At 42.1% G+C, this 47072-nt stretch carries 42 protein-coding genes and 2 pseudogenes; 20 read left to right on the top strand and 24 right to left on the bottom strand.

Annotated features, from left to right (window positions below; translation table 11 throughout):
* From KQI83_RS07425 to KQI83_RS17305, 4 genes and pseudogenes are all read right to left on the bottom strand, one after another.
* Window positions 1–383 (bottom strand): glycosyltransferase (locus KQI83_RS07425; protein ID WP_216556166.1); only part of this gene is annotated, 383 nt, incomplete at its 3' end.
* 207 nt (window positions 384–590) lie between these two features.
* Window positions 591–1841, bottom strand: coding sequence for a nucleotide sugar dehydrogenase (locus KQI83_RS07430; protein WP_216556169.1), 1251 nt, complete (start codon window positions 1839–1841; stop codon window positions 591–593).
* A 389-nt stretch (window positions 1842–2230) separates the two neighbouring features.
* The gene (locus KQI83_RS07435) at window positions 2231–2512 is read right to left on the bottom strand and encodes a hypothetical protein (protein ID WP_253295545.1); all 282 of its coding nucleotides are present in this window, start codon (window positions 2510–2512) and stop codon (window positions 2231–2233) included.
* A pseudogene (locus tag KQI83_RS17305) lies at window positions 2513–2614 on the bottom strand (hypothetical protein); the annotation flags it as partial. It abuts the gene before it with no gap.
* 52 nt (window positions 2615–2666) lie between these two features.
* Between KQI83_RS17305 and KQI83_RS07440 the strand changes: the two are divergent.
* From KQI83_RS07440 to KQI83_RS07460, 5 genes and pseudogenes are all read left to right on the top strand, one after another.
* Window positions 2667–3353, top strand: coding sequence for a flavodoxin family protein (locus KQI83_RS07440; protein WP_216556174.1), 687 nt, complete (start codon window positions 2667–2669; stop codon window positions 3351–3353).
* A gap of 296 nt (window positions 3354–3649) precedes the next feature.
* Window positions 3650–4297, top strand: coding sequence for a CDP-alcohol phosphatidyltransferase family protein (locus KQI83_RS07445; protein WP_330622329.1), 648 nt, complete (start codon window positions 3650–3652; stop codon window positions 4295–4297).
* 98 nt (window positions 4298–4395) lie between these two features.
* The gene (locus KQI83_RS07450; protein WP_216556176.1) at window positions 4396–5370 is read left to right on the top strand and encodes an NAD(P)H-hydrate epimerase; all 975 of its coding nucleotides are present in this window, start codon (window positions 4396–4398) and stop codon (window positions 5368–5370) included.
* Between the two features lie 215 nt (window positions 5371–5585).
* Window positions 5586–5693: pseudogene (locus tag KQI83_RS17210) on the top strand (AbrB/MazE/SpoVT family DNA-binding domain-containing protein); the annotation flags it as partial.
* 290 nt (window positions 5694–5983) lie between these two features.
* Window positions 5984–7294: an ATP-binding protein gene (locus KQI83_RS07460; protein WP_216556181.1), complete on the top strand. Its 1311-nt coding sequence runs from the start codon at window positions 5984–5986 to the stop codon at window positions 7292–7294.
* A gap of 54 nt (window positions 7295–7348) precedes the next feature.
* On the opposite strand, the gene KQI83_RS07465 is transcribed toward KQI83_RS07460, so the two are convergent.
* Genes KQI83_RS07465 through KQI83_RS07475 form a run of 3 tightly spaced genes read right to left on the bottom strand, consistent with a single transcriptional unit; the run spans window position 7349 to window position 9958 of the window.
* Window positions 7349–7690 (bottom strand): multidrug transporter, encoded by a 342-nt coding sequence (locus tag KQI83_RS07465; protein ID WP_216556184.1) that lies wholly within the window; start codon window positions 7688–7690, stop codon window positions 7349–7351.
* A gap of 24 nt (window positions 7691–7714) precedes the next feature.
* Complete coding sequence (locus KQI83_RS07470; RefSeq protein ID WP_216556187.1) at window positions 7715–8473, bottom strand: DUF6904 family protein; 759 nt, start codon at window positions 8471–8473, stop codon at window positions 7715–7717.
* 48 nt (window positions 8474–8521) lie between these two features.
* Window positions 8522–9958 carry an ATP-binding protein gene (locus KQI83_RS07475; protein ID WP_216556189.1) on the bottom strand — a complete coding sequence of 479 codons (1437 nt, stop codon included), beginning with the start codon at window positions 9956–9958 and terminating at the stop codon, window positions 8522–8524.
* A 743-nt stretch (window positions 9959–10701) separates the two neighbouring features.
* Between KQI83_RS07475 and KQI83_RS07480 the strand changes: the two genes are divergently transcribed.
* Window positions 10702–12096 carry an ATP-binding protein gene (locus KQI83_RS07480; protein WP_216556191.1) on the top strand — a complete coding sequence of 465 codons (1395 nt, stop codon included), beginning with the start codon at window positions 10702–10704 and terminating at the stop codon, window positions 12094–12096.
* Between the two features lie 104 nt (window positions 12097–12200).
* Here the strand turns inward: KQI83_RS07480 and KQI83_RS07485 are convergent, their stop codons facing one another.
* A complete protein-coding gene (locus KQI83_RS07485) occupies window positions 12201–13121 on the bottom strand; it encodes a DNA-methyltransferase (RefSeq protein ID WP_216556194.1) in 921 nt (306 codons plus the stop codon).
* A gap of 271 nt (window positions 13122–13392) precedes the next feature.
* Here KQI83_RS07485 and KQI83_RS07490 point away from each other — a divergent pair, with 271 nt between their 5' ends.
* The 5 genes from KQI83_RS07490 to KQI83_RS07510 all read left to right on the top strand — a co-directional run bounded on the left by KQI83_RS07490 (window position 13393) and on the right by KQI83_RS07510 (window position 19860).
* Window positions 13393–14673: a hypothetical protein gene (locus KQI83_RS07490; protein ID WP_216556197.1), complete on the top strand. Its 1281-nt coding sequence runs from the start codon at window positions 13393–13395 to the stop codon at window positions 14671–14673.
* Complete coding sequence (locus KQI83_RS07495; protein ID WP_253295546.1) at window positions 14670–16484, top strand: DEAD/DEAH box helicase; 1815 nt, start codon at window positions 14670–14672, stop codon at window positions 16482–16484. The genes KQI83_RS07490 and KQI83_RS07495 overlap by 4 nt, the downstream gene beginning before the upstream one ends.
* An 8-nt stretch (window positions 16485–16492) precedes the next feature.
* Entirely contained in the window at window positions 16493–17362 is an 870-nt protein-coding gene (locus tag KQI83_RS07500; RefSeq protein ID WP_216556200.1) for a protein NO VEIN domain-containing protein, read from the top strand.
* Window positions 17359–19494 carry an AIPR family protein gene (locus KQI83_RS07505; RefSeq protein WP_216556203.1) on the top strand — a complete coding sequence of 712 codons (2136 nt, stop codon included), beginning with the start codon at window positions 17359–17361 and terminating at the stop codon, window positions 19492–19494. The genes KQI83_RS07500 and KQI83_RS07505 overlap by 4 nt, the downstream gene beginning before the upstream one ends.
* A gap of 99 nt (window positions 19495–19593) precedes the next feature.
* Window positions 19594–19860 carry a DUF6809 family protein gene (locus KQI83_RS07510; RefSeq protein WP_216556206.1) on the top strand — a complete coding sequence of 89 codons (267 nt, stop codon included), beginning with the start codon at window positions 19594–19596 and terminating at the stop codon, window positions 19858–19860.
* 563 nt (window positions 19861–20423) lie between these two features.
* On the opposite strand, the gene istB is transcribed toward KQI83_RS07510, so the two are convergent.
* The 13 genes from istB to KQI83_RS07575 all read right to left on the bottom strand — a co-directional run bounded on the left by istB (window position 20424) and on the right by KQI83_RS07575 (window position 37278).
* Window positions 20424–21167, bottom strand: a complete 744-nt coding sequence (gene istB / locus KQI83_RS07515; RefSeq protein WP_216556271.1) for an IS21-like element helper ATPase IstB — start codon at window positions 21165–21167, stop codon at window positions 20424–20426.
* Window positions 21167–22702, bottom strand: a complete 1536-nt coding sequence (istA, locus tag KQI83_RS07520) for an IS21 family transposase (RefSeq protein WP_216556209.1) — start codon at window positions 22700–22702, stop codon at window positions 21167–21169. Before istA ends, istB begins: the two co-directional genes overlap by 1 nt.
* Before the next feature lie 384 nt (window positions 22703–23086).
* A complete protein-coding gene (locus KQI83_RS07525; RefSeq protein WP_216556211.1) occupies window positions 23087–23794 on the bottom strand; it encodes a M48 family metallopeptidase in 708 nt (235 codons plus the stop codon).
* Window positions 23794–26925 (bottom strand): type I restriction endonuclease subunit R, encoded by a 3132-nt coding sequence (locus KQI83_RS07530; RefSeq protein ID WP_216556214.1) that lies wholly within the window; start codon window positions 26923–26925, stop codon window positions 23794–23796. Before KQI83_RS07530 ends, KQI83_RS07525 begins: the two co-directional genes overlap by 1 nt.
* 15 nt (window positions 26926–26940) lie before the next feature.
* Window positions 26941–28440: an ATP-dependent nuclease gene (locus KQI83_RS07535; protein WP_216556217.1), complete on the bottom strand. Its 1500-nt coding sequence runs from the start codon at window positions 28438–28440 to the stop codon at window positions 26941–26943.
* 21 nt (window positions 28441–28461) lie between these two features.
* Window positions 28462–29661 carry a restriction endonuclease subunit S gene (locus KQI83_RS17070; protein WP_216556220.1) on the bottom strand — a complete coding sequence of 400 codons (1200 nt, stop codon included), beginning with the start codon at window positions 29659–29661 and terminating at the stop codon, window positions 28462–28464.
* Entirely contained in the window at window positions 29655–32102 is a 2448-nt protein-coding gene (locus tag KQI83_RS07545; protein WP_216556223.1) for a type I restriction-modification system subunit M, read from the bottom strand. Before KQI83_RS07545 ends, KQI83_RS17070 begins: the two co-directional genes overlap by 7 nt.
* 747 nt (window positions 32103–32849) lie before the next feature.
* A complete protein-coding gene (locus KQI83_RS07550; RefSeq protein ID WP_216556226.1) occupies window positions 32850–33350 on the bottom strand; it encodes a tyrosine-type recombinase/integrase in 501 nt (166 codons plus the stop codon).
* A 24-nt stretch (window positions 33351–33374) separates the two neighbouring features.
* Entirely contained in the window at window positions 33375–34079 is a 705-nt protein-coding gene (locus tag KQI83_RS07555; RefSeq protein WP_216556229.1) for a tyrosine-type recombinase/integrase, read from the bottom strand.
* A 160-nt stretch (window positions 34080–34239) separates the two neighbouring features.
* Complete coding sequence (locus KQI83_RS07560; RefSeq protein ID WP_216556232.1) at window positions 34240–35217, bottom strand: relaxase/mobilization nuclease domain-containing protein; 978 nt, start codon at window positions 35215–35217, stop codon at window positions 34240–34242.
* Window positions 35178–35468: a MobC family plasmid mobilization relaxosome protein gene (locus KQI83_RS07565; protein WP_216556235.1), complete on the bottom strand. Its 291-nt coding sequence runs from the start codon at window positions 35466–35468 to the stop codon at window positions 35178–35180. The genes KQI83_RS07560 and KQI83_RS07565 overlap by 40 nt, the downstream gene beginning before the upstream one ends.
* Before the next feature lie 891 nt (window positions 35469–36359).
* Window positions 36360–36914: a DUF2812 domain-containing protein gene (locus tag KQI83_RS07570; protein ID WP_216556238.1), complete on the bottom strand. Its 555-nt coding sequence runs from the start codon at window positions 36912–36914 to the stop codon at window positions 36360–36362.
* Complete coding sequence (locus KQI83_RS07575; RefSeq protein WP_330622330.1) at window positions 36907–37278, bottom strand: PadR family transcriptional regulator; 372 nt, start codon at window positions 37276–37278, stop codon at window positions 36907–36909. Before KQI83_RS07575 ends, KQI83_RS07570 begins: the two co-directional genes overlap by 8 nt.
* Before the next feature lie 429 nt (window positions 37279–37707).
* On the opposite strand from KQI83_RS07575, the gene KQI83_RS07580 reads away from it, so the two are divergent.
* The 9 genes from KQI83_RS07580 to KQI83_RS07620 all read left to right on the top strand — a co-directional run bounded on the left by KQI83_RS07580 (window position 37708) and on the right by KQI83_RS07620 (window position 44038).
* Window positions 37708–38226 carry a flavodoxin domain-containing protein gene (locus KQI83_RS07580; RefSeq protein ID WP_253295547.1) on the top strand — a complete coding sequence of 173 codons (519 nt, stop codon included), beginning with the start codon at window positions 37708–37710 and terminating at the stop codon, window positions 38224–38226.
* Window positions 38227–38371: 145 nt separating this feature from the next.
* Window positions 38372–38692 (top strand): TfoX/Sxy family protein, encoded by a 321-nt coding sequence (locus tag KQI83_RS07585; RefSeq protein ID WP_216556241.1) that lies wholly within the window; start codon window positions 38372–38374, stop codon window positions 38690–38692.
* A gap of 168 nt (window positions 38693–38860) precedes the next feature.
* Window positions 38861–39367 (top strand): GNAT family N-acetyltransferase, encoded by a 507-nt coding sequence (locus KQI83_RS07590; RefSeq protein ID WP_216556245.1) that lies wholly within the window; start codon window positions 38861–38863, stop codon window positions 39365–39367.
* Between the two features lie 510 nt (window positions 39368–39877).
* The gene (locus KQI83_RS07595) at window positions 39878–40840 is read left to right on the top strand and encodes a DUF2268 domain-containing protein (protein ID WP_216524667.1); all 963 of its coding nucleotides are present in this window, start codon (window positions 39878–39880) and stop codon (window positions 40838–40840) included.
* Window positions 40824–41549 (top strand): MerR family transcriptional regulator, encoded by a 726-nt coding sequence (locus KQI83_RS07600; protein ID WP_092979412.1) that lies wholly within the window; start codon window positions 40824–40826, stop codon window positions 41547–41549. The genes KQI83_RS07595 and KQI83_RS07600 overlap by 17 nt, the downstream gene beginning before the upstream one ends.
* A gap of 108 nt (window positions 41550–41657) precedes the next feature.
* Window positions 41658–42224, top strand: a complete 567-nt coding sequence (locus KQI83_RS07605) for a GrpB family protein (RefSeq protein WP_216556248.1) — start codon at window positions 41658–41660, stop codon at window positions 42222–42224.
* Between the two features lie 150 nt (window positions 42225–42374).
* Window positions 42375–42815, top strand: a complete 441-nt coding sequence (locus KQI83_RS07610) for a GNAT family N-acetyltransferase (protein ID WP_216556251.1) — start codon at window positions 42375–42377, stop codon at window positions 42813–42815.
* Window positions 42816–42858: 43 nt separating this feature from the next.
* Window positions 42859–43293 (top strand): C-GCAxxG-C-C family protein, encoded by a 435-nt coding sequence (locus KQI83_RS07615; RefSeq protein WP_092965555.1) that lies wholly within the window; start codon window positions 42859–42861, stop codon window positions 43291–43293.
* A 91-nt stretch (window positions 43294–43384) separates the two neighbouring features.
* On the top strand, window positions 43385–44038 hold the full coding sequence (locus KQI83_RS07620; RefSeq protein WP_216556253.1) for a nitroreductase family protein: 654 nt from the start codon (window positions 43385–43387) through the stop codon (window positions 44036–44038).
* A 147-nt stretch (window positions 44039–44185) separates the two neighbouring features.
* On the opposite strand, the gene KQI83_RS07625 is transcribed toward KQI83_RS07620, so the two are convergent.
* The 3 genes from KQI83_RS07625 to KQI83_RS07635 form a co-directional block, all read right to left on the bottom strand.
* A complete protein-coding gene (locus KQI83_RS07625; protein WP_216556256.1) occupies window positions 44186–45073 on the bottom strand; it encodes a helix-turn-helix transcriptional regulator in 888 nt (295 codons plus the stop codon).
* 961 nt (window positions 45074–46034) lie between these two features.
* Complete coding sequence (locus KQI83_RS07630; protein ID WP_216556259.1) at window positions 46035–46496, bottom strand: DUF4869 domain-containing protein; 462 nt, start codon at window positions 46494–46496, stop codon at window positions 46035–46037.
* Between the two features lie 207 nt (window positions 46497–46703).
* Window positions 46704–46931, bottom strand: coding sequence for a hypothetical protein (locus KQI83_RS07635; RefSeq protein ID WP_216556262.1), 228 nt, complete (start codon window positions 46929–46931; stop codon window positions 46704–46706).
* Between the last annotated feature and the right edge of the window lie 141 nt (window positions 46932–47072).

Consider the following 47072-nt stretch of genomic DNA (forward strand, 5'->3'; position numbering starts at 1 on the left):
AGATGTGTATAAGAGACAGCGACGTCGATCTCGGGATGCTCCTCAAGGAATCTCAGCTCTTTCTCACACCGTTCGGGAACGGCGAAATCATCGGCGTCCATCCGCGCGATCAGCTCATTTCTGCACAGCGGGACCGCTTTTGCCAGCGCGTTGCCCAGACCGACATTGTTTTCGAGCCTGTGGACCGTAAACAGTCCCTCATGCGCTTGTGTATAAGTTTCCAACGCCGCGTCCAGTTCTTTTGAGAGAGGCCCGTCACAGATAATGAATATTTCATCGGGAGCTGCAGTCTGCGCCAGTATACTGTCGATACTGGTACAAAACCAGTCAGGGTCATCCTTCACGTAGAGGGGCAGTAAAACGCTGTATTTTTCATATGACATCTGAATCTCTTCCTTCAAACAATACCGCATCGTTCAGACACACGGATTGTCATGATTTTTTTCAGCTTGGACAAATCACAAATCAGCAGTTCACATACTGACGCATATAGATGCTGATTGGGACAATTCGGCAAAAATGATCAGCCGTCAATACGCGCATCGGATCGCGCGGTATCGCCTATATCCGCAAGTCGGAGGATAACAGTATCAATCTCTCCTGAACAAATCTCTGGTATAGACCTTGTCCTCCACATCGTCCAGCACGCTGTCGTAGCGGTTGGCGATGATCGCGTCACAGCCGGACTTGAAGCGTTGGATATCGTTGACGACAAGGCTGCCGAAGAAGGTGGTCCCCTCCTCTAAGGTCGGCTCATAAATGATAACGGTAGCGCCCTTAGCCTTGATACGCTTCATAACGCCTTGGATCGAGCTTTGGCGGAAGTTATCGGAGTTGCTTTTCATCGTCAGGCGGTAAACGCCGATGGTGATCGGGCGCTCCTTTTCGGCGTTCCAAACGGAATTCTCAGTGTAATATCCCGCCTTTTCCAGTACGCGGTCGGCAATATAGTCCTTACGGGTGCGGTTGCTCTCTACGATCGCGGAGATCATGTTCTGCGGAACGTCCTGATAATTTGCCAAAAGCTGCTTGGTGTCCTTCGGCAGACAATAACCGCCGTAACCAAAGGATGGATTATTGTAATGCGAGCCGATTCTGGGATCGAGACAAACACCCTCGATAATCTTCCGGGTGTCCAGCCCCTTGAGCTCAGCATAAGTATCCAGCTCGTTGAAGTAGCTGACGCGCAGAGCGAGATAGGTGTTGGCAAACAACTTGACAGCCTCAGCCTCGGTAAAGCCCATGAAAAGCGTATCGATATCCTCCTTCTCGGCGCCTTCCCGCAAGAGCGCGGCAAAGGTCTCGGCAGCTTCTCTTGTCTCTTCGTCGCAGCCGACGATGATCCTGGAGGGATAAAGGTTATCGTAAAGCGCCTTGGACTCTCTTAAGAATTCCGGGCTGAAAATGATGTTTTTGCTGCCGGTTTTTTCTCTGATGCGCTCGGTATAGCCCACGGGGATCGTACTCTTAATGACCATGACAGCGTCGGGGTTATACTGCATGACCAGCTTGATGACCGCTTCAACGGCAGAGGTATCAAAATAGTTTTTCTTGCTGTCATAGTTGGTCGGAGCGGCGATCACAACAAAATCAGCGTCGGAATAGGCTTTTTCCGCGTCCAGCGTTGCAGTAAGGTCAAGCTCTTTTTCTGCGAGGTACTTCTCAATATAATCATCCTGAATAGGAGATTTCCTGTTGTTGATCAAATCAACCTTTTGAGGAATAATGTCCACGGCAGTCACTTGATGATGCTGACTCAGCAGCACGGCGATAGAAAGCCCTACATAGCCGGTACCGGCTACAGCAATCTTACATTCAGATATATCAGATATATTATGCATAATAATCACCCTTCTTCTTACGTGCGCATAATGCTCCATGTTATTTTATTACATATCGTAATAATATCACAATTTCCGGTATATTTCAACTACAGAATTCATAAGAAGTTTTTAATAATTCTCCTTTGTTTTTGCTGTTTTGACATAGATACAGCATCAATTTACCAATAACAAATAAATCGATTTACATATGCTCATAAACAAATCCTCTTACCGGCAAATCGCTGAACACTGTTATGCATAAGGCGCACGGTTTTCCTGATTCTGATTCCGTCAGCCCTTCTAATACTAAATCCCCATGCCGCAAAACAGCGCCACGATAAAACAAAAGAAAACAACCGTATCGTTTGACAATCCTGCCGTCCGATACGGTTGTTGATAAATCTTTATTATTGAATCTCTTCGGTCTTGTAGATAAACTTGACTTCACCGTCCATGTTTTCGGTCAGACCGGAGTAGGACTTGTAGTTCTGAGCTGTCTTGATCGTCGCTTTCAGGCGTTCGGCAAGATCGCCGACGTCGTTTTTCAGCAGAGAGGTGATCTTGCTGATACCCTCGTCGTTGAACTGCTTCAAGCCGTCGCTGAGCTTCATAGAACCGTCGCGCAGCCGGCTGACGCCGTCGACCAGCGCGGGAACGCCGTTTTTCAGCGTGAGGATACCGTTCTTCAAGGTATCGGCTCCTTCGCTGAGCTTTTCGGTACCGTCCTTCAGCTCGGACGCGCCGTCCTTGAGCGCGGAGGGCAATCTGATCGAGATCGGCTCCTGGGACAAGCCGTATGAAATAAAAGATCAAGCCGACGAGCTTTGAGATAGGGAGAGAAAAATGAAGATATTAGTATTGAATGGCAGCCCCAAAAGGGAGAATAGCGATACCATGCACATCACCCGCGCTTTTCTCGACGGGATGAACGAGGTCGCGGAGAACAAGGTGCATACCATCAACGTTATCGACAAGCATATCGAATACTGTGCGGGCTGCTTTGCCTGTATGCGTAACGGCGGCGATTGTGTCCACCACGATGATATGCGCGAAATTTTAGAAGAAATCCTCGACAGCGACCTGCTGATATGGAGCTATCCGCTCTACTGCTACGGTATGCCCGCGCCGCTCAAGGCATTGCTTGACCGCACCCTTCCCCTATCCTCTATGGCGATGCAGAAAGTCGGCGACCGGTATGAGCATGTCGGTCAGGCGGATTATTCTCACCTGAGATACGTGATGATCTGCGGCTGCGGCTTTCCGAACAGCCAACACAACTTTGAGCCTGCCGTAATGCAGTTTGTCAGGTGTTTCCCATGTAATCATACGATGATAACCGTTCCCGAAAGCCCGATGTTCAACGCGCCCGAGGCGGCGATCGTCACCGAGCCGCGCCTTGCGCTGATCAGAAAAGCAGGCAAACAGTACGCCGAGAACGGAACGATCAACGAGGATGTATTAAAAGAGATCACCTCACCGATGATCCCTGAGGAACAGTACGCTCAGATCGTCAATGGGACAGTCAACTGAATCCAAACTGACATTTGGGGTGGAAGCAAGGTGGAGGTCGGGTGGCGGCAAACAAGAGAACTTCCACCAAGAAAAACCGCACAGGCAAGCCATTTTTCGGGGTTAGGTAGAAGAAGTAGAAGTAAAATTAATTTCTCAGAAAATTTGAATGTATGTATGGAGGTATGAGAGGCGTCAACAGAGTGTGGGTATATAAAAGTTTATTAGAGTTGAAAGAACTTCCACTTCTTCCACCAACTGCCACCTGAACATCTCAAAAACCGCATAGGTAAGCCGTTTCTTTGAGGGCAGTTCAGGTGGAGGCAAAAATTGTTTCTTCCACCCGGCCTCCACCTGCTTCCACCCCAACCGCAGCACAAACAGAAAGCAGGGAAAATTTCGTGCCGATGATATACAGAAATCATGGAGCCGACAGAAACATGACAGTCATCAATTTGGCAAACGGGATAACAATTCTCAGAATACTATGCGGCCTCGCGCTGGTATTTTGCGCGCCGCTGTCGCTGCCGTTCTACGCGTTTTACACAGCCGCCGGATTATCCGATATCCTTGACGGATTGGTCGCGCGGAAAACGAATACCGCGACCGAATTCGGTGCGAAGCTCGACGCCCTTGCCGATATCGTTTTTGCCGCGGCTGTATTGATAAAGCTCCTCCCCCACCTCGAGCTGCCCCTATGGATCATTATATGGGTCGGTGTGATCGCGCTGATCAAGGTCGTCAATATCGTAATCGGATTCGTCCGCCATCATACGCTGACAGCGGTTCATTCCGTGATCAATAAGGTCACGGGAGCGTTGGTGTTTATGCTTCCCTTTACGCTTCCAATCATCAACATACGATACACCGCCTCGTTTGTCTGCCTTGTTGCGACAGTCGCGGCAATTATGGAGAGTCGGACAGTATTTCAAAACAAAAATCAAGACCGGAGGAAAATAACATGAATATTTATGAAACCTGTCCGACATTGGAAAAGCCGGTTATCCCTATGACGGATATTGGATGATCGAATAATTATACCATTAAAGAAAAGAGGATAATCATGCCGAAAGAAATCGATCCGAAAGGCAGTCCGAGAGCGACGGCGTATGAGCTATGGATGAAAGCACCGAATCCGATGGTGACTTTTTTCAAGACGCTTGATGTGAACAACCTGCTGACAGTCAGCAGAAAAAGGAATATGAAATTCAATATGCTGCTTTGCTATTGCATCACAAAAGCCGCCGTCGGCATTGAGCAATTCTACACGCTCCCTGTCGGCGAAAAGCTGCTGCAATACGATAAAATCGCCGTCAGTATCATTGTTGAGAACAAGCGCGAAAGCGACCGACTGACGATTGAAAGGTATGTATCGGGACGCGTCCTGATGTATCGCGCGGCACTCGGCGTTTACAGAGCCATCAATTGGCGCGGCGATATCGCGATCGCGGTCGGCGGCGGCAACAACGGCGGCGACGGTTACGCGCTCGCCTGCATCCTCAAGCGTAACAATCAAGCCTGCCGAATCGTCAAGCTCATCGATAAGCTGACGGAGGACAGCGCTTTTTACGCGGCAGAAGCCGAAGCTCAATGCGTACCGTTTGAAGAATATCAGCCGGGAGCTTTTGAAAACGCCGACATCGTTGTTGACTGTCTGCTCGGGACAGGCTTTCAGGGCAACCTGCGCGAGCCGTGGCTCAGCGCGGTCAACGAGATCAACGCCTGCAAAGCGCAGATCGTCAGCGTAGATATCAACAGCGGCATGAACGGCGACACAGGCGAAGCGGAGATTGCTGTATGCTCCGACCTTACCATCACCATCGGCTATGTCAAGCGCGGGCTGGTGACGGAGAACGCAGCCAATTTCATGAAAAAGCTCGTCGTCGCGGATATCGGCATCGTGCTGGCAAAAGAGGAATACAAGCTCTGTCCCGCTGCCGAGTATCACGAATCACAGGACGGCTTACTTATCCCCGCTCCCGCGTATTTACAGCTTGAACCGATCGACGTCAGCAGCGCGGAATTATTCTCTGACTAAAACAATGCAGTGAAATCAAACAGCAATTCAATCTCCGAAATTGCAGCGTATGAAAGATATCAACTGTCTGCCGACCGCCGGTGCTTCTTCACAAAGGCTGTGGTAATAACAGCGCTGTCATTAACAAATTATTCCTGCAAATGCACTGTATTATCTGATTATGACAGCAAACACTATCTTCACAAGAATTTGTAAATCAAATAAGGAGTTCAGATATGAAAGCTACAGGAATTGTCAGAAGGATCGACGATCTCGGCAGGGTCGTAATTCCTAAGGAAATTCGAAGAACACTGCGTATCCGCGAGGGTGACCCGTTACTGATAACATTGAAAAACTGGCAGAAATACTGCTTCGCTATGTTGGATTTAGCTAAAAGAATGGGTTGGGATTAGTACATATTGACGATAAAAATTTAATTAACTATGAGTATCCGCAAAGGGTATAAAACAGGCTCTGTGTATTTTCTGTGCTATCGAGCCTGTTTTTCGTTGTATTTTTTGTGACTCTAATTAATTATTCGTTGCATTTTTTGTGCTTATTTAAAAATATTCATTGTATTTTTTGTTGCAAGGTGTTATACTAATCATAGATTTCCAAAAAAGGTGTTGATGATATGTACCGTTCTGCTATTGAGAAACTGAAGAAATGGAAGGTCAGCTATTTCCGCAAGCCGTTAATAATCGAAGGTGCTCGCCAGGTTGGCAAGACATGGCTGATGAAAGAATTCGGCAAGGAGTGTTATAAAAAGACTGTCTATATCAACTTTGATTCCAATAAACAAATGAATGACTTGTTTTCTTCTGATTTGATCATTGAAAGAATCGTGATGGGACTGGAAATATATTCCGATACTACCATCACACCCGACGATACGCTGATTATCTTTGATGAGGTTCAGGAGGTTCCTGCTGCGTTGAGCAGCCTGAAATACTTTTATGAAAATGCTCCGCAGTACCATATTATCTGCGCCGGTTCGCTTTTAGGAATTGCCTTGCATGAAGGAACTTCTTTTCCCGTCGGCAAGGTAGATTTTCTAAAGCTCTATCCCCTGTCGTTTGACGAATTTTTATTGGGAACCGGCTATGATAAATTGTATCAACTGCTTAACAGCGGCGACTTTGCTTTAATAAACTCTTTTTCCGAACAATTTATTTATTTGCTGAAACAGTATTACTTTATCGGCGGTATGCCCGAGGTTGTTTTGCGTTTTTCACATAACAAAGATTTCAACGAGGTACGCGAAGTGCAAAAGCGAATCCTCGAAGCATACGAGCAAGACTTTTCCAAGCACGCGCCGTCGGATATTGTTCCGAAAATCCGCATGGTATGGAATAGCATTCCCTCACAGCTTGCCAAGGAAAACAAAAAGTTTATCTACGGCTTAGTCCGTGAAGGCGGCAGAGCAAAAGAATTTGAAACCGCAATCATGTGGCTGTGCGACTGCGGACTTGTTCACAAGGTCAGCCGCATTACAACACCCAATCTGCCATTGAAGGCATACGAGGATTTAAAAGCATTCAAGCTGTTTTTATTGGATGTCGGACTACTTTGCTGTATGTCCGGCATCAGCAAAAGTGTTCTCCTAGACGGCAATGATATGTTCAAGGAGTTCAAAGGCGCATTGACAGAACAATATGTTCTGCAGCAGCTGAAATCTACCACCGAATTTGGCGTCTACTACTACACAAACGACCGCAATAGTTGTGAGATAGACTTTCTACTCGATGACGGCGAGAAGGTCATTCCGCTTGAAGTAAAAGCGGAAGAAAACCTCAAAGCCAAAAGCCTGAAAACATATCGAGAGAAATACAAGCCTACAATCAGTATCAAAGCTTCAATGGCAAATTATCGGCAAGAGGATGACGGATTGGTAAATATACCGCTGTATACAATGAATACTATATTATTTACAAATATTAATTGAATACTAACTAAAGCAGTAAACAGGCTCGGTGCATCTCACCGAGCCTGTTCCCGTTTATGATTCTAAGTTTTTGCAATACATTTGAATCCATTGGCTTGTAGATTCCCGAAGCTCCTCGCTGAAATCCTGCAAATCATCTAAAGAAATGACGTGTTCGATGATCAAGCCGGTCAGAATGTTCTGCAGTTTTGAACGCCTTTCTTCGATGATACGGACGCCTAAACTCTGCCTGTCCGCGCGAATACGCTTGTCAAGCGCCCCAAATTTTTCGGACGCCGCTTTATCGCTGTTGAGCAGTTCGACATATTCTTTTATCAGCCGCTCCATATACGCTTCCTGCCATTCGGGCAGCTTTTCGCGATACAGCTTCCAATCTTTTTCCTCTATCTGATTCATAAATAATTCCTCCTTATGCCGCTGTTACCACTCTATTTCGTCAGGATATTCCATGCCGTTCAGCTCTATCTCATAATACGGTATCCCTTCTTCTTTTGCGAATCCGTAGACAGCATCTTCCATTGCATCATAATCCGGGTTATCAAACATAATCTTCTCTGCTATGGTTGCAAGATAGGTTTTCCTTTTCTCAAGCGCACGTTTAAGATACTTTACATTCTGAATATCTACCCACTGAGGACAGAAACGCATGAAATAACGCTTCGTACGCCCATATGAATACCTGTAATCATTCTCATAATCCGACATGATTTTCTTAAACCGATTTGGGGCGATCGTTCTCTGAAAAGCGTTTTTGATAAGGTTTTGAAAATAACGCACATATGCGATATCGTCAGGCAAGCGTTCCAAGAGCGCGTCCTTTGTTTCGGGATGATAAAACAGCTTCTCTGCGCCTTCCTGCTTCAAATAGCATCGACTACCTTCCGAAAGCCTGTTGAATTCATCAAGCACCGCAAAAATGAAAACCATCTCGGGCCAGAGATATTCAAATGAGAAAATCTGTTCACCATATTCGTTTTTTCCTCTGTTTCTGTCGCCCTGATAAGCGTGGCGAATATCATAGCACAGACCATGCACACGAATTCTGCATGCTTCAAGCTCGGGATAAGATTCTTCCTCACCCGTAACGTTTGACAGCGCATCATACAATGTGTTCAATTCTCCATATGTTCCGCTAACGGTTACACCCGTCAGCTTTTCCGTTGTCTTAATTGCCAGCATAATAAATCTCCAGTCAGCTTTTCTTTATTGTTTTTGCAACATTTTGCTTCATACCGTCTTATATTCCTGCTTTGAGCTTCGTGGTTTTTCCGGATAACGGAGTTCAATCCTTCCCTGTGCCACCAACGGGTTGACAAAATAACTCATCAAATAGGATGACGTTAAGTGGCTGAACCGTTCCCTCAATTCCGCTCTTGTTCTCCAAACGGAACAATATTCCAAAATCTGATTCGTTAACGGATTCCCATCCGTTTTTTCAGTTGATTCCTGATGGTTGAATAACGTCACTTTAAATACGCCGCGCCTGCTTTCAAACAACGGCTCCGGCAGATGATACTCCTTCATTAACCTTCTGATTATGGGAATTCCGCTGAAACGGTTTTCAGTCTTTCCTATTACTTCCATTGCCTTTGCAATAAATGGATTACGCGTGTCCGCTATTGTTTTCCCCAGCTCGTCTATCGTCATTCTGCCATACAAACCGCCGGGATTTTCCACTTCTATTCTGTTTTTGAAAATGCGAATTGTAATAGGCGATAAATCCGTATGAATACTGTAATCTCTGTGAATCAGTGCGTTGAGAATAACTTCTCTTAATGCTACAATCGGATATTCCGGCTTATCCTCGCGCTTGCCTGTTGTAGGGTCAATAATGGTTCTGACTTTGATATTGCGTCGGATAAAGCTCAATGCTTCCTCAAGCATCTGCGGAATTGTTCCTTCAATCCGTTCATTATCATCAAAGCGCTGCGATAAATCTCCCAAATCGCCGATCTCATATCCTTGCACGGAAACCGCAGTGATACACAGCTGCGGATAAAAAGCTTGCGGATACTCAGCAAACATCATAACGCCTGCCAAAGTAGGCTTCTGACCGTCCGAAAAGCCCTGTAGCTTCATCACCTTTTCCGTTGCAAGATTTCCTTGCTGCGGCTTTGTTCGGCGGAGATTGTATAAGTATAACGCAAAGCTATCCGTATCAATATCTTCTATTTCAGCCCTGGACTCCACACGAATCTCATCTTGTATTTTTTTGCGAAACGCCTCATAGCTATAAATCTCATATTCCGTCATATGCTCATCGCTGTCACCAACGCGGATATAGGAACCTTTCAGCCTGCCTGCTCCTGTATAAAAGCAAGGCTTCTCAAACAAGTCTATTTCTTGAATTTCAGCACTGACAAACACCTTTTCATCTATCGTCGCGACAGTACACACAGGACGGACAACCGGCGTCATCTGCTTGCACATTGATACAATATTCTTCTGTAAATCATCAGCATCATAAACGCCGCATAAATCAAAATCATTATCTTGATCAATGCCAAAAATGATAACGCCGCCTCCGGATTGATTGGAAAAGCTGGAGAGTGTGTCATAAATCTTCGGACATCCTCCGGCAGCTTTTTTTATCTCAATCCGATTATCCTCAGAACCGTTTTTTTGAATTTGTTGTATTAATTCTATCAAATCTTTCGAAAGCATTTTTATCACCCGCTCTTATTATATCTATTGTTTTCGAATAAGTCAACAGTTATTCGAATTAATCTCAGTTTATTCGAATAACTGATTCGAATAACTGATTCGAATAAACTTAAGAATTGTTTGTGTATCCGTAAGGGGTTTTTTGAGAAAAACAGCAGGCTCGGTGAAAAATACACCGAGCCTGTTCCCATTTATTATAAGTTTTACGTAGCGAAAACTTACGGGTATTTTACCCTAACTTCCAAGTATAGTATACTGCTGTTTGAGGAAAATATCAAGTATCAATTGAAACTTAGGTGCATTTGCACTTAAATCTGCACAACAGCCAAAAGAATAGGGGTTAGATTAGTACATATTGCTTGTACTCCACATATGCCTTAACATAATCACAGCGAATTACAATTAGTTCGCAACATTTTATGAGGGAATACGCATCAAGCCGAGATCACCATGTAGCAGTTTTTCTGTCATTACTTTTCAAGAACGACTATACTCATCAATTGAATCGATTCTCTCTCCTATCAGTAAAATCAAACTTTCCTGTACCGTCATTAGATTGTTGTAATTTGAATAAAAACTACCACGCCTTAACAAAGAAATCGCTACAAAGCAACGATCATCAGATTCCATACTGAACACAATAGTATCGGTATATTTTGTACTCGAAAAGCAATAATTATACTTGAAATAATAATACTTTGTGGTATAATAATATTAACTTAACCATAAAAGTCGGTGAAAACATGAAAGAGTTTATCAACAGAGAAAAAGAAAGAGCATTTCTGGAATCGGAATACAACAAAGAATCTGCATCTTTTATCGTTATCTACGGTCGGAGAAGAATCGGCAAGACCTCCTTGATCAAAGAGTTTATCAAGGATAAGAGTGCCCTATTCTTCCTTGCGACAGAAGAGAGTGAATCCGAAAACAGAAACGCTTTCAAGACGGCTCTATCGGAGTATATCAAGAACCCCTTGCTGGCACAAGCGGATATCTCTAATTGGGAAGAACTGTTCTCCTATATCGTCAATGACGACACGCACGACAGAAAGCTCATCATCATTGATGAGTTTCAGTATATCGGTAAAGCAAACCATGCCTTTGTATCCGTTCTGCAAAAGATATGGGATACCATGCTCAGCGATAAGAATATCATGCTGATCCTCTGCGGATCGCTCGTCAATATGATGTATTCTCAGACACTGTCCTATGACAGTCCGCTCTACGGCAGGAGAACCGGTCAGATCAAAATGAAGCAGATCGCTTTCCGCTACTACCAAGACTTCTTCCCTACCGCCGAACAAAGACAACTCATCGAAAACTATGCGGTCACCGGCGGTGTTCCGAAGTATATCGAATCGTTCGAGCTGTATGACAACGTGTATACCGCAATCGAACGGTGTGTCATGTCGAAGGAAAGTTATCTGTATGAAGAGCCTGCTTTCCTGCTGGAAAAAGAAGTCCAGGACGTTGGCAGTTACTTCTCCATCATCAAGACGATCGCGTCGGGAAAGGAAAAGCAAAGCGAGATTGCATCTGCGCTGAATGTTGCCCAGACTAATCTTCCGAAATATCTGAAAACGCTGATCGATCTGGATATCCTCGAAAGAGAAGTTCCCGCTACGGAGGACAAACCCGAAAAGAGCAAGATGGGGCTTTACAAAATCAAGGATAACTATATCCGGTTCTGGTTTCGGTTCATCTATCCTTATCGGTCATATATCGAAATGGATAACACCGACTTTGTCATGCAGAAGATCAAAGCAGGCTTTGTCGCGAATCATGCAGCATTCGTTTATGAAGATATCTGCCGCAAGGAGTATATGCCCGATCTCGTCGCGAGCGGCAACTGGAGCTTTACGCCTACCAGAATCGGAAGATGGTGGGACAGGAGCGACACGGAAATTGACGTCGTCGCTATAGACGAAAACTCCGACAATGTGATCTTCGGCGAGTGTAAATTCACCAATGAGCCGATGGATGTGGACGTATACTATCATCTGCTTGAAAAGGTCGAGAGAGTTGAGTGGAAAAAGGAAACAAGAAAGAATCACTTTGTATTCTTCAGCTTCAATGGATATACAGATAAGCTAAGGCAGTTGGCTGAGGGAAAAGGGGATATACTGTTGTATCAATAATTGATTCTGCTGATATTATAAAAGACTATATAAAAACAGACTCATTTCAACGTGAAAAGAGTCTGTTTTTGATTAATTGCATTCCAAATAAATACTTATTACTATTATTCTTGCTTTTTCTTACGAGCATCTCTAAACTCATCAGGCAATTTTGCTACCGCAGTATTAGCGTTTGGCTTGGTCACAGGTTTATCTTCCCTTATTTTTATTTTTCCCTTTTTTGCGTCATTTATTCTGTTTACTGCTATTTCATAGTATTCATCTTGTAATTCAGATCCGATAAATCGTCTGTTTTCAACCAAGGACGCTAGCGCAGTTGTTCCCGATCCCATAAACGGATCCATAACTAAGTCTCCCTTATTGGTTAAAGAACGGATTAATCTCTGTGGGATAGCAACTGGGAACTGACATGGATGCTCAGTTTTTTCTATATGATTCGCCTTAACATTTGGTATATCCCATACATCAGATGGATTTTTTCCTAAAGGATTGCCACTTAATTCTCCCTTTTTTTCACCTTTATAATATCGCTTTCCAGGATACTTTTGTGGTACTCTTACGCTATCAAGATCAAATGTATATTCTTGTCCTTTAGTAAACCACATTATCATTTCATGGCGCCCACTAAAACGTTGGGTGCAGTTTAATCCATGCCCAAATGTCCAGATAATACGATTTCTAAGTACAAAAGGATACTTTCGTCTTGTGTTGTTCTTCGAAAAAACATTGTAAATGATATAATCTAACGGAACAATTTCAGAGTCTGCAACATGATATCCAACTTGCCAGCAAACACTGCCCCCCGGTTTCAATACACGATAAATTTCACTTATTATTCTAGTGTGTATATCAATAAAAGTGTTGATATCATCGGTTGGGTCTTCATATGCTTTTTTCATACAATAGGGAGGCGATGTCACAATTAGTGAAACGGAATTATTTGGTATTTCTCGGAAAAGGTCTAAACAATCTCCGTGAAAAAGCATCATTTCACCATTATTATGATAATGTTCAGATATCTGCATAATCAACTCTCGCAATACTGTTGATATCGATGCAATTGTTCTGCACCTTTTAGTCTCTATGAGGTAACCATAAAAAGCTATATTACCATATATAAATATATCATAAGAATTAATGTCGGTCAAGATCGTGTTTTATCATAAGAAAGCAAATAAGCAGTAGTATTATCATAAATTTCGACAATAAATCACACATTATGGCTTGAATCTCTATACAAAATGATATATAATTTAATATGTATATTTAATAATCGTGATTATTGAGGTGAATGCAATGAGTATGAAGTATGAATTTGGTTACCCCGCAAAAACAAGGATTATAGCAATTCGAAATTTGGTAGATAACCATAACGGCGAAAAACACTATATTGAATACCAAGGAAAGTACCGTGACTTGCCTGTAGTAGAAGTCAGAATTGAACTGCCAGTTTATCGTATCGAGAACGTTAGAACAAAAAACTTTCAGAAAGAATATCTTGCAAAAAATCCTGAATTAAGCAAAGATTTATTTACAGCCGATCCTTATTCAATTGAAGCTCAAGAATCACAACATATCATTTTAACTACATTGGTAAAACGAGCTAATTTGCTTAAAACTTTTAAAGATGATACCACTCAACAAACAGAGCCTCTTATCTGTACTGATGAAGGTGTTGTTGTAAACGGCAATAGAAGACTTTGTGCTTGGAGAGAGCTATATTATTCCAATCGTGAAAAGTATAAACATTTTCAGACTGTAAAAATAGCCGTTTTACCCAACCATGACCCTGATGCTGTATATGATCTAGAAGTTGCTTTACAGATAAAAAAAGACATAAAAGACGATTATATTTGGCATAATTTAGCTGCAGACTATAAAGAAAAGATTAAAACAATCGATATTAACATTAATTCCAAAAAACAAGGTAAAAATGCAAAAGAAATAATTGAACTAATTGAATGTTATGATTATGCTGAAAGTTATCTAAAAAGCATAGGTCATCCTGATGAATGGTCTTTAGTAGACAATGATTTCTATGCATTTCAACGTATCGTTAAGGGAAAAAACTCTCTGAAGGATTCACCAGCAGAGAAAATTCTATTTCAAGAAATTGCTAATTGCTTTATTAAAAATCCAGAAGCAACGAAAGGTGAACGTTTATACTCACGTATCCCTAAGATTATTCCGGCTCTTCATGATATATCTGATTCTCTGAAGGATACGTTGGAAGTCAGAGTAACCGAGGAAAAAGATGATTTAGATGATCTTTGGGGAAGTGACACCGATTCTACAGATTCTACTGAAGAAGTATATCTTGCGATAGCAGATGCAATAAAAAATACAGACAATCCAGAAATTGTTGTCAAAACGGCTAATACTGTAATTGATAGGTACGATCAACTGGAAAAAGAAAAAGAAGACAAAAAATACATCCTTAATCAAGTTACAAATGCTGCAAAAGCATTAGACAAAGCTATCAAAAATCTTAATGATAAGATGGATAAAAAAGGCGTAGAAAAGCAGATCGAAAACATCGAAGCTTACTGTCTTGTTCTTAGAGGCTGGATAAAATGATATTAAAAATCGATTACATTTCTGAACACGAACAAATTGTGTTTATGAATCAACAATCGGATGAAAAACTATGGGAATCGTTTTACACATTTCTGTGTGATTATTTACCCGCAGAAGCTATTGTATTCACCGAGTCCATAATAGAGTTTTCTTGGCGCTATTTTCTGATGCTTAAGAGCTATATCAAGGTATTTCTTAAATCTCACCGTCATGAGATACAACTGGAATACTCTGATAAAGTTAAAGAACTAATGCTACAGGCAAATAAAGATTCATATACAGCAGCAGTAAAACGCCCGGAGAATAGCAGAGAAGAGATAAAAGCAAAGCTGATTTCAGTAGGCTTTATGCGCCCCTTGACTGATAATCAGCTAAACAATTTATGCAAAATATCCGTATTGCCTGGAGCTGCTACCTTCTCTGTTCCCGGTGCAGGTAAAACGACTGAAGCCTTGGCGTTTTTCTTTGTAAATTGCAAAGACACTGATCGCCTTTTGATTGCTGCACCCAAAAACGCTTTTGTTGCTTGGGATGAACAGCTAAAAGAGTGTTTACCTAATTTGGATGAACAGATTGTTAGATTAAGAGGCGGTAAGGCTGTTATTAGTGAACTACTAAAACTTAACCCTCGATTTATGATTATCTCATACGAACAACTTGTAAGAGTACCGGAGTTGATTAGTAAAGTATTATCAAACGGAGACACATTTTTCTTTCTCGATGAAAGCCACCGTATTAAAGGTGGAAAACAGGCAAAACGCGCCGAAGTTGTTTTACAAATGGCACATCTGCCTAAACGCAAATTGATTATGAGTGGAACACCAATGCCTCAAAGTGCTAAAGATCTAATCCCTCAGTTTACTTTTTTATATCCTTCAACACGAGTAGATGAAAAAAATGTAATTGACATGATCCAGCCAATTCATGTACGCACTACAAAAGGACAATTAGGAATTCCTGAGGTAGATCACAAGGTTGTGACAATCAACATGAATGCACTGCAAAGGGAAATCTACGATTCTTTAAAATCTGAAGCAAAACGACAGATGAATCCTCATCTTAGCGATACATCTATTTATGAATTACGACGTATTGGTAAATGCATCATCAAAATAATGCAGTTCGTTTCTAATCCTGCGTTATTATCAGATGATATGTCATATATATTCAATCAAAAAATCGGACAACTTCTTGCTTCTGGTGATGGACCGAAAATTGCTTATGTCTGTAAACGTGCTAGACAACTCGCAGCTGAGGGGGAAAAAGTACTCATATGGAGTAGCTTTGTACGCAATGTTGAATTGTTAGCATTACGGTTGAGCGATTTAGGGGCAGAATATATACACGGCGGTGTTGACGCCGGAAGTGAAGACGAAATGGATACCCGAGAGGGAAAGATCAAACGTTTTCATGACGATCCTAATTGTAAAGTGTTGGTTGCTAATCCCGCTGCATGTTCTGAGGGTATTAGTTTGCATACTGTTTGCCACCACGCCATATATCTCGATCGTTCTTTTAACGCAGCACAGTATCTCCAATCAGAGGATAGGATTCATAGATTGGGTATTTCCGATAAACCATACGTAGAATTTGTAGAGTGTAACAACAGTATTGATCAGGTAATCCGTGCACGATTGGGTTACAAAATCAGCGCAATGGCAGCTGCGTTAAATGATACATCCTTAAAAGTTAATCCTGATGGATTTGAATTTGATGATGAAGATACTGAGTACAACGAAAATAATGCCGCTATAGCTGGTCTTACTGCCGAAGATGTACAAGCTATTTTGAATCACCTGTTTCATGAATAATGATATCAATGATAAGACTATCTGTAAATCTATTGCACGCAACCCTTGATTTTTTAATAACCGTTAAAGAATTTACTAAGTTTAATGCAGAAGAGTTGCCGTTGCTAAATCGCTTTTACCAAATTCCATACGAAAATCTATATGAACTCTCTTTACAATGCGGATGGATTTATAATGAATCAGAAATCATTTATGTTTCTGAAGAAGGAAATAGCATCCTTAATAATCATGATAAATCACCAGAATCGTTGAGAAGAATGATATTTGATTATGTTCGCCACTATAAGCCAATATGGGGATATAAGGTTCCCTATGGGCGAAAAGAAGCCATCTTTATGATGTCTAAAGACGAGAGGTCATGTTTTTTTGAATCTGGACTTCTCTCTGAAAACCCAGATTACAGAGTTGTATCTTGGTGGGATGAACTTGCGGCTGGATTTCGAATGCATTCTGACGAATATAAGAATACTGTTGGAAGAGACGGCGAACTTCTAACAATTACTTATGAAGAGAGTCGCATCGGAAAGAAGCCACAATGGATGTCTATTGATTCTAATTTGGCAGGATATGATATCCTTTCGAGGGTTTCAGATACGGAAGACTATCCTCTGTTAATTGAAGTAAAATCCTCTGAACAAAAGATCAGCAATGCCTTCTTCTATATAAGTTCAAATGAATGGAATACGGCAATCGCTTCTAAAAACTATCTATTTTATCTTTGGTCAATAGGCTCACAGAAAAAACTTGCCATATTATCACCGCAAATGATAGCAAAGTATATTCCTATTAACAATGATGTTGGCGAGTGGGTAAGTGTAAAAATTCCTTTCAAAGTCTTTGAAAGCGAATTCAAACTAATAAATGGGGACAATAAATGAGTAATCTGACAAAGTATATTGAAAACCTGAAAGTCGAATTTGATCGTGCAATGCATGATGAAATGAAGTCTTGCTATGACGAAGAAACAGTACTATATCTCTATGCGTATTATCATTATTTTAATGCTGACAATAGTAGCATTCCTGATATTGTTGCAGGCAATGTTTTTTCTCCCGATTCTGAGGACAAAATAGCCGGCATCTACATTGACAACGATGCGGATTTAGATGACATAGATGTAATTACAGTTAAATTCACTGATAATGCTGACTTTGACTTCCCGGCTATTCTTAAGCGATTAAAGGAAATTGAGGCAACAATTTTCACTGCGGGCGAAAAGAAATCTACTGTACGAAAGGAAATTCAACAGATTCTCTCTGGAGATGAATATACAATCGGAAAGAACAAGCCAGTTAAAATATGTATTCTCACAGATTATAACCCAAAAAATTTTAGGGAAAAGAATAAGATTGTCAAATCCTTTAATCTTATGAAACCTGATCACGAAAATGTAGTATATAAGATCATTTTTGGATACGATGTTGAGCATGAAATCCTGGAAATTGAAGAGCCGCGAGAATATGTTGATACCGCAATCATTCAAATAGATGACTCTTCTAATGTGTTGAAATTTGGTAACGAGGAATCCATGATTGTTAACGTCTCTGCAAAATCTCTCAAAGAGATTTATGAACTATATTATTACAGGGGACTATTTGCACAGAATTTAAGATATTATGTAAAAAATTCAAAAGTTGATGAGAACATTATCGATTCCATACAAAACAAAGCGAATAATTTCTGGTATTATAATAACGGGATAATTATGATTTGCGATGATTATCTCATTCAGGATAAGTCTATTCTGATTAGTAATTTTTCAATTATTAATGGTGGACAAACAACCAAGCTAATTGGAGAAACAGACTTTGATACTGATTTCTTCATTCAATGTAAAATTGTCAAGAACAAATATCAAGAGGAAAATGATCGTATTGAGTTTATAGCAAATGTTGCAGAAGCGAGCAATACACAAAAACCTATCAAGGGAAAAGATCTGATTGCTAACAAACCTGAACAAAGGCTTTTGAAAAAGCAGATGGCAGCTGCAGGAATATACTGCCAGATCAAGCGCGGTGAAAAGGTAAATAAAAAGCTATATCCTTCAGCATGGCAGAATACTACTAATGAAGAATTAGGTCAGTTTATTTTATCCTTTACATATCAACGTCCAGGTACAGCTCGTGGTCACAAATCATCTCTGTGCAGTAATGCAGAAAGATATAATCTGATTTATGGTAAATCGTACAATACGGATTTTCTATCTGATCTTCTAAAACTAAAAGCATATTATAAACTGTGGAATACAAAACTCAAGAAAAATGATGATGGTGAAGATCCTTATAAATTAGGTTTAATTAATAACGGAATGTTTTTTATCACCGCAATAATTGGGGCTCTTTGTAAACTGTATTTCCACCCTAATTACATTTATACTTTGAACAACGCTGTATTATCTGAGCAAAAGCTGGAATTATTATCGCAACACGATATCGATCACCATGTTTTTGCTATTATGGATGATTATAAAGATAATCTATTTGCATTATTTGAGTTTGCCTACGAAAGATTCTATCGTCCTGCTTATGAGATTCTAAAATCGTTCAAGCCTAAATATAATCAGTTCTCCAATTTCACGAAAATTAATAACAATTATAACACTTATGTCATCAAGCAGATTAACATAGAGATCAGAAATGGTTTTACTGATCAAGACAGAGAATTCTTAGATAGAGTTCTCTATCGTCCGACTGACGAAGAACTTGAACGGGATCGACAGATATTAGGTAAGTATGTAAACATTATTTCTAAAGAAATTGACAGAAAAACCGATATTTCAGAAGAAACAGCTGAACAAATCAAAGAGGCTATGATTGCTTATAGGACAAAAACATATAAGATGAAACGCATCAAGGCTTATGAAGTGTTCAAGAATGTTTCATGCAACCGTATAGCGCACTATGCACCGCAAACAATTGAAGAGTTAAAAGAACTGCGGTGCCTTGATGATGCACAAATAGCTCATTATGGCGAGGATATTATAGGGATTGTCAAAGATATACTTAACTGACTATTCTGACTATTTCCGTATAGTTCTCATAATCATAAATAATACTTGACTTATTCGTTTTTCATGGTATTGTGTTGTGCTTGTAAGGAGAGTGAGCGCATGAGCATACTTGAAGAACTGTACTATGGAAATATACGACCTACGGATAAACAGCAGAGCGAGGAAGTCAGGAGAGCTTTAGCAGACACGGTCAATGCGGAAGTGTCGCTGATGGAGATTCTTTCAGATGATCGGCAGAAAGAAAAGCTGTCTGAGATTTCGGAGCGATACAGCAAGCTGATCACTCTCACCGAACGAGACAGCTTTATCGAAGGGGTTCGCCTTGGGGCTGAGTTGATGGCAGACCTCACATCACATACCATATAAATCAAAGAAAGAACAGCGGAACAGACGCATATAGATTGCGACTGCTCCGCTGTTTTCGGTTATGTGTGATTAATTAATCATACACAAACGTATCCCATTACTGCTTAAAAGCCTGTCACAGGCGATATTTCGGCACGAGAGAGACGGTTCTGCGTGAATATAGCGGTGTCGTTGAACACCTGCGCCGTTTGAAACTGAACAGTGTCATCGGAGTAAACTGAACACCTCCGTCGCTGAAAACTGTACATCCATGTCGGCGTGGTTGTACATTGACGCAGATTGCAACAGATGGTATCATATAAATGCTTTTAGCCGTAACGGAGGATAGGGCAACGCTGAGGAGCGACCCGAGCGCTGTTGCGGGGTTTAGCGGAGAGAGTGATGCCGGACGCGTCACTCTTTTTCTTTTTTCGGAAGTTCTTTCTCCGCCGTTAATGTTAGGCACCAAAAGCTTCTTCGTATAAAAAGCGGAATAAACATCTGCGGATGCCACTCTCTCCGGAAAACCATAAAAGCGTTAAACCTCGGGTTCGGGCAGAGCCCGATGCGCCGCAGGCGCCATGCTATTCAGAAATACCCTTGCGTTTGCGCATAGATTCTTTGCAGTCAATGACGATGGAATAAGAATCGTGAACAATGCGGTCGCAGACCGCGTCCGCAAGGATCGGATCACCGATCTTTTCACGCCATCCCGGTACATCGAACTGAGAACAGAAGATGGTAGAAGCCTTTTTGTATCTCGCTTCGGCGATCTCAAGTAAGTCTCTTGCCTCAGTTTCCGTCAGCGGATACAGTAGCCATTCATCGAGGATGAGCAGCGCGGGTTTCTTGTATTGCTGGATCACCTTTCGGTAAGTTCCGTTGCCTCTGGCAACAGCAAGCTCCGTCAATAGTTCAGGCAGCCTCACATATCTGACCTCAAGGAATCTGCGTACAGCCGCCATCCCCAGAGCACAGGCGATGTATGTCTTTCCGCTGCCGGTAGCGCCGAGCAAAAGGATATTATGGTGTTCGTTGATGTATTCACAGGTAGCAAGTCGTGTTATCTGTGCCGCGTCAAGGTTGCGGTCGGAGTGGTATTCAATATTCTCGGTACAGGCGTCATACTCAGCGAACTTCGCCTTCTTGATCAGCCTTTTCAAGTGGTTATTCTTTCGTGATGTCCATTCCTGATCTACCAGCAAACCAAACCGATCCTCAAAAGATAACTTTGAGATGTTGGGATCGGTAAGCTGTTCTCTGAATACTCTGGACATTGTCGTCAGTTTCATTTCGTTCAGCTTGTTGACTGTAGTATCTGTCAGCATCACTTGATCCTCCCTTCGTAATACTCAGCTCCGCGTGTAAAGCCGTATTGTGAACTGTTCTTGGCTTCACGGCTTTCCCCTGGGGTCTTATCCTGCCCCGATGAGAGGATCGTTTGTATATTTTTCAAAGAAGGACGGGGCGTGTAGGTCAATGCTTTTCGGCAAGCGTTTTCAAGTCTTTCCGGAGAATACTTATCCGCCAGCTTCAATATTCCCATACACGCTTTGTATCCCTGTTGTTCTACCTTGTAGCCGGACAGCAAGGCATCAATTACGGTATGAGTGTTCTCACCGATCTTTTGCGCCCATCTGCGGAAGCGATCACCGTTCCATTGAACATACTGCTGATGGTTGGGTGGCATATGGGATTCCACGGTGCTGTACTGATTGGCTCTGCCGTACAAGCGTGGATGAGAACAGATACGGTTACCGCCATAGAAAACCTCAATAGTAGATTTGGTTATGCGGACGTCGACCTTCTGCTTGATGTATTCATACGGAACAGAGTAATTCTGTCGGTCAACGGAGATATGGTAGTTCGGACCTACTGTTGCCACTTTCCATTCGGAAAGCTCGAACGGTCTCTCGGGGAGCGGCAGAAGGAATGTCTTTTCTTCTTCAAATTCACTTGCGCGGCTTCCTTCTCTTTTCTGGAAAGGCTTATGGTTGAAAACGATTAGTCGCTCATGGATGGCTGTGTTCAGTTCAAGCAGAGACAGAAATCTTCTGTTTCTAAGCGCTGCCAGGATGAAATTGGTGATGACGCCGACGGTTCCTTCTACCATTGCCTTATCTTTGGGAGAACGTACTCTGCAGGGCAGAATTGCCGTGCGGTAATGCTCCGCCATTTCGCTGTAGGTCTTATTCAGAATAATTTCACTTTTCCTGTGTGCGGTAACGCCTGTTTTAAGGTTGTCGCACTGAATGATGCGAGTAACGCCCCCGAAGTATTTAAAGGTGTTTACATGAGCGGTAATCCAACATTCCTCGTTCATAGAGAAGAACGCTTCTACATAAGCGTAACCGCTGTATGGCAGTACAGCGACAAACACATAGGCAAGGATTGCTTCGCCTGTATCCGTATCGATGACCTGTGCTGTTGTTCCTGCCCAGTCCACCTGCAGGATCTCACCGGGCTTGTGGTTCAGGTGCATGGTAGCATTGTTTTTTGCGGCATAGTCATAGTAGTGCTTTTTGAACTGTGTGAGTTGGTAAGGCAACTCTCCGTTCTGCCTGCAATGTTCGACATACTCCAACCAAAGTTGGTTAAAGGTTACACCGTTGCGCCTGAGCTCCTTTTCTACATAAGCATAGTCGGGCATTTTGTACTCAGGTTTTGCTTTACTGCTCGGAAAGAGCAGCTCGGACAACTTTCTGTCGGACAAGTCGTCCGGCAAGGGATAGCTGATCCCCTTTTCATCAGCGATGTTCAGCACTTGAATGACGGTAGTGCGTGAACAACCGACGCTTTGAGCAATCTGTGTTTTGTTCAATCCTAAGCTGCTCAATCTCAGGATCTCGCGGTAATTGGTCATAGAAAGACCTCCTTGTTGTATTCACGCCGAGTTACCAACTCGACATGTAACAACATATTACCGCAGGGTGACTGACCGTTCAATTACACCGACGCCGCTGTTCAACAATGCCGACTGAGGTGTTCAACAGCTCCGACGATGGTGTTCAGTTTTCAGCGACGGCACTGTTCAGTTTGCGCCGACGCAACTGTTCAACTCGCGCGGCCGAGGTGTTCAATCTCGTCCGCCATATTCAATCACAACTGGTTGACATTATCCAGTAGAATAATCGATGAAGTATCCAAGCAGATTTACATCAAAAGCAACAATCCCCCGGCAAAACCGAGGGATTGAAAAAATGCTTTTGCGCACATTTGGAATAACATCGGATAATAACTATTCTAATTATGTCTCCGGTAAATAATCCAATGTACTATCATTAAGCTGTTTTTTTACTTCACGCCAGTAAGGCATATACTCATCAAGAATAGCAAGAAACTCCGGACCGTGATCCTTCACCTGCAAGTGAGTCAGCTCATGGAGCAAGATATAATCTAGACATTCAAAGGGCTTTTTCGCAAGTTGCAGATTGATCCAGATTTTTCCGGTTTTAGTATTGCATGTGCCCCATTTGGTTGACATTTTCTTCGTCTGCCATCCACTACAATATAATCCGGTTAGCTTTTCCCACTTCGGAAGGCGTTTCTCGATCTCAGCCTTCAGCAGCTCACGATACCACTCATTTACGTAGTTTTCTCTTTGTTGAGCTGTACTTTCCTTCCGAACCGTAAGGATAGCCTTATCTCCTGATAGGGTTAATGTATTTCCGTGATTACTGTACTCAATCTGAAGAAAAAACTGTTTGCCCCATACATATAACGTCTCCCCGGAAACGTATTCTCGTTCAGTCTGACGTGGCTGTTCTCGAAACTTTTCCTGCTGCTTTTTTATCCAGCCGACACGTGTACGGATAAACATAGATATACTCTCATCCGATAAATGTCGGGGAGCGGAAACTTCAACATGTCCATCCGGCGGCTTTACGTAGAGGTGCATATTTTTGATATCTTTTTTTGTGATTTTTACGGAAATCCCCGCTACATCCATTTTCATTAATACTCCTCTTGCTCAACGACAAGCATATAGATTCGATCAACCTCGTCTTCATCGCCGAGCACTTTATACAGCTCCCGCTTTATTCGATTCTCTTTAACAGGATTATAACGGAAACCATCCTGCTTTTTTGAGCGAATTGCCTTGTCAAGCTTAAGGGCAAGCTCTTCGTCCTCACCACAGTTGTCATACAGAGAACGCAGTGCACCACTTTTCCGAATGCTTTTAGGATACCTATCACTGTCTTCAGGCATAGTAACATTTTTGGCGAGTTCGACATAACGTGCCAATAATTCCTTATAGGCTAGTACTCCTTTTCTACGATCAAGAATCAAGTTCTCCAGTACCTCGGACATTTTTGCATAGTAAGCGGGGTTGATCGTAATGCGTTCGACAACTTTCCGTCGGATGTTGTTCTCGATGGTTTCTGCTGCACTTTCCTTTGTGCTTTTCGGCGAATCATCAGTGAATGTATCAGCCTGTGTGAGGATGAAATCCAACAATGTAAAGTCATCAAACATACCGATTTTACGTGCTTCTTCTGCTGTAATATAATTATCGATCAGATAGCGCATTCCGGGCTCATAGGCTTTCAGATCGATAAAATCACCACTGGCACGACCGATTGTTTCTTTCAATGCCACATAGAAATTGACACGCGTATCTCGCTTTTCTTGTTGCTCAACAGAGTATCCTGCCTCATCCATGCGGGGTTTCAATTCAGCATAGGCTCGCACCAAACGAGAGGTTAGCTTATACATCTTTTCCCTTGCGCGGGCAAAAGCTTCGTCTGCTTCCAAATCCACACCGCTCTCGCCGCAGAAATAATGAATATACTGCAATTCCTCGCGCGGGGCATCCACACCCTCGCACAGCTCATCAAGTGCATCTAGCGTTTCTTCAAAGTAATTCTTCGCCTCAGTTGTACGATCTTTAAGGAGGCCTTCCACATCCTCAGCGTCAAACGCCTCAAATGCACCACTGGTGTATTTGTTCATTGCCTCGGCTAAATCACCAAAAAGCTGTTTATAATCAACAATATAACCGAAGTCTTTGGTTTCGTCGTCAAGACGATTGACGCGGCAAATTGCTTGGAAAAGGCCGTGATCATGCATTGCCTTGTCAATATAAAGATAAGTGCAAGGCGGAGCATCAAAGCCGGTCAATAACTTATCAACTACGATGAGCAGCTTCATATTGGCCGGTTCATCTACAAACTTACGCTTTGCTTCCGTTTCAAACTCTTCAACCTTTTTGGCTATGTTCGCTTTATCCTCGTCGGGATTGACGCCAATCATGCGCAGGTAGGTAGAATACTTTTCAAAAGTCTCCGTGTCTTCATCATCGCTGACCGTATCCGTACGCAGATCACCGGGTTGCGGAACGTAGGATGAAATGATTGCGCACTTGCGGAAGCCTTTGCTTTGGAAGATCTCGTAATACTTACAAGCCGCATATACAGATCCCGCCACAAGGATTGCATTGCCCGCTCCGTCCATCAATCGCGCCTTTGTCTCGAAGTCAAATATGATGTCGTTTGCAATTTTTTCCAGACGCGAGCGAGAGGAGAACACTTTTTGCAGGTTACCCCAATGCGCTTTTAACCGAGCCTTAGCGCGCGGCATCAGGCCGACCGTTTTCGCGTCAAACCACGCATCAATACGGTCCTGTGATGTAATGTCCTGAGGAATGTCTCTTGCTTCATAGCGCAGATCCAAAATCACGCCGTCACGGACACCTTCATCGAATTTATATGTGTGAATATATCCGCCAAACACCTCCAAGCTGGTCTGCTTGTCTTTTTTCAAAAGAGGTGTACCGGTAAAACCGATAAAGATCGCTTTGGGCAGAATTGCCTCCATAGCCTTGTGGAGCTTGCCCGACTGGGTACGGTGACATTCATCTACAAATACAGTGATATTACCTTTGGCAGAAAAGTCTGAAGGAAGCGCTGCCAGCAGATCCTCCACATATTTTTCGTAATCCTTTTCAGATGTATCAGTGCCATGCTTGCCGAATTTGTGTACCAATGAGCAAATCAGCCGATCCTCGATTTTGTCCAGTCGCTTGATCAGATCGTCTCCGCTTTTGGTGCGGATGATCTTCTCGCCCACGCCGATAAAGAGCTTTTCAATTTGGTCGTCCAGCTCTTCGCGGTCGGTGATAATTAACACACGCGCGTTAGGATCGTTGGCAAGAATCCACTTAGAAAGCCATACCATTGTCAGCGACTTACCGCTGCCCTGGGTGTGCCAGATGATACCGCCCTGCTTTTTGTGGGTGAGACGACTTTGAGCGCGCTTAATGGCATAATACTGGTTATAGCGGCATACCTTTTTCCGTCCCTTATCAAAAATAATGAAGTTATGGATCAGGTCGAGAAAACGGGTTTTCTGGAACATGGCATAAAGCTGTTGATCCAACTTTTCATCTAAGCTATTGCAGACTTGAGCAATGCTCAGATCGTTGGCTGACAGTTCTTCCAAATGAAAAGCATATCCATCTTCTTTCCATTCCAAATACTTCTTTTCCGGAGTAAGCAGCGTACCATAACGTAATCCTTCGCTGGTATTGCCTGCCATGCAGTATTGGATTGTAGCGAAAAAGCGATCAATATAATGTTCACGCTGGTTAGTCAGGTTCTGCCGTATACCATCAGAGACAGAGATTGTGCTCTTCTTCAGCTCCAGCACTACCACCGCGATCCCGTTGATGTAGACCACTACATCCGGTCGCTTGGTGTTTGCCATAACAACCGTTACTTCCTCCGCTACGGCAAAGTCATTATTCTCCGGCTCCTCAAAGTCGATAAAGTATACGGTCACCGGCTGTCCGTTTTCGTCATTGACCTTAGCGCCGTATTTCAGGAGAGAATACACCTGCTGATTAGCATAATACAGCCCTTGGCTCAGATCGTTTGCAGTCCGCTGTAATCTGTCGATAGCTCCGTCAGCAAGACGATCCGAATATCCACGACTGATAAGCCAAGCATGCAGCCGCTCCTGCATGATGTTGGTGTTCTCGTGATCGTGCAGGTTACCTATATATGTATAGTTCAGCTTTGTCTTATCCGAAAAGAAGCGGAGCACATGATTTTGAGTTATCCGCTCCGGGGTGTTGATTTGGGACATAGGAAACCTCCGTCCTTATTTCGAGAAATTATTATCAATAAACTGTTCTATTTGAGACTGAAGAGTTGAAAAGTTTTCTTTATCAAACAAGTATGAACTAAAATCTCTGATCAGTGTATCTTCATCTACACGTTCATTTTTGAGCTTTTTTATTAGTAATTCATATAGAGCCTTTCCGCTCTTATCACCCATAATATATTGGTTAGATTTACATCCTTTTACGATATCATCAAATGAAGTAAGTGTAAAGTATCGGTTTCCAAAATATGTAATAAACTCAGTATCGTTTTCCGCAAGTATTTTTTGATACAAGTACTTTTCAAGACTCATTATTGGCAAAAACAGTTTTTTTAGTGACTTATACTGTTCGACACGACTAGCTTGTTGTTGAACATCTCCATCTATGATGGAGAACGTAAATTTGTCCCTCCCAAGAATATTTTGCTCACAAAAATTCTTCTGTAGTTCGAGCGTGTTATTCCATGCGCCAACGGGAAGAACATTCATTAATAGATTATTCTTTGTTCGGTAATCAGCAATCAATCTTCTCACAATAAGCTCAGCAACCTTATCTTCCACGAGAATGGTACAGTCATAGCCATCGTGATTATAAAGGCTTCTTATAGCATATTGAGGATAGCAAGGAGAAATAATCCTACAATCTCCATCCTCGTTTTTCATGTAGAAAATATTGTGAGGATTCATTCTCCGTATTAATTCAGAAGAATGAGAAGAAAACAACACAGTAAGATCTTTTTGTGAGATCATATCCGTTAGATAATCTAACAATCTATCAATAGAACTTGGATGAAGTGCCAGTTCAACTTCATCGATAAAGATAAACAGCCGATTATCAGTCACAGCATGTTTATGCTTCATTTGATCCGGTTTAAGAGCAGTTGAGTTTATGAAATTAAGTAAAGAAATGAGCATACACTCGCCCGAACTCATTTTATACTTGCTGATTATCTTCCCGTTATCAAGTTTAAGAAAATATGGCATATTTCCTAAACCATACCGGCGGGCCACTTCCATATTTTGCAGTTTATATAGCTCCCGATAGTGTCCTATTTCACCATGCAGTATTAGACTCAACGCATTTTTTAACTCATTTGTTGCCGGAATTAGCTTGCTTACGAATTTAGCATCTTTGGTTAAATCATCAAGGTTCTTCATATCCTCGAACCTTGTGCCAGTAAAGACACTTCCTTCGTAAATCCCATAAAACCCTATTCCTAATTGTGGATTCAGCTTACTTGATGCTTTATCAAATGTCCATAGGTTTTCTTTTCCTAAGCAGTTTATGGTTACAGCAGACTCTTCATAAAGCTCAGATGCACCTAATTTTTTAAGATTTTGTCCATATACGACAGATGCCACAGCAGACATTACCGTACTCTTTCCGACAGCGTTTTCTCCGACAAGGGCATAGATGCCTTTATCAAAAGAAAAAGTGTAATCAAAATGCTCGATATTTTTTATTTTTTTGATTTTTACATGAATATCCAAAGACATAACTCATTCCCCTTAATCCCTTTAAACTAATCTTATTTTACCCGTCAAAAGCTGTTGCATCATGCCTTGCTTAATTCGACGGGCTTTATATGCTCGTTTTTCATACCGTTGAATCTCCTCATCTATGTCGATCAGAAATGAAGCTATTGCAATTTGCTCATTTTTTGTTGGTGGCATAGAAACTATGAGTTTTTTTATATCACCATGAGACAAGTGCTTTACGGTTGTAGCTCCAGTTCCGTCTTGCAGCTCCATTAATGGTTTTTGAAAAGCATAATAAGCGAACTGACCAAACATAGAATCGCAGAAAAGCAGCTTTCCAACCCGTTGGTTCAACAATGCCCTACCTTTTTTCCATATGCATGGTAAAAAATCTCCATCCATCCCGATTAACACATCGCCATTCTCAACAATGTATGAATCTTCTGCGGCCTCAGTTGAGTATAATATTTGATCATCGCTTTTTAAGTCACGATTACGTATCAACCGTAATCCGATCGAACGATCATTGAAATACGCAGATGAAAAAGGAAATCCGACTTGAAAGTCAACATGCTTTTTCATTTTCTGCTTTTCCCACTCCCCGGTAAATCCCGGCAGACGGCGCTTTCCGGTCAACAGATCCTGCATAAGTCCCTGCTTGATAGCCTTTTTCTTGGCTATCAGCTTTTCCAGTGATTCAATCAGCTCGTCTATATCAGACAAGACTTTAGCAATACACTTTTGCTCGGGTATCGCAGGGTATTGTAAAGGTATTGAACAAAGTGCGCTTTTTGATATCTCAAGGAAGGTTGATCCTATCGCTTTTTCAAGCATTTCTTTTTTCTTCGTTTGTAATAGATAGTACAAGAAAAAAGCATCACAGTTTCTTGGTATCACATTTTTAAACCCTTGATTAGTCGCCATAGGTACTGAATTAATCTTTGAATCTCCTATTGTAGCTCTTGTACACAACAACAATGATTCTGGCGGTAATAGAATTGCTGCACTTTTTGATAGTCCCAGTTCGGTAATGGCTTTTTCGGTTTTTGAAATAGTTGTTCCACTGGTTGCTGTAATATCTGATGGTGTACACCAAGCAATATCCCCATTCCAGTAATCGCTGACACTTGTACTTGGTGTTCCCCCACTCAGAACATCTCCAAAAAAAGGAAGGAATCTGATTTCCCAATCCTCCGGGATCACGCCAATCTCTGTTTGTTTATAACCCGGCTTTACCACTGGAATCCCATCCTTTCCAGATGCGCGCGGACCTTCCCCTCGTAATCGCTGACCTCCCGCTCCAACTCGGGCAAAGTGGTCTCATAGCGCTCAGCCAATTCCGTGATGCGATTTGCCATACTGTGGGAGGCGGTGACATACAGGGCTTTGATCCCGGCAAACAGATCATAATACCACTTGCGATTGACAAGCAGTTCCCTGATCTCTTCGTCACTCATTTCCGGATACTTTTCTTTCAGCGCGATATCAAGCGCTGTGTTCAGCTCTTTGACGAGCTTGCTCTGCTTTTTCAGCGTATCTGTCAGTTCTAACCAAGCGGATAATACGCGGGCTTCCTCGCTGTCGGTTTTGGCCTTTTTCAACTCTTTTGCACGGGCGGTGACCTGCTTGGCGACTACCTTGTCTTTATCATTGAGATAGTCCCTCAGATAACCATCGTCTCCGGTCTGCTCCTCTGTAAGTTCATCCAGTCTGCTCTGCGTTTCTTCCACCACTGCCTGCGCTGCATCGATCGCTTTGCGCTCTTCTGCAAAAAACATATGCTCCACCAAAGTCTTGGGAATGAGTTTGCCCTCCCAGCCTTTGATCTTCTCTTTCTTTTCACCCTTTTTGTTCACGGTTTCCTCAATGATGTTTTCCCACTCGCGTCCGGCCTCATAGCCGTAATACTTCAGGACAAACACGTCATCAGACATGGTCTCCTGCCAATAAGAGAGCAATACCTCGTACACGTCATACTTGTCCACCAACTCAAGATCCGCAAACTGTGCGACCAAGAGCTCGGACAGTTCAACGATATATCGTCTTGTATCCACATCATTGTCAATACTACGCAGTCCTTCATCCACCTGCGCTCTCCATGCATCGAAAGCCCTATCGATCTGCTCAGAATAGGCGGAGAATTCCTCATCGTTATAGATACAGTTACGAATGTCCTCCTTTGGAACGTTCAGCTGATAATATCCTTCACGCAGAACAGAAAACAGCTTTTCTTTCAAGCCAGGGAACAAGGCCCAATACTTAGACATGGATTCAACATCTGCTACGGGAATACCGCCGTGCAGATGTGCATCAATATTCTGCTGATCCTCCGGCTCCGAACTGTCGATATAACGAGGGATATTCAAATTATAATCGTTCTTGATCTTGATCTCATCATTCGGGACAAAGCGGGCATATTTGGGATCGTCTTTGATCTGCTGATTGAAGGTAGTGATGATTCTGTAAATATCCTCTTCACGCAGGCGATTCTTGTTGCCGTCTTTCGCATATCCGTGACTGGCATCGATCATAAAGATGCCGGTTCGCTCATCTGCATCTTCCTTATCTATTATCAGAATACAGGCAGGGATGCCGGTGCCGTAGAACAAGTTAGCCGGCAGTCCAATAATACCTTTGATATAACCCTTATCAATAATTGATTTACGGATAGTAGCTTCTGCATTTCCACGGAAGAGAACACCGTGAGGCAAAATAACCGCAGCTTTACCTGTACTTTTGAGCGATTTCAGAATATGCATCAACCAAGCATAGTCGCCGTTCTTTTCCGGCGGACGGTCGCCGTAACCATCAAAACGGCCGAACTCCTTCAGCCCATCCGTCCAGTTCTTCAGGGAGAATGGGGGATTGGATACCGCGAAGTCGAAGCGGCGGAGCACATCATCGTTCTTTGGATCTCTATAATATGGATCAGAAAAAGTATTTCCTGCTACAATTTCACCGGCTGCTTTGTTATGTAGCACCAGATTCATCTTGGCGAGACCAGCTGTGGTAACTTCCTTCTCCTGACCATAGATAGCAATCTCAAGGGGTGCCTCATCTGCTGCCTTGATAAGCAGGGCACCTGAACCACATGCCGGATCGTAAACCGACCAGTCTTCGTCTCTTTCCTGAATACGATCTATTCCGATTACCTTAGCTAAAACGCGAGAGACTTCCGCCGGCGTGTAAAACTGTCCCTTACTTTTACCGCTTTCAGTGGCAAAGTTGCGCATCAAGTATTCATAAGCGTCACCAAGGATATCATCTCCTCCTGCTTTGTTGGTGCGAAAATCAAATTCCTTGCGCTGAAAAATAGCGATCAGCCCGGTGAGTTTATCCACCATTTCCTGACCTTTGCCCAATTTAGTCTCATCATTAAAATGCGCGTTATCAATTACGCCACGAAGCTGATTATTGCCGGCTTCTGCCAGTTTGGCAATCACCTTGTCCATGCCTTCTCCGATATTTTTCGCTCCTTTCAAAGCCACCATATCGTCAAAGCTACCACCCTCGGGCACAGTGATGTCAGCATATTTAATGCCTTTGAACTTATCTGTAACGTATTTTACAAACAGTAAAGTAAGGATATAATCTTTGTACTGAGAGGCATCCATTCCGCCTCTCAGCTTGTCACAGCTTGCCCAAAGCGAGCTGTATATCTCGTTTTTCTTTATTGCCATATTTTTACCTCGGCTCGTTATATGTCTTTTCGCATTATTCTTCGAGGCTGAAAAATCCACCCCGTTATATTTGTTTTCTATTTTATTCAGCTATATGAGATCATCAATACATAACTATATACTATCACGCTTATGGATTTTTTTCAACAGCTCACGGCAAAAAGCATAATCAGCTTTTCAATTATAATATACTTCAGCCGCAGAAAAGCCGCATGAAGAAAAAATTGGTTTTATCTGCTGAAAAGGAAGAAATGTTCTTGAAAGGGGACAAACAAGATGCTCCATTCCATGAAATCTCTTTTCTCGCCGAAAACCAGTAGAATCTGCCCAGGATAATCAACAGACTTTTCATTTTTATCTTGACATTTTCACCATTCGATGATATACTAATTCTCGCACGAAAGAAAGTGCCGCACGTTCATGCGACACCTACTCGTTCAACTAAATATTTAGGGGTATAGCTCAGTTGGTAGAGCAGCGGTCTCCAAATGTCTAAGAGGAGGCCCTTTTTTATTGCCTATTTTACTGCAAGGATGGCTTAAACAGTGATGTTTTGGTCATTTTTTTTTGCTTTGTTTTCAGTATCAGCCATCTGAAATCCGCTCCAAAATCGCTCAAAATTTTGCTCATAGTATTGAAATAGCATCATCTTAGTAGTACCCTCTGAAAAGGCATAAAAAGGTCTCCAAATCCGCTCGATTTGGAGGCTGTCTTTTTGCTCAAAATCCGCTTTATGACACTCTGAGATTACAGGTTGAACGCGTCGGTCAGACCTTCCAGCTTTGTGTTGTCCTTCTTCACGTAATACAGCTCTGTGATCTCGGTCGTGGTGTGTCCGAGTAGATCTGCCACCTGCTTCACGGTCAGGCTCTTGATCGTTCCGTCAGGCTGTTTGATACCGTTGATCAAGGTAGTTGCGAAGGTATGCCTGAGAGCATGAAGACCTTTCAACTCTTCTTCGGGGATACCTGCCGCTGTCTGCAGTCGATAGAAGCGTCTGAGCAGGTTGATCGGCTTGATAAAGTCTCCCTTCTCATTCGGTATGAGAGGGGTATCCTCACCGAGATACACTTCCTCTCTCAGTCTGTTGATCATCTCGATCGCCGTATCGTTCAGCGGAACATCTCTCACGCTGGTGGCGCTTTTCGGAGGGCCTACCTTCGTATCCTGACCCTTTGCTCTGTCCATGCCATCCCTGCGGTAATACTCTTTCACCGCTCTGCGTACATGGAGAACTCTATGCTCCAAGTCGATGTCGCTGTTGAGCAGTCCTCACACCTCACCTCGTCTTAGTCCTGTGTTCAGCATGAGGAAGTAGATGGCAGATTGCTTGTACAAGGGCTTACCGTTGCCGAAACGCTTGAACGCTTCTGTTTTGAGGAGTTCTATCTCTTCAGGAGAAAAGACCGTTACAAGCTCATTCTGTGGCTTGTTTTCGATGCCTTGGGCGGAGAGATAATTTCCTTTCTTGATCATCTCAACATTCCGCATCGGATTCTTCTCGATGAGATCTTCTCTTTCAAGATAGCGGTAGAACTCACTGAGAAGCAGATACGCTTTCTTGCACGTCGAGTAAGACTTACCGCTCATCATAATGCTGTTGAGCACCTTCTTGATGTCTGAACCCGAAATATCCCTTACGATCTTCTTACCGAGATAAGGATAGATCTGATGCTCGGCAGTCACTTCATATCTGTCATAGGTCGTCCGTTGAAGTGACGGATACTTGAACACCTCCAGCCAGTTCTGCATACTCTCTTTTAAGGACTTGGTACTTGCATTGTCTACCTTAACTTCCGGCTTATCATAGAAATGCTCAATATAGCTTTTGATCCTCTCTTTGACTTCCTTTTGGGTATCGGCAGAGAAGGATTTGCGTTTCCGCTCACCATGCTCGTCCATATACCAGACGGAGCCGTTCCATCTGCCGTTCTTATTCTTACTTGTTGTTCCGTTTGTCAGTAGCTTTCGTTCCATGAAATCTCTCCTTTCTTAGCAAGCAACAATACCATAAACCATCCGTAATATCCAGTTACAAAAGACTTTACGAGCCGACTTTTGTTTTCTTTGATTTGCGTAATAATAATTGAAATCTCGGGAGCCCTATCTTTGTTAAGGCGAGGAATATTTTCCCTCATCATCCCTGCCTGATTCCTGCCTGCTGCTCGTAGTCCTCTCTGGTGCAATACGTCAGATACGCTTCGTTGGTGATCTTCCTGCCGAGTATCTTTTCGATGGCTGCTTTCTCCGCTTGACTCATCTCATTCAGCTGTTGAGGGGTATAGCCGGGCTCATCTTCGATGGCGCAGAACATCTCGCACAGCATTTCAAACAGACCCGTACTTATCGTTTTGTCTGCCTTGTACGGATGCTCGGGTGTTACATAGTTCAGATAATCCATCGGAAGACCTCCCATGCAACCGCCTGAGAGGAAGTACAATTCAAGGTTATCTTTGAGGAAGCACTCATTGAACAGCTTGTTGTCCCTGACCTTGATTCCTTCGGGAGTGGTGAACGTGATGTACTTATACTCATCCTCCCACTTCACCTTGTATCCGTGAAGCTCCATGTACTCGATGAACTCGTCCTTAGAAGCGGTATTCTCTAAGGCGTCATACAAGGTCTCAATCAGCTCGTCCTTCCAGCGTGCGCGTTTCTTCGTCTTGACCTCGGTCACACTCAAACCATACTGCCGACACAGCTGATTGGATATCTCTTTATACTGTAGCATCTGATCTCTGGAGATATGGAATATCTTGCCGTTCTCGAAGTTGACCGAATTCATAATGAGGTGATTATGTACGTGTTTGGTATTCGTATGGGTCGCCACCAGCACCTGATATCCGGGGAAATTCTCCGCAAATATCATCCCGATCTCATGCGCCAGTTCGGGAGTAACATTGTCGTCGGGAGAGAACGACTGTACAATATGGTAATACTGTCTGCCGTCCTCCTTATGGTATTGATGCTTCACATATTCGAATTCATCACAGGCTGAGACAGGAGAACAGTTCAACCCGTCAATGAGTTTGCGTTCTGTCGCTTCTTCCCGCATGACATATTTGAAGATATAACTCATAGGACACTTTGCTGCAACGAATTTAACGACTGCCATAGCAGACCCAACACCTCCTCCATTTCTTGCAGATTGACCGCATGAATATATCCGGAATTGACCGCCCTGGTGATCTGGTTGAGGTTATTACCGATTGCTCTCAGCTCATAAGCTATCTGATCAACTCCTTCCATGACAATGACAGGTTTGTCTAAAGCACACCTTCTCAGGTACTCACTGATGCTCAGATCCGAGGCGTCCACCTTTTTCATAATGATAGATTTTTCTTCTTCGGTCGCTCTGAATTTCATAATACAATTCCTTATTTCTTTCAACCTACATACCTCCAATCTCTAACACAATTTGCTTCATAGGGGTGCGGGCTTAGCCCGCATTCGCCTTGTTCGGCGGCCTACGAAGGCCGTCGTAACACAAAGGCGAAACTGGCGATATATACCTAAGTGTATACCACTTTTTAGCCTTTCATCACTCCAAAATAGGGTGCCCCCATGATCTAAGTATAAACTCTTATAGTGTCCATTAACGGGACTTTGAGAAAGTATATTTCCATCAGAGAATAAAAACAGAACTTTTTTCACAAAAAGAATGCAACACATGATCTGTAACCACCTGACAGAATTACCGTCACAGGTGCTCACAAATCGTCCGTGTTGCGTTTTGAGTTATGCTCCGAGTCTTTACTGGCAGAGGAAAAATATCTCGATAAACGTGAACAGCGGGGACGACTGATGTGTCATCTCCGCTGCTGAGTATCTGCGTATATTTCTGTTGCCATCCTTACACCGAGCTTGAAACCTTCTATAAAGGCGTCCTTCTCAGACAGAGCGATCAGTGATAAAGCGGTAAAAGTAATTACCGATAAGTTCTGATTTGTCTATCCGAATCTCTGAAACCCTTTGATTTTCCTGCATTTCCTGCAGGTCTGCTACCATAAAAAGCTCCGTTTTCCCTTGTTTTTGCCCTTGTGAGGCAAAACAAGGGAAACTTTTTTCAGAATGCCTACCGCGCATCAATGCCTCGCCGCTTGAGAGAGCGAAATACACCCCTCGCACAAATCAGGCGATTTGTACAAGGGGTATTTTCGTCTTTGTAGAAGTATACCCCCTGAAAAAATGAGTATCCAAAAGAAGCTGCGGGGATGCAGGATTTTTTTACAACCATTTATTTCGTGGGTACATTATCTATCTGTTATCGCCATATTTCTTTTTGAGCATACGCAACTTAATTCCGCAATGCACAAACAAATAAAGATATATAAGCAATAGAACAGAAAGAATAACCGTAGACACATCAGCAAAAGGATGACTGCCCTCCACACTTCTTATGAAATTTGGAAGCAGACAGGCAAAAAAAATCACTAATAATGGGAGCATACGGGTCTTGATAATATGATTGACCATGTCAACACGAGAGGCATCATCGGAAAATATCTCGCTGTCCTGCTCTGTATCTGCATTTGACACTGGTTTGCGGAAATATAACCATCCAACACAGCGGTTAAAATACTCCCATCCGTAGTCATTGAAGATTTGAAGATAATCATGGTCTTCCGTATTATTCTTATAGTCCAAACGATATACAACGTCCTCTGGAGCGCAGCTTTCAAAGATATAGAAACAGGGCAGTATCGTTTTCATCAACTTCCATCCCTTTTTGTGCTGCTCACGCAGCCAAATCTCCTCTTCTTCATAATCTGCTATTGTAAAAAAGCGAATCATCGTCTTTCTGTTACTCATTTATTTTCTCTCCTTTACTGTTTTTGTATAGACGTTCAATGCGTCGAATTTCAAGAGATAAGATTTCTGCCCCAAGACCAGTAATCTGATACAGCTTTCGTTTTTCTTCTTCTCTTACGAAAGCTATGAGCCCATCCTTTTCCATTTTCGAGAGAGTTCCATACATAGTTCCAGCACCTATAACTAAATCGCCTCCGGTCATCTGTTTGACCTGTTGACTGATGCCATAACCATGTTGTGGTTGTTGCAAGCAGAATAGTATATAGAATCCGCTCTCTGTCATGGGGACATAGATTCGTCTTATTTTACTATCCATAAATCCTCCAGACTGTTTCACTTCAATACATCGAACTTCGCTATACATTATATCGAACCTCGATGTAATTGTCAAGATATTTTTATTTCACAAAAACGACGGCGAGGATCGCTCCCTGCCGCCCGATTGCCACACCTTGTTATATCCTGTTATGATTTTATCTTGCCCTTGTTTTTGCCTTTATGAGCGGCGCGGGCGTTGTAGAAATGGTGTAACATTTAATAACGGGATTCGGTGAGCAGATTGCGGAAAATCCTTTGTTTTCAACGGTTTCAGAGGATTTCATTAAAACCCTATAATCACTGGCGAATGCTAATGATTTCGGGGAATTCAAATTCCGATTTATCGCATTTACTATTATGGCAATCGCAGGCAGCCTTATATGAGGTTGCCTGTTTTATTTGGGGTATAGACAAAATCAGACTGAAATGATATAATTTCAAAAAGACAAATCGGAAAATATAGGAGCGCAGAATTATGAAAGGTATTATTCTTTATCAATCCAAATACGGTGCTACAAAAAAATACGCCGATTGGATATCGGAAGCTACGGGATTTGAATGTGTCGAAACGAAAAAAGCGAATATAAAAGAAGTCGAAAAATATGACATCATCGTATTAGGCGGTGGAATATATGCAATGGGTATAGCCGGTCTTTCTTTTTTGAAAAGGAATATCGATGTATTATCCGATAAGAAGATAATCGTGTTTTTCTGCTGTGCGTCCCCATATGACGAAGATGCTTTTAAGCAGATCAGAAGTCATAATATGAAGGATAAACTATCTGATATTCCGATTTTTTATTGCCGTGGTGCATGGGATATGGATTCAATGTCGTTCAAGGACAAGACACTGTGTAAAATGCTGAGAAAAGCAGTAAGCAAAAAGGATCCTGCCGATTATGAAATATGGGAGAAAGCAATAATGGATGCCGGAGAAAACAAGTGTGATTGGACTGATAAAAAATATATCGATCCTATTCTCAAATGTATTTAGCAACTTGTACTGACGCATATTTAATGAATTTGACCTTGATGGATTCGTTTTCATCAAGGTCTTTTTTTGTTTGACGGATAGACAAAATCAGGCTGAAATGATATAATGATAGAAAGATAAATCGGAATTTGCGGAGGTAATCACTGTGAATGATTTTAACGAATATGTACGTGAGTGTTTTTCTGCCGTCGGCGAAACTGTCATAAAATCCATGATGGGCGGATATCTTGTTTACCTTAACGGTAAGCTGATCGGTGATATCGGAGGTAATGAACTGTTCTTGAAGAGAACACCGACATCGGACAGACTTCTTGCCGACTCAGAACTGCGTTATCCTTACGAAGGTTCTAAAACACTGATGCACGTATTTGACAAATTTGAAGACAAGGATTTGATTGCAGAATTACTGAAAGGCATGTATGCGGAACTGCCCGAAAGAAAGCCCAAAAAAGCCAAAAGAAAATGACAAATTCTGATTTATCGCATTTACTATTATGGCAATCGCAGGCAGCCTTATATGAGGATGCCTGTTTTTTATCCCTGAAACGAATCGCTAACTATTTAACGGATAGACAAAATCAGGCAGAAATGATATAATGATAGAAAGATTAATCGGAATATACGGAGGATAATTATGAATTTATCAATAAGAGAATGGAGAATCAGCGATAAATCTGTTTTGGCAGAAAATCTAAATAATCCGAAGGTTTTGAATAATCTTAAAGATGGGCTGCCTTACCCGTACACGGAACAAGATGCAGAGAATTTTATCTCGGCTATGCTATCGGCAAATAAGGACAATACTTATGCGTTTGCGATAACACTTGATGATGAAGTGATTGGGAGTATCGGAGTGTTTCGGCAAGATAATATCCATTCTCGAACTGCTGAAATGGGATATTATATAGGCGAGTCCTATTGGGGAAATGGCTATATGACAAGTATTATTAAGCAAGTCTGTAAGTATATTTTTAAAAATACAGATATTATCCGTATATTTGCTGAGCCATTTGCGCACAACATAGCCTCATGTAGAGCGTTAGAAAGAGCGGGATTCCAATATGAAGGAACATTAAGAAGTAACGCCGTGAAATGTGGCAATATTGTTGATATGAAAATGTATGCACTCATCAGAGAATGATACAAATTCTGATTTACCCGATTATAATTCTTTCTATTGTAAAAATACCCGCCTGCTCACGCGATGTGAACAGGCGGGTAAATTTTATGCTGTAATAGGATAGCTCTCTGTCTCCTCCATGCCGAGGAAGAACCGGAGAATATTCATATTCAGTTCGATATTCAGGTCATAGTTGCGGTAAACGTCAACGGGAATATTATCAGCGCTTTTAATAGCAGGGAGCTTGATGCTTTCCGCAAAAGTCCTTTGCTCCAATCATCCAGAGGAAGCTACACTTCCCCTGCGCTGTCTTGCGACAGCTACCCCTTTGTGGACTTGCCGCCCAGGAACGATTGCAGGAGCAATCATTCTTGGGCAACAAGTTTTAGAATGTTCATTGCAAATTCACACCCATGTGATAGAATAAAGAAAATGAAACTTTGAAGTTTCATCAGATAAATATTTGGAAAAAGTCTTGACTCCTACGTTGCGTAATAGTTTAAAGTGTACTTATCGATAGGAGGAAATGATATGCATGAATTTATAATAGAAATAGTAAAATCAGATGAGATTTATCGAAAGATAGCAAATGCATCGTTAGAGAAGAAAGATGATATATATCGCTATGACTTTATGAAAAAATTTGAAAAGAAATGGGATATGTATCACTGTCCGTTGAAAGCAAAACAATCTGGCGGATATGATGTGGTGATGGCAAGCGGTATGTTAGGATATTTATTGCCACAAAAAATAGGAGACACAGAACAAAAATATATTGCAGAATTAGCAGATGAAAAGTTATGGACGGATTGCGTGGCATCTATTGAAAGCTCTCTTATGACATTTGTTAGTCATGGAATAGATTTGAAGGTTAAAGAGTATATGTTTACATTGATGCTCGCAGATCCATCAAGTCCCTATTCGGTGATGAATGATGGTTATTGTGGTGATGGTGGAATTCCGGGATACATATTTGGATCATTAGTACCTTCTGAAACGACAAAAACAAGGATTCCAGTTGTATTAGCTCATGAGACGAATCATAATGTAAGATTTCAATATATAAAGTGGAGTAATGAAATATCATTAGCAGAATATATGATTTGTGAAGGATTGGCAGAAAATTTTGCAGTAAAACTTTACGGTGAAGAGAACTTAGGACCATGGGTTAGTAAAACTGACCAGGAAATGTTAAATGAATATATTAAGCCACTTATCCAGGACGCTTTAGAAGTGCAAGGATTTGACAATATTACATCATATATGTATGGAGATGAAATGGCAAAATTACAAAATTATATTCCGGTGGGTATGCCTTATTGTGCTGGGTATGCATGCGGATATTATATGGTGAAATATTATTTGGATAAAACTGGAAAAGATATTGTTGACGCAACAATACTTCCAGCAGAAGAAATTTTGAAAGAAATAGATGGATTTTGGAGTGAAACGACCATTATTCGGAAAGGAAATACCTATGAGGACAGTAAATGAGGTAAGTAAGCTAACAGGAGTAAGTATACGTACCCTTCAGTACTATGATAGTATCGGACTGTTAAAACCAACTGAGTATACAGAGGTAGGATACCGTTTGTATGATGAAGAAGCATTAGAAAGGTTGCAACAGATTTTATTGTTTAGAGAATTGGAATTTCCACTGAAAGAAATCAAAGATATTATATATAATCCTAAATTTAATAAGGAAAAAGTATTAGAGCAGCAAATAGAACTTTTGGTATTGAAGAAGGAACATATAGAAAATTTGATTGATTTTGCTCGAAGAATAAAAACGATGGGAGTAAATAAGACGTATTTTAAAGTATTTGATAAAAAAAAGATGGAAGATTATTCAAAGCGTGCAAAGGAACAATGGGGACAGATAGCCCAGTATCAGGAATTTGAAGAAAAGACGAAAGGGGTGTCTGATACACAGCAGAAGGATGTAATCAATCGTTTTATGCTTATTTTTACAGAGTTTGGCAAGATAAAAGAATTAGATACGTCCTGTGATACGGTTCAATTACAGGTGAAAAAATTGCAGGATTTCATCACAGAGAATTATTACACCTGTACAAAAGAAATTTTATCAGGTCTGGGAAAGATGTATGCAAGTGGCGGAGAATTTACCGAAAACATTGATAGCTATGGTGGAGAAGGAACTGCTCTGTTTACAGCAAAAGCAATTGAGATATATTGCAAATAAGAGAGCGCAACTTTCAGTTTGAGCGTTTGAAGCACACATTACAATTTAATCTTGTGTTTTGTGTTATACTTTTGGAAAGATAAATCGGAATTTATGGAGGCTTTGGGCATGGGAAAAGATTTATCTAAAATGACATTGGAAGAGTTATGGGCATTGTTTCCCATCTTTCTTGTGCCGCACGATGATCGGTGGAAAGATAGCTTCAATGAGATCAGGCAAACGCTGACCGGTCTTTTAGCTGCTCAGCCTGTTGTGCGGATCAGTCATATCGGAAGCACCGCCATTCAGGGAATATGGGCTAAAAATATTGTTGATGTGATGATTGAGATTCCTCAAAGCACTGACATGAAAGATATAGCACAACTATTGGAACAGAGCGGTTTTACCGTCATGTACGCCGAGGCAAACCGGATTTCACTTAATAAGGGATATACTGAAAACGGATTTGCGGATAAAGTATATCATATCCATCTGCGGTACGCAGGGGACAATGATGAACTGTACTTTCGTGATTATTTGAACGAGCATCCTGCCGTGGCAAAAGAATATGAAACCTTGAAGCTCCGGCTTTGGAAACAATATGAGCATGACCGGGATGCATATACAGATGCGAAGACGGATTTCATCTCCAAATGGACGGCAGAAGCACGAAAGGAAAATGGAGACCGATACTGACATATTTAATCTTGACGAGAAAAAAATGATCATACTGATTACGGGTGCATCTCACACTGGAAAAACGCTTCCGGCACAACAGATAGACAAAATCAGGCTGAAATGATATAATGATAGAAAGATAAATCGGAATTTAGGGGATGTGCTAATGTGGACAATTCTGTAATAATCAAGGAGGAACGCCTGTCATCTGAGGAATACATTGATTTTCTTAAAAGGACAGACTTAGGCTCGCAGTATCCGAAGGAACGCTTTGAACAACGGATCAAAAAACTGGTCGATAATGTGTCCGTCAGCCTTGTCGCAAGAAATCAAGAGCATAAGATCGTTGGTGTCTTATTCGGATTAACGGATTATGCTTATTGGCTGTATATAACAGATCTGGGCGTGGACAGAGCGTATCTACATCAGGGGATCGGCTCCCGTCTGATGAAAACGGCACTTTCCGTTGCAGGCGGCGAAAAGGATATCGCCGTATACCTGATCGTCAATGATAAAGCGATACCGTTTTATGAAAAACTCGGTATGAAAAAAGCGGACGATGTAATGCAGTATAATCATATTGATTGGACAGAGTTTACAGTAGAATAAATTCTGATTTACAGCATTAATCTATACTAAGGAGAGGATTTAAATGACACACGAAGAAAAAGCGTTATCCTATTTCAAAGATAAATTTCATTGCTCACAGTCTGTTCTTGCCGCATATGCCGACGAGCTCGGATTAACGGAAGAACAAGCGTTGAAAATCGCCGCCTGCTTTAACGCAGGAATGAGAAAAGGCGAGGTGTGCGGAGCTTGTTCGGGAGCGTTAATGGTGCTCGGAATGATGTACGGTCAAGCCGATAAAGACGATCTCGACAGTCGAAACAAAACCAATCAGATGACTAACCGTTTTCTGGATCGCTTTAAGGAACTTAACGGAACATATATCTGCAATGAGATACTCGGCTGTGATATTACCACGCAGGAGGGAGTAGAATACGCTGTAAAGCACGAATTATTCACCACGACCTGCAGAGATATGGTAGCGCTTGCCGTTCGGGTTCTTGAGGAAATCATTGAATGAAAATGATATAATAATCAAAAGAAAAATCGGGATTTGTAGGAATATTCATTTCTCTTATAAACAGGCACCGAGGTGCGAGGAGGTAAATAACATGGATATGAAGCAGGCAATGAAAGAACGTCATATGGTTCGAAAGTACACTGATGAACCTATTCCGGAGGATATCGTAGAAAAGTTGAATCGTCGGGTAAGAGAGAATAATGAGCAGTATGGACTATCTATCAAATTGATGACCAATGATGATAGTGCTGTTCCCGGTGTGATCAAACTGATCCTCGCTAAGGGGGTCAACAATTTCTTTATCATGGCCGGGCCTGATGGTGCAGATGAACTGTGTGGATACTGTGGAGCTGATCTGATGCTTTACGCACAGACGCTGGGACTGAATACATGGTGGGTCGGCGGTACCTATAATCGAAAAGGAGCACAGAAAAAAATCGAAGGTGCAAAGCCTGTAGGAATCATCGCTGTTGGTTATGGCCAGACACAAGGTGTTCCACATAAGACAAAGACAGCAGAACAGGTCAGTTCATACGACGGAGAAGCACCACAGTGGTTTAAGAACGGCATTGAAGCAGCACTCTTGGCACCTACCGCACTGGCAAAACAGGCATTCACCATCAAAGGTAAAGGAAATAAGGTATCTATCTCCTGCGATAACGGCATCTTTACCGGTGTGGATACAGGTCTTGTGAAATACCACTTTGAACTTGGAGCGGGTAAGGATTGTTTTGAATGGGTGTGATCCCTATGGGTGAGCATTACAAAAGCATTTTTCTGTCTGTAATTATTATCTGACAAATTCTGATTTATTCGATTATCATTTATATATACAGAAAAAATTCCCGCCTGCTCATACACTGTGAACAGGCGGGTAACTATATGCGGTTATTCAATCCTTAGGCAAAAATTGGCTGATCTCCTTCTCCCATTCTTTTGCTATGTCGCAGAGGAAGTCAAATGCTTCATACGCTTTTATGATGCCGCACATTTTCTCAAAAAAAGCAGCGCTTTCCTCAGCTTTTTCCTCGCGCGCAATATCCTCAAAGCTGTAAGCAAACTCCTTGCCGGTCGCGTGCAGCAGCTTGCGCATATTATTCTTGATCACCTCTTTTTCGCTCGCGTATCCGTGCTCAAACAGTGCAAGCTGGGCTTCGAGCGGTTCTCTGAGATTATTGCTCATAAGACTCGGAAGACGGTCGATCCGTTTTCTTGCTTTATCAAACTCTTGACAGTGTAAGTAGATCCATGCCATGGCAAAGTCTGCTTTTTCGATAACGTTTCTGTCCTCGCAGTAACGGTCAATACAAGCATTTCTGCGTTCGCAGTCGGCAAAGATACTGTGCTTTTCCTCGGGACGGTCGGACAAAAAACCGTCAAAATCAGTGTATCGGCTGATTTCCGCACCGTGGTTGATACACAGACACATTAGCGGATAGTTTGCCGGTTCTCTGTCGGATTCCTCGCACAAGTATCGGTATGCGGCGAGGTGTCGTTCGGTGATCGGCTGCGTACTTTCTAAAAGCGCTGTTACATGTTCCTGCGCAGTGTTCAGATGTGCCGCACCCTGCAAGTCGGTTGCAACACCCAACAGTGCGTCTGTACTGACGCCGAATAATCTTGCTAACGGTGCAATCTGAGTGATGTCCGGCAGACCGCCGCCGTTTTCCCATTTGCTTACCGCTTGAGGCGTGACAGCGATGCGGTTGGCGACCTCCTCTTGGGTAAAGCCGCATTTTATTCTTTTTTCCTTTATGTTGTTTCCGATTGTGTTTGTCATAATACTTTTTCCTTTCAATGTTATCGGTACCGTACTTTTATTGTAGTGCAGAGCAGGAGAAAGGTCAATCAACGTTTCGTACAGATGCAAACAACGTTCCGTTGTTTTGGAAGCTCTTTTGCGAATAGGAAAAGTTCACAATCAGCAAATCCGTCACGGCAAGGGCATACGAAAGTGTAATATCATCGAAGAATCGAACAACGGCTCGGGATTAAACTTGTTTAACTCCAGAAAATACTGCAAATCCTACACATACGAAAACCTTACCTCAGCCGCAGAATAGCCGCATGGAGGAAAAGTTGATTTTATCTGCTGAAAAAGGAGAAATGCACTTGAAAGAGGACAAATGAGGCGATCCGTTCGCTGAAACTGCCATCACCATCAAAAACCTGTAGAATCTGCCTGGGATAATCAACAGAGTTTTCATTTTTATCTTGACATTTTCAGCATTCGATGATATACTAATTCTCGCACGAAAGAAAGTGCCGCACGTTCATGCGACACCCTCTCGTTCAACTCAATATTTAGGGGTATAGCTCAGTTGGTAGAGCAGCGGTCTCCAAATGTCTAAGAGGAGACCCTTTTTTATTGTTCTTTTTACCGTAAGAATGGCTTAAACAGTGATGTTTTGGTCATTATTTTTTTGCCCTGATTTCAGTATCAGCCGTCTGAAATCTGCTCCGAAATCGCCCAAAACTTTGCTCATAGTATTGAAATAGCATCATCTTAGTAGTACCCTCTGAAAAGGCATGAAAAAGGCCTCCAAATCTGCTCGATTTGGAGGCTGTCTTTTTGCTCAAAATCCATTTTATGAGACTATGAAATTGGGAGTTGCGGCAATGTGCCAACTTCTATAGATTCCAGTGTAGTCAACTGCTTCACAGCTAAGTCATGCAGTCTCTTCATCCTCTCCTGCTGCGATAACCCTTGACTTATTAATACTGCGTTATAACTTTCCATGTTACCCTTCATTATCTTCACCTCTAAGATAGTGATGTGCAAGCATCAGCAGTTCGGCTGGGTCGGTGATGATTTTTCTCTTTCTGTCGTTAACTACCTTTACTGCAAAGTCGTCTCCAAAATCCATAGCGTGGTGAAGCGTGACTTTTATGTCTTGGTCTTTCGCCAGTTCCAGCAGATACTTTGCGCAATTATCCCCGCAGTTTGAGATGTTGAAAATCTTGTTCGGCATGTTTTTGATTAACAGTAGTGTCTTGACGCCTGCTGATAATTCGGTTGACGCAAACGAGCCGAAAATATCGTTAGAAATGACATCGGGAGAAAGAACCTCGGACGCATCAATATCGCGAATAACTCTGCGGGCAAACTCGTCCATGACCCATTCCTTATCGTATTGATTCTCGTAATAAACTTCTGTATTGTAAATCTCTTTCGGGAGACTTCCGAAGTGTATCCGTAACATATATCATTCTCCATTTGATCTTATTTGCATCAAGCATAGTATGTGCAGATTATGGGAGTTTCAACATCAGACCAACCATTTTCTCATTATATCTATATTTTTGCTTTTCCATTTTGATTGATCAATGCATTTTATTATATTATAACCCATTTAGCAGGTTAGTCAACATTATTTTATTCATAGGTTGTACGCATTAGCCAGACTCAATTAACCATATTTTTTAAAACTCTTCCCAATATCTCCATCTTCCAGCAAACTCTTTTCGTTAACATATTCTTCTTTTATTTGTGACAGCGTATCGTAACAAGGATAGAAATTATTAGTAAAATCAGAAACTCCAATAATATGAATGCCTTCTCCGTATGCTGTCTTATCAAAATTCAGTCCATTACTAAATTCGGCAATATCGCCCAGTTTTTCTGTTGCCCAACTCATAATCCCAACTCCTTCATGTTCTCGGAGATGGTCTGCATGAGGGTGTTGGATTCGGCTTGGAGCTTGAGCAGTTCCGCGTGGATCTCTTTCATGCGCTCGTTGAAGTCGACGCCGTCATCCTCTGCGGGCGCTACGCCGACA

Origin of the sequence: Roseburia sp. MSJ-14, from assembly GCF_018918225.1 — a bacterium.
GTDB lineage: Bacteria > Bacillota > Clostridia > Lachnospirales > Lachnospiraceae > Petralouisia.

Coding starts and splice junctions, on each gene's coding strand:
- KQI83_RS07510 (WP_216556206.1), top strand. CDS start 19,594: ATGAGCATACTTGAAGAACTGTACTATGGAAATATACGACCTACGGAT.
- KQI83_RS07565 (WP_216556235.1), bottom strand. CDS start 35,468: ATGAAATTCAGAGCGACCGAAGAAGAAAAATCTATCATTATGAAAAAG.
- KQI83_RS07545 (WP_216556223.1), bottom strand. CDS start 32,102: ATGGCAATAAAGAAAAACGAGATATACAGCTCGCTTTGGGCAAGCTGT.
- KQI83_RS07605 (WP_216556248.1), top strand. CDS start 41,658: ATGGGAAAAGATTTATCTAAAATGACATTGGAAGAGTTATGGGCATTG.
- istB (WP_216556271.1), bottom strand. CDS start 21,167: ATGCTGACAGATACTACAGTCAACAAGCTGAACGAAATGAAACTGACG.
- KQI83_RS07460 (WP_216556181.1), top strand. CDS start 5,984: ATGTACCGTTCTGCTATTGAGAAACTGAAGAAATGGAAGGTCAGCTAT.
- KQI83_RS07635 (WP_216556262.1), bottom strand. CDS start 46,931: ATGAGTTGGGCAACAGAAAAACTGGGCGATATTGCCGAATTTAGTAAT.
- KQI83_RS07450 (WP_216556176.1), top strand. CDS start 4,396: ATGCCGAAAGAAATCGATCCGAAAGGCAGTCCGAGAGCGACGGCGTAT.
- KQI83_RS07485 (WP_216556194.1), bottom strand. CDS start 13,121: ATGCAGATATCTGAACATTATCATAATAATGGTGAAATGATGCTTTTT.
- KQI83_RS07490 (WP_216556197.1), top strand. CDS start 13,393: ATGAGTATGAAGTATGAATTTGGTTACCCCGCAAAAACAAGGATTATA.
- KQI83_RS07430 (WP_216556169.1), bottom strand. CDS start 1,841: ATGCATAATATATCTGATATATCTGAATGTAAGATTGCTGTAGCCGGT.
- KQI83_RS07580 (WP_253295547.1), top strand. CDS start 37,708: ATGAAAGGTATTATTCTTTATCAATCCAAATACGGTGCTACAAAAAAA.
- KQI83_RS07555 (WP_216556229.1), bottom strand. CDS start 34,079: ATGGAACGAAAGCTACTGACAAACGGAACAACAAGTAAGAATAAGAAC.
- KQI83_RS07530 (WP_216556214.1), bottom strand. CDS start 26,925: ATGTCCCAAATCAACACCCCGGAGCGGATAACTCAAAATCATGTGCTC.
- KQI83_RS07630 (WP_216556259.1), bottom strand. CDS start 46,496: ATGTTACGGATACACTTCGGAAGTCTCCCGAAAGAGATTTACAATACA.
- KQI83_RS07570 (WP_216556238.1), bottom strand. CDS start 36,914: ATGAGTAACAGAAAGACGATGATTCGCTTTTTTACAATAGCAGATTAT.
- KQI83_RS07595 (WP_216524667.1), top strand. CDS start 39,878: ATGCATGAATTTATAATAGAAATAGTAAAATCAGATGAGATTTATCGA.
- KQI83_RS07560 (WP_216556232.1), bottom strand. CDS start 35,217: ATGGCAGTCGTTAAATTCGTTGCAGCAAAGTGTCCTATGAGTTATATC.
- KQI83_RS07465 (WP_216556184.1), bottom strand. CDS start 7,690: ATGAATCAGATAGAGGAAAAAGATTGGAAGCTGTATCGCGAAAAGCTG.
- KQI83_RS07600 (WP_092979412.1), top strand. CDS start 40,824: ATGAGGACAGTAAATGAGGTAAGTAAGCTAACAGGAGTAAGTATACGT.
- KQI83_RS07620 (WP_216556253.1), top strand. CDS start 43,385: ATGGATATGAAGCAGGCAATGAAAGAACGTCATATGGTTCGAAAGTAC.
- KQI83_RS07535 (WP_216556217.1), bottom strand. CDS start 28,440: ATGTCTTTGGATATTCATGTAAAAATCAAAAAAATAAAAAATATCGAG.
- KQI83_RS07470 (WP_216556187.1), bottom strand. CDS start 8,473: ATGCTGGCAATTAAGACAACGGAAAAGCTGACGGGTGTAACCGTTAGC.
- KQI83_RS07495 (WP_253295546.1), top strand. CDS start 14,670: ATGATATTAAAAATCGATTACATTTCTGAACACGAACAAATTGTGTTT.
- KQI83_RS07525 (WP_216556211.1), bottom strand. CDS start 23,794: ATGAAAATGGATGTAGCGGGGATTTCCGTAAAAATCACAAAAAAAGAT.
- KQI83_RS07500 (WP_216556200.1), top strand. CDS start 16,493: ATGATAAGACTATCTGTAAATCTATTGCACGCAACCCTTGATTTTTTA.
- KQI83_RS07475 (WP_216556189.1), bottom strand. CDS start 9,958: ATGCTTTCGAAAGATTTGATAGAATTAATACAACAAATTCAAAAAAAC.
- KQI83_RS07505 (WP_216556203.1), top strand. CDS start 17,359: ATGAGTAATCTGACAAAGTATATTGAAAACCTGAAAGTCGAATTTGAT.
- KQI83_RS07625 (WP_216556256.1), bottom strand. CDS start 45,073: ATGACAAACACAATCGGAAACAACATAAAGGAAAAAAGAATAAAATGC.
- KQI83_RS07480 (WP_216556191.1), top strand. CDS start 10,702: ATGAAAGAGTTTATCAACAGAGAAAAAGAAAGAGCATTTCTGGAATCG.
- KQI83_RS07575 (WP_330622330.1), bottom strand. CDS start 37,278: ATGTATAGCGAAGTTCGATGTATTGAAGTGAAACAGTCTGGAGGATTT.
- istA (WP_216556209.1), bottom strand. CDS start 22,702: ATGACCAATTACCGCGAGATCCTGAGATTGAGCAGCTTAGGATTGAAC.
- KQI83_RS07590 (WP_216556245.1), top strand. CDS start 38,861: ATGAATTTATCAATAAGAGAATGGAGAATCAGCGATAAATCTGTTTTG.
- KQI83_RS07615 (WP_092965555.1), top strand. CDS start 42,859: ATGACACACGAAGAAAAAGCGTTATCCTATTTCAAAGATAAATTTCAT.
- KQI83_RS07440 (WP_216556174.1), top strand. CDS start 2,667: ATGAAGATATTAGTATTGAATGGCAGCCCCAAAAGGGAGAATAGCGAT.